Source organism: Mycobacterium sp. ML4 (assembly GCF_054515735.1).
Genome location: NZ_JBTNSY010000007.1, coordinates 57,672 through 113,995 on the forward strand (window position 1 = coordinate 57,672; position 56,324 = coordinate 113,995).

The 56,324-nt window shown below is 66.9% G+C and carries 52 protein-coding genes, 1 tRNA gene and 6 pseudogenes; 32 read left to right on the forward strand and 27 right to left on the reverse strand.

The genetic code is table 11. From position 1 onward, the window contains the following. Window positions 1-74 precede the first annotated feature (74 nt). On the forward strand, window positions 75-1,955 hold the full coding sequence (locus tag ACX9NE_RS09380; RefSeq protein WP_459361413.1) for an alkyl/aryl-sulfatase: 1,881 nt from the start codon (window positions 75-77) through the stop codon (window positions 1,953-1,955). 81 nt (window positions 1,956-2,036) lie between these two features. Here the strand turns inward: ACX9NE_RS09380 and ACX9NE_RS09385 are convergent, their stop codons facing one another. Genes ACX9NE_RS09385 through ACX9NE_RS09405 form a run of 5 tightly spaced genes read right to left on the reverse strand, consistent with a single transcriptional unit; the run spans window position 2,037 to window position 6,730 of the window. Beyond that, entirely contained in the window at window positions 2,037-3,005 is a 969-nt protein-coding gene (locus ACX9NE_RS09385; RefSeq protein WP_459361414.1) for an NADPH:quinone oxidoreductase family protein, read from the reverse strand. After that, window positions 3,005-3,607 carry a TetR/AcrR family transcriptional regulator gene (locus tag ACX9NE_RS09390; protein WP_459361415.1) on the reverse strand — a complete coding sequence of 201 codons (603 nt, stop codon included), beginning with the start codon at window positions 3,605-3,607 and terminating at the stop codon, window positions 3,005-3,007. Before ACX9NE_RS09390 ends, ACX9NE_RS09385 begins: the two co-directional genes overlap by 1 nt. Before the next feature lie 2 nt (window positions 3,608-3,609). Next, a complete protein-coding gene (locus tag ACX9NE_RS09395; RefSeq protein ID WP_459361416.1) occupies window positions 3,610-4,911 on the reverse strand; it encodes an acyl-CoA dehydrogenase family protein in 1,302 nt (433 codons plus the stop codon). A gap of 24 nt (window positions 4,912-4,935) precedes the next feature. Then, window positions 4,936-5,700 carry an SDR family NAD(P)-dependent oxidoreductase gene (locus ACX9NE_RS09400; protein ID WP_459361417.1) on the reverse strand — a complete coding sequence of 255 codons (765 nt, stop codon included), beginning with the start codon at window positions 5,698-5,700 and terminating at the stop codon, window positions 4,936-4,938. 1 nt (window position 5,701) lies between these two features. Beyond that, the gene (locus ACX9NE_RS09405; RefSeq protein ID WP_459361418.1) at window positions 5,702-6,730 is read right to left on the reverse strand and encodes a phosphotransferase family protein; all 1,029 of its coding nucleotides are present in this window, start codon (window positions 6,728-6,730) and stop codon (window positions 5,702-5,704) included. 88 nt (window positions 6,731-6,818) lie between these two features. On the opposite strand from ACX9NE_RS09405, the gene ACX9NE_RS09410 reads away from it, so the two are divergent. Continuing rightward, window positions 6,819-7,427 carry a histidine phosphatase family protein gene (locus tag ACX9NE_RS09410; RefSeq protein ID WP_459361419.1) on the forward strand — a complete coding sequence of 203 codons (609 nt, stop codon included), beginning with the start codon at window positions 6,819-6,821 and terminating at the stop codon, window positions 7,425-7,427. A 138-nt stretch (window positions 7,428-7,565) separates the two neighbouring features. Then, complete coding sequence (locus ACX9NE_RS09415) at window positions 7,566-8,612, forward strand: phosphotransferase family protein (protein ID WP_459361420.1); 1,047 nt, start codon at window positions 7,566-7,568, stop codon at window positions 8,610-8,612. Here ACX9NE_RS09415 and ACX9NE_RS09420 read toward each other — a convergent pair. Next, complete coding sequence (locus ACX9NE_RS09420; protein WP_459361421.1) at window positions 8,609-8,980, reverse strand: LapA family protein; 372 nt, start codon at window positions 8,978-8,980, stop codon at window positions 8,609-8,611. The genes ACX9NE_RS09415 and ACX9NE_RS09420 overlap by 4 nt on opposite strands. A 107-nt stretch (window positions 8,981-9,087) precedes the next feature. On the opposite strand from ACX9NE_RS09420, the gene ACX9NE_RS09425 reads away from it, so the two are divergent. The 5 genes from ACX9NE_RS09425 to ACX9NE_RS09445 are packed head-to-tail and all read left to right on the forward strand — an operon-like array spanning window position 9,088 to window position 13,127. Beyond that, the gene (locus tag ACX9NE_RS09425; protein ID WP_459361607.1) at window positions 9,088-10,017 is read left to right on the forward strand and encodes an ABC transporter substrate-binding protein; all 930 of its coding nucleotides are present in this window, start codon (window positions 9,088-9,090) and stop codon (window positions 10,015-10,017) included. Window position 10,018: 1 nt separating this feature from the next. Further along, entirely contained in the window at window positions 10,019-11,113 is a 1,095-nt protein-coding gene (locus ACX9NE_RS09430; RefSeq protein ID WP_459361422.1) for an ABC transporter ATP-binding protein, read from the forward strand. Window positions 11,114-11,123: 10 nt separating this feature from the next. Next, window positions 11,124-11,792, forward strand: a complete 669-nt coding sequence (locus ACX9NE_RS09435; protein ID WP_459361423.1) for an ABC transporter permease — start codon at window positions 11,124-11,126, stop codon at window positions 11,790-11,792. After that, entirely contained in the window at window positions 11,789-12,523 is a 735-nt protein-coding gene (locus ACX9NE_RS09440) for an ABC transporter permease (protein WP_459361424.1), read from the forward strand. Before ACX9NE_RS09435 ends, ACX9NE_RS09440 begins: the two co-directional genes overlap by 4 nt. 4 nt (window positions 12,524-12,527) lie before the next feature. Continuing rightward, window positions 12,528-13,127, forward strand: a complete 600-nt coding sequence (locus ACX9NE_RS09445) for a putative glycolipid-binding domain-containing protein (RefSeq protein ID WP_459361425.1) — start codon at window positions 12,528-12,530, stop codon at window positions 13,125-13,127. Here the strand turns inward: ACX9NE_RS09445 and ACX9NE_RS09450 are convergent. Next, entirely contained in the window at window positions 13,090-14,034 is a 945-nt protein-coding gene (locus ACX9NE_RS09450) for a prephenate dehydrogenase (RefSeq protein ID WP_459361608.1), read from the reverse strand. The genes ACX9NE_RS09445 and ACX9NE_RS09450 overlap by 38 nt on opposite strands. Window positions 14,035-14,180: 146 nt before the next feature. Next, complete coding sequence (locus tag ACX9NE_RS09455; RefSeq protein ID WP_459361426.1) at window positions 14,181-14,432, reverse strand: hypothetical protein; 252 nt, start codon at window positions 14,430-14,432, stop codon at window positions 14,181-14,183. Between the two features lie 258 nt (window positions 14,433-14,690). Here ACX9NE_RS09455 and ACX9NE_RS09460 point away from each other — a divergent pair, with 258 nt between their 5' ends. The 3 genes from ACX9NE_RS09460 (at window position 14,691) to ACX9NE_RS09470 (ending at window position 15,865) form a co-directional block, all read left to right on the forward strand. After that, the gene (locus tag ACX9NE_RS09460; RefSeq protein ID WP_459361427.1) at window positions 14,691-15,212 is read left to right on the forward strand and encodes a tRNA adenosine deaminase-associated protein; all 522 of its coding nucleotides are present in this window, start codon (window positions 14,691-14,693) and stop codon (window positions 15,210-15,212) included. Window positions 15,213-15,284: 72 nt separating this feature from the next. Then, window positions 15,285-15,746 carry a nucleoside deaminase gene (locus tag ACX9NE_RS09465; protein ID WP_459361428.1) on the forward strand — a complete coding sequence of 154 codons (462 nt, stop codon included), beginning with the start codon at window positions 15,285-15,287 and terminating at the stop codon, window positions 15,744-15,746. Window positions 15,747-15,775: 29 nt separating this feature from the next. Then, window positions 15,776-15,865, forward strand: a tRNA-Ser gene (locus ACX9NE_RS09470). Window positions 15,866-15,943: 78 nt separating this feature from the next. On the opposite strand, the pseudogene ACX9NE_RS09475 reads toward ACX9NE_RS09470, so the two are convergent. Continuing rightward, a pseudogene (locus tag ACX9NE_RS09475) lies at window positions 15,944-17,049 on the reverse strand (tyrosine-type recombinase/integrase); the annotation flags it as partial. A gap of 871 nt (window positions 17,050-17,920) precedes the next feature. Between ACX9NE_RS09475 and ACX9NE_RS09480 the strand changes: the two are divergent. From ACX9NE_RS09480 to ACX9NE_RS09490, 3 genes are all read left to right on the forward strand, one after another. After that, the gene (locus tag ACX9NE_RS09480; RefSeq protein WP_459361609.1) at window positions 17,921-18,301 is read left to right on the forward strand and encodes a hypothetical protein; all 381 of its coding nucleotides are present in this window, start codon (window positions 17,921-17,923) and stop codon (window positions 18,299-18,301) included. A gap of 168 nt (window positions 18,302-18,469) precedes the next feature. Continuing rightward, window positions 18,470-19,003, forward strand: a complete 534-nt coding sequence (locus ACX9NE_RS09485; RefSeq protein WP_459361429.1) for an RES family NAD+ phosphorylase — start codon at window positions 18,470-18,472, stop codon at window positions 19,001-19,003. Between the two features lie 477 nt (window positions 19,004-19,480). Further along, window positions 19,481-19,750 carry a hypothetical protein gene (locus tag ACX9NE_RS09490; protein WP_459377720.1) on the forward strand — a complete coding sequence of 90 codons (270 nt, stop codon included), beginning with the start codon at window positions 19,481-19,483 and terminating at the stop codon, window positions 19,748-19,750. 26 nt (window positions 19,751-19,776) lie between these two features. On the opposite strand, the pseudogene ACX9NE_RS09495 reads toward ACX9NE_RS09490, so the two are convergent. The 5 genes and pseudogenes from ACX9NE_RS09495 to ACX9NE_RS09515 all read right to left on the reverse strand — a co-directional run. Beyond that, window positions 19,777-20,211: pseudogene (locus tag ACX9NE_RS09495) on the reverse strand (PPE family protein); the annotation flags it as partial. Between the two features lie 492 nt (window positions 20,212-20,703). After that, window positions 20,704-21,840, reverse strand: a complete 1,137-nt coding sequence (locus tag ACX9NE_RS09500) for a cellulase family glycosylhydrolase (RefSeq protein ID WP_459361430.1) — start codon at window positions 21,838-21,840, stop codon at window positions 20,704-20,706. A 106-nt stretch (window positions 21,841-21,946) separates the two neighbouring features. After that, entirely contained in the window at window positions 21,947-22,393 is a 447-nt protein-coding gene (locus ACX9NE_RS09505; protein ID WP_459361431.1) for a TM2 domain-containing protein, read from the reverse strand. An 8-nt stretch (window positions 22,394-22,401) separates the two neighbouring features. Next, window positions 22,402-22,761 (reverse strand): hypothetical protein, encoded by a 360-nt coding sequence (locus ACX9NE_RS09510; RefSeq protein ID WP_459361432.1) that lies wholly within the window; start codon window positions 22,759-22,761, stop codon window positions 22,402-22,404. A gap of 52 nt (window positions 22,762-22,813) precedes the next feature. Then, window positions 22,814-23,056 (reverse strand): annotated as a pseudogene (locus ACX9NE_RS09515) (YbjQ family protein); the annotation flags it as partial. 183 nt (window positions 23,057-23,239) lie between these two features. Here ACX9NE_RS09515 and ACX9NE_RS09520 point away from each other — a divergent pair. From ACX9NE_RS09520 to ACX9NE_RS09530, 3 genes and pseudogenes are all read left to right on the forward strand, one after another. Further along, on the forward strand, window positions 23,240-23,539 hold the full coding sequence (locus tag ACX9NE_RS09520) for a hypothetical protein (RefSeq protein WP_459361433.1): 300 nt from the start codon (window positions 23,240-23,242) through the stop codon (window positions 23,537-23,539). Continuing rightward, a pseudogene (locus ACX9NE_RS09525) lies at window positions 23,540-23,695 on the forward strand (hypothetical protein); the annotation flags it as partial. An 820-nt stretch (window positions 23,696-24,515) separates the two neighbouring features. Beyond that, window positions 24,516-24,698: a hypothetical protein gene (locus tag ACX9NE_RS09530; protein WP_459361434.1), complete on the forward strand. Its 183-nt coding sequence runs from the start codon at window positions 24,516-24,518 to the stop codon at window positions 24,696-24,698. Between the two features lie 639 nt (window positions 24,699-25,337). Here ACX9NE_RS09530 and ACX9NE_RS09535 read toward each other — a convergent pair. Then, a pseudogene (locus ACX9NE_RS09535) lies at window positions 25,338-25,511 on the reverse strand (heavy metal-binding domain-containing protein); the annotation flags it as partial. A 73-nt stretch (window positions 25,512-25,584) separates the two neighbouring features. Between ACX9NE_RS09535 and ACX9NE_RS09540 the strand changes: the two are divergent. From ACX9NE_RS09540 to ACX9NE_RS09550, 3 genes are read left to right on the forward strand one after another with little or no spacing between them, the layout of a single operon-like run. After that, window positions 25,585-26,835, forward strand: a complete 1,251-nt coding sequence (locus ACX9NE_RS09540) for a sulfotransferase family protein (protein WP_459361435.1) — start codon at window positions 25,585-25,587, stop codon at window positions 26,833-26,835. Window positions 26,836-26,890: 55 nt separating this feature from the next. Further along, entirely contained in the window at window positions 26,891-28,087 is a 1,197-nt protein-coding gene (locus ACX9NE_RS09545; protein WP_459361610.1) for an MBL fold metallo-hydrolase, read from the forward strand. Next, entirely contained in the window at window positions 28,084-28,833 is a 750-nt protein-coding gene (locus ACX9NE_RS09550; protein ID WP_459361436.1) for an SDR family NAD(P)-dependent oxidoreductase, read from the forward strand. The genes ACX9NE_RS09545 and ACX9NE_RS09550 overlap by 4 nt, the downstream gene beginning before the upstream one ends. A 70-nt stretch (window positions 28,834-28,903) precedes the next feature. Here ACX9NE_RS09550 and ACX9NE_RS09555 read toward each other — a convergent pair whose 3' ends face one another. After that, entirely contained in the window at window positions 28,904-29,299 is a 396-nt protein-coding gene (locus tag ACX9NE_RS09555; protein ID WP_459361437.1) for a hypothetical protein, read from the reverse strand. Between the two features lie 140 nt (window positions 29,300-29,439). Here ACX9NE_RS09555 and ACX9NE_RS09560 point away from each other — a divergent pair, with 140 nt between their 5' ends. Both ACX9NE_RS09560 and ACX9NE_RS09565 read left to right on the forward strand, forming a co-directional pair. After that, the gene (locus ACX9NE_RS09560) at window positions 29,440-29,775 is read left to right on the forward strand and encodes a PE family protein (RefSeq protein ID WP_459361438.1); all 336 of its coding nucleotides are present in this window, start codon (window positions 29,440-29,442) and stop codon (window positions 29,773-29,775) included. A gap of 57 nt (window positions 29,776-29,832) precedes the next feature. Beyond that, a complete protein-coding gene (locus ACX9NE_RS09565; RefSeq protein ID WP_459361439.1) occupies window positions 29,833-30,219 on the forward strand; it encodes a DUF2237 family protein in 387 nt (128 codons plus the stop codon). On the opposite strand, the gene ACX9NE_RS09570 is transcribed toward ACX9NE_RS09565, so the two are convergent. Further along, window positions 30,220-31,542, reverse strand: a complete 1,323-nt coding sequence (locus ACX9NE_RS09570) for a M1 family metallopeptidase (RefSeq protein ID WP_459361440.1) — start codon at window positions 31,540-31,542, stop codon at window positions 30,220-30,222. Further along, the gene (locus ACX9NE_RS09575) at window positions 31,539-35,435 is read right to left on the reverse strand and encodes a Pls/PosA family non-ribosomal peptide synthetase (protein WP_459361441.1); all 3,897 of its coding nucleotides are present in this window, start codon (window positions 35,433-35,435) and stop codon (window positions 31,539-31,541) included. The genes ACX9NE_RS09570 and ACX9NE_RS09575 overlap by 4 nt, the downstream gene beginning before the upstream one ends. 143 nt (window positions 35,436-35,578) lie before the next feature. Between ACX9NE_RS09575 and ACX9NE_RS09580 the strand changes: the two genes are divergently transcribed. Beyond that, window positions 35,579-37,117 carry a carboxylesterase/lipase family protein gene (locus tag ACX9NE_RS09580; RefSeq protein ID WP_459361442.1) on the forward strand — a complete coding sequence of 513 codons (1,539 nt, stop codon included), beginning with the start codon at window positions 35,579-35,581 and terminating at the stop codon, window positions 37,115-37,117. Next, window positions 37,117-38,112, forward strand: coding sequence for a D-2-hydroxyacid dehydrogenase family protein (locus ACX9NE_RS09585; protein ID WP_459361443.1), 996 nt, complete (start codon window positions 37,117-37,119; stop codon window positions 38,110-38,112). The genes ACX9NE_RS09580 and ACX9NE_RS09585 overlap by 1 nt, the downstream gene beginning before the upstream one ends. A 6-nt stretch (window positions 38,113-38,118) precedes the next feature. On the opposite strand, the gene ACX9NE_RS09590 is transcribed toward ACX9NE_RS09585, so the two are convergent. Further along, window positions 38,119-39,177 (reverse strand): NAD(P)H-dependent amine dehydrogenase family protein, encoded by a 1,059-nt coding sequence (locus tag ACX9NE_RS09590; protein WP_459361444.1) that lies wholly within the window; start codon window positions 39,175-39,177, stop codon window positions 38,119-38,121. A gap of 143 nt (window positions 39,178-39,320) precedes the next feature. Between ACX9NE_RS09590 and ACX9NE_RS09595 the strand changes: the two genes are divergently transcribed. From ACX9NE_RS09595 to ACX9NE_RS09610, 4 genes are all read left to right on the forward strand, one after another. After that, complete coding sequence (locus ACX9NE_RS09595; RefSeq protein ID WP_459361445.1) at window positions 39,321-39,740, forward strand: hypothetical protein; 420 nt, start codon at window positions 39,321-39,323, stop codon at window positions 39,738-39,740. Window positions 39,741-39,814: 74 nt separating this feature from the next. After that, on the forward strand, window positions 39,815-41,188 hold the full coding sequence (locus tag ACX9NE_RS09600) for a WS/DGAT/MGAT family O-acyltransferase (protein WP_459361446.1): 1,374 nt from the start codon (window positions 39,815-39,817) through the stop codon (window positions 41,186-41,188). A gap of 6 nt (window positions 41,189-41,194) precedes the next feature. Beyond that, complete coding sequence (locus tag ACX9NE_RS09605; RefSeq protein WP_459361447.1) at window positions 41,195-41,671, forward strand: NUDIX domain-containing protein; 477 nt, start codon at window positions 41,195-41,197, stop codon at window positions 41,669-41,671. Window positions 41,672-41,715: 44 nt separating this feature from the next. Next, complete coding sequence (locus ACX9NE_RS09610) at window positions 41,716-42,936, forward strand: cytochrome P450 (protein ID WP_459361448.1); 1,221 nt, start codon at window positions 41,716-41,718, stop codon at window positions 42,934-42,936. On the opposite strand, the gene ACX9NE_RS09615 is transcribed toward ACX9NE_RS09610, so the two are convergent. From ACX9NE_RS09615 to ACX9NE_RS09630, 4 genes are read right to left on the reverse strand one after another with little or no spacing between them, the layout of a single operon-like run. Continuing rightward, window positions 42,933-43,349, reverse strand: a complete 417-nt coding sequence (locus ACX9NE_RS09615) for a hypothetical protein (RefSeq protein ID WP_459361449.1) — start codon at window positions 43,347-43,349, stop codon at window positions 42,933-42,935. The genes ACX9NE_RS09610 and ACX9NE_RS09615 overlap by 4 nt on opposite strands. A 36-nt stretch (window positions 43,350-43,385) precedes the next feature. Next, window positions 43,386-43,841, reverse strand: a complete 456-nt coding sequence (locus tag ACX9NE_RS09620; RefSeq protein ID WP_459361450.1) for a hypothetical protein — start codon at window positions 43,839-43,841, stop codon at window positions 43,386-43,388. 35 nt (window positions 43,842-43,876) lie between these two features. Beyond that, window positions 43,877-44,470, reverse strand: coding sequence for a TetR/AcrR family transcriptional regulator (locus ACX9NE_RS09625; protein WP_459361451.1), 594 nt, complete (start codon window positions 44,468-44,470; stop codon window positions 43,877-43,879). Between the two features lie 30 nt (window positions 44,471-44,500). Further along, window positions 44,501-45,577, reverse strand: coding sequence for an ATP-dependent DNA ligase (locus ACX9NE_RS09630; protein WP_459361452.1), 1,077 nt, complete (start codon window positions 45,575-45,577; stop codon window positions 44,501-44,503). 37 nt (window positions 45,578-45,614) lie between these two features. Between ACX9NE_RS09630 and ligD the strand changes: the two genes are divergently transcribed. Next, window positions 45,615-46,649, forward strand: coding sequence for a non-homologous end-joining DNA ligase (gene ligD, locus ACX9NE_RS09635; protein WP_459361453.1), 1,035 nt, complete (start codon window positions 45,615-45,617; stop codon window positions 46,647-46,649). 6 nt (window positions 46,650-46,655) lie between these two features. Here ligD and ACX9NE_RS09640 read toward each other — a convergent pair whose 3' ends face one another. Further along, window positions 46,656-50,615 carry a PE family protein gene (locus ACX9NE_RS09640; protein WP_459361454.1) on the reverse strand — a complete coding sequence of 1,320 codons (3,960 nt, stop codon included), beginning with the start codon at window positions 50,613-50,615 and terminating at the stop codon, window positions 46,656-46,658. 300 nt (window positions 50,616-50,915) lie between these two features. Here ACX9NE_RS09640 and ACX9NE_RS09645 point away from each other — a divergent pair, with 300 nt between their 5' ends. Further along, complete coding sequence (locus ACX9NE_RS09645) at window positions 50,916-51,698, forward strand: SDR family NAD(P)-dependent oxidoreductase (protein ID WP_459361455.1); 783 nt, start codon at window positions 50,916-50,918, stop codon at window positions 51,696-51,698. On the opposite strand, the gene ACX9NE_RS09650 is transcribed toward ACX9NE_RS09645, so the two are convergent. After that, complete coding sequence (locus ACX9NE_RS09650) at window positions 51,662-53,062, reverse strand: wax ester/triacylglycerol synthase family O-acyltransferase (RefSeq protein WP_459361456.1); 1,401 nt, start codon at window positions 53,060-53,062, stop codon at window positions 51,662-51,664. The genes ACX9NE_RS09645 and ACX9NE_RS09650 overlap by 37 nt on opposite strands. A gap of 172 nt (window positions 53,063-53,234) precedes the next feature. On the opposite strand from ACX9NE_RS09650, the gene ACX9NE_RS09655 reads away from it, so the two are divergent. Next, window positions 53,235-54,011, forward strand: coding sequence for an SMP-30/gluconolactonase/LRE family protein (locus ACX9NE_RS09655; RefSeq protein WP_459361457.1), 777 nt, complete (start codon window positions 53,235-53,237; stop codon window positions 54,009-54,011). A 64-nt stretch (window positions 54,012-54,075) separates the two neighbouring features. Continuing rightward, window positions 54,076-54,183 (forward strand): annotated as a pseudogene (locus ACX9NE_RS09660) (PPOX class F420-dependent oxidoreductase); the annotation flags it as partial. 244 nt (window positions 54,184-54,427) lie between these two features. Here the strand turns inward: ACX9NE_RS09660 and ACX9NE_RS09665 are convergent. Together ACX9NE_RS09665 and ACX9NE_RS09670 are read right to left on the reverse strand one after the other, a co-directional pair. Next, window positions 54,428-55,420, reverse strand: a complete 993-nt coding sequence (locus ACX9NE_RS09665; protein ID WP_459361458.1) for an NAD-dependent epimerase/dehydratase family protein — start codon at window positions 55,418-55,420, stop codon at window positions 54,428-54,430. An 84-nt stretch (window positions 55,421-55,504) separates the two neighbouring features. Continuing rightward, window positions 55,505-56,212, reverse strand: a complete 708-nt coding sequence (locus ACX9NE_RS09670; protein ID WP_459361459.1) for a cutinase family protein — start codon at window positions 56,210-56,212, stop codon at window positions 55,505-55,507. Window positions 56,213-56,324 lie beyond the last annotated feature (112 nt).

Below are 56,324 nucleotides of genomic sequence, written 5' to 3' on the forward strand. Positions count from 1 at the left end.
GGAATGGCTAGAGCCCGACCGAAATAATTTGCACGCGGGTTGTGACTCCGAACGGCTGAATCAATGGCAAGGTAGTGCCGGTGGAACACAAGGCTCCTACCGCGACAATTGCGTCGGCACATGGCCGCCACCCGCTACCCATCGATGACACAAGGGATTTCGACGACGCCGATCGCGGTTTTATCGCCGCGCTGTCTCCGTGCGTCATCAAGGCCGCCGACGGCCGTGTGGTGTGGGATAACGACGTCTATTCGTTCCTCGACGGGCCCGCACCCACATCGGTGCACCCCAGCCTCTGGCGGCAGTCCACCCTGGCCGCCAAACAGGGCCTGTATGAAGTGGTGCCGGGCATCTACCAGGTCCGGGGATTCGACATTTCCAACATCAGCTTCATCGAGGGTGACACCGGCGTCATCGTCATCGACCCGTTGGTGTCCACCGAGGTGGCAGCTGCCGCGCTGCAGCTGTATCGCCAGCATCGCGGCGGGGAGCGGGCCGTGGTCGCCGTCATCTACACCCACAGCCACGTCGATCACTTCGGCGGCGTGCTCGGAGTGACGACGCAAGCCGATGTGGATGCCGGGAAGGTAGCCGTGCTGGCGCCGGAGGGCTTCACCACACACGCCGTGCAAGAGAACGTCTATGCCGGCCCGGCGATGACGCGCCGCGCGACGTACATGTACGGCACGCTGCTGGACCGGGGGCCGGCCGGACAGGTGGGTTGTGGGCTCGGCCAGACCCCGTCGACGGGTGAGGTGGGCCTGATCGTCCCGACCGTCGACATCAGGAAGACGGGCGAGAAGCACACCATCGATGGTGTGCAGATCGAATTTCAGATGGCGCCGGGCACCGAGGCGCCGGCTGAGATGCACTTCTATTTCCCGCAATTCCGTGCGCTGTGCATGGCCGAGAACGCCACCCACAACCTGCATAACCTGCTGACCCTGCGCGGCGCCCTGGTCCGCGATCCGCGCGCCTGGTCGGGTTACCTCACCGAGGCGATCGACACCTTCGCCGGCCGCGCCGACGTCGTGTTCGCTTCTCATCACTGGCCCACCTGGGGACATGAGCGCATCGTCGAATTCCTGTCGTTGCAGCGTGACCTGTACGCCTACCTGCACGATCAGACGCTGCGGCTGCTCAACCAGGGCTTCACCGGTGTGGAGATCGCCGAAACGTTCCAGATGCCACCGGCATTGGACCAGGCCTGGCATGCCCGCGGGTACTACGGCTCGGTCAGCCACAATGTCAAAGCCGTCTACCAGCGCTACATGGGTTGGTTCGACGGCAACCCGGGCCGGTTGTGGCCACACCCGCCAGCAGCGCTTGGTCCCCGTTACGTGGAAGCCCTCGGCGGCATCGACCGGGTGGTCGAACTGGCCCGTGCGGCTTTTGACTCCGGTGATTTTCGTTGGGCGGCAACACTTCTTGACCACGCGATGTTCACCGATGAGCAACACGGTCCGGCGCGTGAACTGTACGCGGACACGCTGGAGCAGTTGGGTTATGGCGCCGAGAACGCGACGTGGCGCAACTTCTTCATGAGTGGCGCCACCGAACTGCGGGTCGGCAACTTCGGGACGGCCGTTCAAGCGACGTCGACGAGCCTGCTCTCGCAGCTGACCCCGGAGCAGATCTTCGACGGCCTGGCCATCCGGGTGAACGGACCGCGCAGCTGGGACCTGAACATCGCAATCGACATCACGTTCGCCGATCTGGATGCTAATTATCGATTGGCGCTGCGCAACGGCGTGCTCGTCCAGCGCCGGTCGCCGGCCGATCCCGATTCGGCGACGGTAACGGTCAAGCTGGACACCAAGTTTCGGTTGCTCGGCGTGGCGATGGGTGACTTCAGCTCGCCGGGCCTTGAGGTCTCCGGTGACCAGAGAGCGTTGGAGTCGCTGCTGGCCGTGCTCGATCAGCCGGACCCGAACTTCAACATCGTGACCCCCTAATTTGGCCGAGCAGACACTAAATCGCGTTGGAGCATATGCTCCAACGCGATTTAGTGTCTGCTCACCACAGCGGGGTGACCCTCACGCCACGTCGATGATGACCTTGCCCAGTACCTTTCGGTCGGCGACGAAGCGCAGTGCCGCAGCGGTCTCCGCCAGCGGGAACCGCGCGCCGATGTACGGCCGGATCTTCCCGTCGGCGAACATCTGCGACAGCTCCGCGATGTCGCGGGCACACTCGTCGGGATAGTCACCCATGAAGGTGCGGATCTCCATTCCGCGGATGGTGATGTCCTTGAGCATCACCAGGTTTAGGGGGATGGCCGGGATCGATCCGGCCGCATAGCCGAGCGTGACGAACATGCCTCCGCGAGCCAGACCCCGCAGGGCGGGCTCCGCGTAGGATCCGCCGACGGGATCCAGGACGACACGAGCGCTGTCGCCGGTCAGTTCGCGGATGCGCAGCTTCAGGTCCTCAGTGTCGTAGTCCACGGTGGCCTCGGCCCCGCGCTCCCGGCACAAGTCCAGTTTCTTGGGGCTTGATGCCGCCGCCAGCACGCGCGCCCCCATCGCCACCGCCAGATCGACGGCGGCCAGGCCCACGCCGCCCGCTGCCCCCAGCACCACGACCCAGTCGCCCGGTTCGACTCGCGCCACGGAGCGCAGCGCGTGATACGCCGTGCGGTAAGTCACCCCGAACGCTGCGGCGGAGGCGGAGTCCACGCCGTCGGGCACCGGTGCCGCCGTCGCGGCATCCAGCACCGCCAGCTCGGCGAACGCCCCGAATGTCGTGCCGAACACCCGCCGGCCCAGGTTCATGGTCGCGCCGGTGCCGACGGCAACCACCTCACCGGCGATCTCGTTGCCCGGTATGAAGGGCGGCGGGATCTTCACCTGATATTTGCCGGCGATGAATAGCACATCCGGAAAGTTCACCGCCGCGGCGTGCACCCGCACCAGCACCTGGCCGGGGGCGGGCGCCGGATCGGCAACCTCGGAGAGCACCAGATCCTCCGGCGGGCCGTAGGCGTTGCAGAGGATGGCGCGCATCAATGGACTCCCAGCCCGAGCAGGCAGAACTTCACCAGGTGCTCAATGTCTTCCCGGCCCGGCCGGTCGGCCGATCCCACGTACCGCCGCATCATCGCGACCGTGCCACCGTAGACCGCGTCGACATCGCGATCGACGTCGGCGCTACCGAGCGCGGCTACCGGCTCCACGAGCAGATTCCGTAGCGGCAGCAGCATTTCCCGGTCGGCGACAAGCCAGGTCGACATCTGCCCGGCGGCCGCGCGGCTCATGCTGATCAGGTGCGGGTCGGCAACCTGGGCCAGAGCGCCCTCGATCCAGCAGGCGATCTTGTCCTGCGGCCGTGCTTCCTTGGCCATCTGATGCTGAAGGTAGGACACCACGATCGCCACGCCCCGTTCCATCACAGCCAGGATGAGGTCGTCCTTGCCCCCGAAGTAGCGGTAGAACGCCTTGTTCGACGAGCCTGCCTCGGCCACGATGTCGCTGACCCGCGGGGGTTCGGGAGCCGCCCGCTCCATGACCCGGACCGCGGCGGCCAGAATGCGTTCCACCTCCGCGGTGGCCTCACGTTGCCGGTCGTCGAGAGCGCGCTCGACGGCCGCCGTCACCCGGTCACTCACGGCTAATCGGGAAGTGCCGGAACACGATCGATCACCCCGGCGTACTTCTTTCGCACCGCCTCACGGCGAACGTCGAGCATTTCGCTGGGCCACAGGCCTTCTTCGGCGTCGTAGCCCTTCAGCAACATCCGGGCCAGGTTCACCTTGTGCGCCTCCGTCGGCCCGTCGGCCAGACCCAGTGCGATACCGCCGAGCAACATGTTGACCAACGGCAGCTGATCGCTGAGCCCGAGCGCGCCGTGCACCTGAATGGCACGCAGCGCAATGGATTTCAGTACCTGCGAGGCCAGGATCTTGCAGACGCCGATCTCCGCGCGCGCTGCGCGTTCGTCGCCGTTGTCGATCAGCCAGGCGGCGTGCAGCACCGTCAGCCGGAATGGAATCAACTCGGTGTGCGAGTCGGCGATGAACTCCTGCACCAGTTGCTTGTCTGCCAGTGAACTGCCCTGTGTGAAACGACTTTTCGCACGGCGGGACATCATCTCGATGGCACGTTGCGCCATTCCGATGGAACGCATCGCGTGGTGCATGCGTCCTCCGGCCAGGCGGGTCTGCAGAATCAGAAAGCCCTGCCCGGGCTCACCCAGCAGAGCGTCGGCGCCCACTCGAACGTCGTTGTAGCGGACCAGCGAATGGCCGGGCTCGTGCGGATCCGATCCGACCAGGTGGTGGTTTGCCTCGATGGTGAGACCCGGGGTACCCGCCGGGATCAGGAAGGTGGACGCGCCGTGGTGCACCGGCACATCCGGATCCGTAATGGCGACGACAATGAAGAACGAGGCGACAGAGGCGTTGGAGGAGAAGAACTTCCGCCCGGTGATCACCCAGTCGTCGCCGTCGCGCACGGCGCGAGTGGTGAAGACCCGCGGATCGGCGCCGCCCTGCGGTTCGGTCATCGAGAAGCACGAGAAGATCTCGCCGGACAGCAGGCCGGCCAGGTACCGGTCCTTCTGCTCCTGGGTGCCGAAACGGGCGAGAATCTCCGCGTTGCCCGTGTCGGGCGCCTGCGTACCGAAGATGATCGGCGCCCACGGGCTGCGGCCCAGAATTTCGTTGATCAGCGTCAGCTTGACCGCGCCGAAGCCTTGCCCGCCAAGCTCGGGCCCCAAATGCGGTGCCCACAAGCCCTGCTCGCGCACCTGCTGCTTGAGCGGATCGACGATGCGGCGGCGATCCTCGTTCAGCGGGAGGAACTCGCAACCAGGGAAGAGCACTTCAAGCGGTTCCACTTCGTCGCGTACAAACGCGCGAACCCACTCGAGTTTCTTCTCGAATTCCGGCTCGGTGGCGAAGTCCCATGCCATCGGAGTGCTCCTATCGTCAGATCGTCAGGGAATGCCGCCATCGGCCCGCACCACGGAGCCGGTGGTGAAACTGGATGCATCGGAGGCGAGGAACAAAGCTGCGCCGACTATTTCGGGAGGACGGCCGGCGCGTTTCAATGACAGGTGCCCGAACATGTCGGCGCCTCGCTCCTCGAGGTTCCAGGCCTTGCTGACGTCGGTCAGGAACGGTCCCGCCATCAGTGTGTTGACCCGCACCGTCGGTCCGAACGCGCGCGCGAAACCCTCCGTCATCGCGTTGAGTCCGGCCTTGGCCGACGCGTAGGGAATGATGTCCGGGCTGGGGCGCAGTGAGCCCGCCGAACTCATGTTGATGATCGAGCCACGGCCGGCGGCCACCATCCGCTCACCCACCAATGCCGAAAGACGGAACGGCCCTTTGAGATTCAGATTGAATACCGAGTCGTAGAGCTTCTCGGTCACTTCCGACAGCCTGCCGTAGAGCGGCGACATGCCGGCGTTGTTGATCAGGGTGTCGACTTTGCCGAACGCGTCGTAGGTCGCCTCCACCAGCCCGTCGAGCTGATCCCACCGGCCGACGTGCACCTGGTACGGCAAAGCGGTGCGACCGGTCTCGGCCTCGATCTCTTTGGCGACGGCCACGCAATTGTCCATGTTGCGGCTGGCGATCACCACGTCGGCGCCGCAGCGGGCGACCCCGAACGCCATCTCGCGACCCAGTCCGCGGCTGCCGCCGGTGATCAGCACCACGTGGTCGGTGAGATCGAAAAGCTGGTCGGCGTAACCCATCTCAGGCCCGGGCCAATTCTGCGGCGGTGGCGATCAACTGCGGGATCATCACCCCGAACGCGTCCTTGATCTTCGGATCGACCTTCCCGGTGCGCACCCCGGCCGCATATGTCTTCTCCAGGACGATGCCCAGTTTCCAGTTGGCAAGCACCAGGTAATAGTTGATGTTCTCCGTGGATAACCCGCTCACCGACTCGTAGTGCGCGAGCAATTCGCGGCGCGGCGGCATACCTTCCATGTCGAGGTAGAACCCGCCGGCGCGCGGCTCCTCCCCGGCGTAGCCCAGCAGCGCCCACGCCAGATCCAGCAGCGGGTCACCGACCGTCGTCATCTCCCAGTCCACGATGGCGGCCAGCCGTGCCGGAGCTCCGTGGGCGAACATCACGTTGGCGAACTGGTAGTCACCGTGCATGATGCCCGGCGTGTAATGCCGCGGCCGATTGCGACGCAGCCAGTCTGCGGCCTCGTGCAGGCCGGGCAGCTCGCGGACCTTGTAGGCGTCGAGGAAGGCCAGCCAGCGGTCGACCTGGCGATCGTGGAAGCCGTCCGGGCGGCCGAAGCCTTCCAAACCCTGAGCGCGCCAGTCGACCCGGGCCAGTTTGGCGGCGCCCTCGACAAGCTGGAAGGCCAGCTCACGACGTGCCGCCAGGTCGGTGTCGAACGGCGCTCGCCAGCCGCCGTCCATCGGACTCCACCCGTCGATCGCGCGCATCACGTAGAACGGCAGTCCCAGCAGCGCGGCGGCCTCGTCGGCCGCGATCAACTCCGCGTGCGGAACATCGGTTCCGGACAGCGCCCGCACCAGCCGAATCTCACGCAGCAGGCCGTCGACCCGCGCGGCGTCAGCGCGGGGACCGGGCATCCGCAGCACCATCCGTTCCGGCCCACGCCGGATCAGATAGAGGGTGTTCTGCGAGCCTCCGCCGAGCGGTTCCAGGACCGGCTCGGTGCCCTCGGCAGGTGCGTGGTTCGAGTCGAGCCAGCGGCCCAGGGCGCCGGGATCCAGTTCGGTTCCGCTCGTGGTCGTCATGTCCCGAAACACCCCACTCTCCTGTCGGAGAATAACATTCTCCGCTGCGCCGGCAAGTCCGCGGATGGGCCCGTGCGAGTCTTGGCGTATGCAACTGCTTTTGGTCCGGCATGCGTTGCCGCTGCGCAGCGATCACGGCCAGGGCTCTGACCCTGACCTGTCCGAAACCGGATTGCAGCAGGTGGCGCGCCTGCCCGAGGCGCTGGCCCGGTTTCCGATCTCCCGCGTGGTGAGCAGCCCGCAACGCCGCGCGATCCAAACCGCCGAGCCGCTCGCACAGGCTCGTGATCTGTCCGTCGACATCGAGGACCGGCTGGCCGAATATGACCGCGACCTGGCGTCCTACATTCCGATCGAGCAGATCCGGACCGAGTTCCCGCAGAAGTGGGCGCGGATGGCCCAGGGGCAGCTGCCCTCCGCTGTGGACGAGGACGCCTTCCGCGCGCGGGTGCGCGGCGCGATCGATGACCTGGTCGCCTCCGCCGACCCCGACGAGACCATTGCCGCGTTCAGCCACGGCGGCGTGATCAACGTAGTGTTGCACGAGATTCTGGGCACCGCCCGGTTGTTGTCATTCCCCATCGACTACGCCTCGGTGACCCGGCTGTTGTTCTCCCGGACCGGTCAGGCGACGGTGGCTACGGTCAACGCCACCGAGCATGTCTGGGATCTGCTGCCCCGAAACCGGCAGGCGTGAGTCGACGATGCAGGCCGCGCAGCGGCGTGCGGAGGAGCGAACAATTCAGCAGGCGTGAGTCGACGATGCAGGCCGTGCGGAGGAGCCAACAAATCAGGCGGCGTGAGTTACTCCACCCAACGGTGGTAAACAAGTGCGGTGACTTCGGTGGACCGACTTGACGGCCTCGAGCTGGCTGCGCTGGACGGGTATCTGCGCTCACTGGACATTCCGCGCACCGGCGAGTTGCGCGGCGAGTTCATCTCCGGCGGACGCTCGAATCTGACCTTCCGCGTGTACGACGATGCTACGAGCTGGGTGGTTCGCCGGCCGCCGTTGCACGGCTTGACGCCCTCCGCGCACGACATGGCCCGCGAGTTCAAAGTGGTGGCCGCGCTGCAGGACACGGCGGTGCCCGTGGCTCGCACGATCGCCCTGTGTGAGGACGACACGGTGTTGGGCGCTCCGTTCCAGATCGTCGAATTCGTTGCCGGACAAGTCATCCGCCGGCGTGCTGAGCTGGAATCACTGGGCCGGCGCGCCATCGATGGCTGCGTTGACTCGCTGATCCGGGTGCTCGTCGACTTACACGCCATCGACCCCGCCGCCGTCGGGCTCAGTGACTTCGGCAAACCCGACGGGTACTTGGAGCGCCAGGTGCGCCGGTGGGGCTCGCAGTGGGAGCTGGTGCGGTTACCCGAGGACCGCCGCGACGACGACGTCGCACGGTTGCATTCTGCGCTGCAGCAGGCGATTCCGAAGCAGAGCCGGACGTCGATCGTGCACGGCGACTATCGCATCGACAACACCATCCTGGACTCCGACGACCCCACCCTCGTGCGTGCGGTCGTCGACTGGGAGCTGTCGACTCTAGGCGATCCGATCAGCGACGCGGCGTTGATGTGTGTCTATCGCGACCCGGCGCTGGACCTGATCATCGACACCCAGGCCGCCTGGACGTCGCCGCTGCTGCCCACCGCCGACGAGCTGGCCGACCGGTACTCCCTGGTGTCCGGTCAGCCGCTGGGCCAGTGGGAGTTCTACCTGGCGCTGGCGTACTTCAAGCTCGCGATCATCGCCGCGGGGATCGATTTCCGCCGGCGCATGGCGGAGCAGGCCGATGAGCAGGAAGCGTCCGACGACGCTACCGACGTAGTGGCGCCGCTGATCTCCCGCGGACTCGCCGAGATCGCCAAGCTGACCTAGCGGACGGCGGCGGTCAGATTCTTCTTCGCCGCGCGGCGCAGCTGAACGATCCGAGCGGTACCGACGGCGACGGTGATCAGGCCACCGACCACGGCGGCCAGCAGTATCGCCACACCCAGCGGGAGCGTCCAGTGCCAGCCCAGGAAAGTGAATGCGGTGGACGCGGTGTTCTGCGTGATGAAGACGAGCAGCAGGATCAGGATCAGGAAGCCGACGATCAGCGACGACCACAGCGCACCGGCCCGGGTGAATGCGGACGCCTTGTCCTTGGGTAACGGACGGGACTGTGCCGGCGCGGATCGGCGGGCGGCGGGCTGATCAGCGTGAGGCTGATCGGGCGGAAGCGCGCCAGGGGGATTGCTGGTCATACATTCATCTTGACCCATCCCGCACCGAATGAAACCAAACCGCGGGAAAACTCCTCGCGTGCCCGGCTGCGGTGACGTCGCGGACACGTAATGTCGGCTAGGTGAAGATGCTGCGGCGGGCGACACTGGCCGCAGCGGCATGGCTGGCGCTGTGGCCGGTCGCGGCCTGCGGCAATCCCGACCCGTTCGGGTCCGGCCCCGGCGGCCCGAGGTCCATCGTGGTCGGATCGGGCGACTTTCCGGAATCGCAGATCGTCGCCGAGATCTACGCGCAGGCACTCCACGCCAACGGCTTCGACGTCGGACGCAGGATGGGCATCGGTAGCCGTGAGACCTACATCCCGGCGCTGAAGGACCATTCCATCGACCTGGTGCCGGAGTACATCGGCAACCTGCTGCTCTACTTCGAACCGGGCTCCAAAGCCACGGTCCTGGACGCGGTCGAGTTGCGGCTCTACCAGCGACTGCCCGGCGACCTGTCGATTCTGACCCCGTCGCCGGCGTCGGACACCGACACCGTCACGGTGACGGCCGCGACCGCAGCAAAGTGGAGCCTCAAGACCATCGGCGATCTGGCCGCGCATTCCGCGGAGGTGAAGTTCGCCGCGCCGTCGGCATTCGCGACCCGCCCGTCCGGTCTGATCGGCCTCAAGCAGAAGTACGGGCTCGACATCGCCGCGGGCAACTTCATGACCATCAACGACGGTGGCGGCCCGGTGACGGTACGTGCTCTGGTCGACGGAACAGCCAACGCCGCAAACATTTTCAGCACCTCGCCGGCGGTCGTGCAGAACCATCTGGTGGCGCTCGAAGATCCTGAGCACAATTTCTTGGCGGGCAACATAGTGCCGCTGATCAGTTCGCAGAAGAAGTCGGATCGCGTCAAGGCCGTGTTGGACGCGGTGTCGGCCAAATTGACCACCGCAGCCATCGCGGGACTCAATGCAATGGTAGCCGGCAACGACGGCGCCGACCCCGACCAAGCCGCTCGGAAATGGGTGCGCGACAACGGCTTCGACCATCCGATCGAGCAATAACGTGATCACCTTCGACAACGTCAGCAAGGTGTTCGCCGGGGGCGCCACGGCCGTCGACCACCTGAGTCTCGATGTGCCTGAAGGCAAGCTGACCGTCTTCGTCGGCTCGTCGGGGTGCGGCAAAACCACTGCGTTGCGAATGATCAACCGGATGGTCGACCCTTCATCGGGAACCCTCACCGTCGACGGCAGGGACGTATCGACCGTCAACCCGGTGCAGCTGCGGCGTGGCATCGGCTATGTCATTCAGAACGCCGGTCTGATGCCGCACCAACGGGTTATCGACAACGTCGCCACGGTACCGGTACTGCGCGGTCAGTCCCGGCGGGCCGCTCGCACCGCTGCCTATCAGGTACTCGAACGCGTCGGGTTGAATCCGAAGCTCGCGTCGCGCTATCCCGCGCAACTGTCCGGTGGTGAGCAGCAGCGCGTGGGAGTGGCGCGGGCGCTGGCCGCAGATCCGCCGATCCTGTTGATGGACGAGGCCTTCTCGGCCGTCGACCCAGTCGTCCGGCACACACTGCAGAACGAAATACTGCGGCTGCAAAGCGAATTGCGCAAAACGGTGGTGTTCGTCACGCACGACATCGACGAGGCTCTGCGGCTGGCCGACCGGGTAGCGGTGTTCGGGCCGGGCGGAGTTCTGCAACAGTACGACGAGCCGGCACAACTGCTCGCGCGTCCGGCGAACGATTTCGTGGCGAACTTCATCGGCCTGGGCCGCGGCTACCGGTGGTTGCAACTCGTCGACGCGGCCGGCCTGCCGCTGCATGAGATCACGAGCATCCCGGCCAGTGATCTGCTGAGTGCCGCGGTTCCGCAAGGCTGGGCGTTGGTCGTCGACGATGCGGGCGCACCGGTGGGCTGGATCGACGCCGACGGACTGCGCCGGCACCGTGGTGGCCAGCCGCTGACGGAGGCCCTGGCGTCGGTGGGTTCGGTGTTCCACACCGACGGGAACCTGAGTCAGGCTCTGGATGCGGCCCTGTCGTCGCCGGCGTCGGTGGGCGTCGCGGTGGATCGGGCGGAGAAGGTCGTGGGCGGTGTGCTGGCCACCGATGTGTTCGCGACGGCCCAGGCTCGCAGACGGATCTAGGGCGGGCGTAATGCACTATCTGTTGGCGCATCTGGGCACCGCGTGGGCACTGACCGTCATCCATGTGAGGTTGTCCCTGGTTCCGGTGGCGATCGGCCTGGCGATCGCGGTGCCGCTCGGTCTGCTGGTGCACAGAGCCCCGCTGGCCCGTCGGTTGACGACGGTGACCGCGAGCGTGATCTTCACGATTCCGTCGTTGGCGCTTTTCGTGGTGCTGCCGCTGATCATCGGGACCCGCATTCTCGACGAGACCAACGTGATCGTTGCGCTGAGCGCCTACACCACCGCGTTGATGGTCCGGGCGGTTCTGGAAGCTCTGGATGCGGTTCCGGCGCAACTGCGTGAGGCGGCCACCGCCCTCGGCTACGGGCCGCTGGCCCGGATGCTGAAGGTCGACCTGCCCCTGTCTCTCCCGGTGCTGGTCGCCGGTCTGCGGGTGGTAGTGGTGACCAACATCGCGATGGTGTCGGTCGGTTCGGTGATCGGGATCGGCGGCCTGGGCAGCTGGTTTACCGCCGGATTCCAAATGAACAAGAGCGAGCAGATCATCGCGGGCATCATCGCGATGTTCACACTGGCGATCGTTATCGACACCCTGATCAGCGTGGCCGGCCGACTGGCCACCCCATGGGAGCACGGCCGCCGGATCCGGTCCCCGATCGTGGGCGGTGCCCGATGAACTTCATCGCGCAGGCACTGTCCTTCCTAACCACCGCGGACAACTGGACCGGCCCCGACGGGCTGGCGGCTCGCGCGTGTGAGCACCTCGGATACACCGCGCTGGCCGTGGTGGCCTCAGCCGTCATCGCCGTCCCGGTGGGACTGATCATCGGGCACACCGGCCGCGGTCAATTGCTGGTGGTGGGCACGGTCAACGGGCTGCGCGCCCTGCCGACGCTGGGTGTGCTTTTGCTGGGCGTGCTGGTGTATGGGCTGGGGCTCGGGCCGCCGATCGTGGCGCTGATGCTGCTCGGCATCCCGGCTGTGCTGGCCGGCACGTACGCGGGAATCGCCAACGTGGACCCATTGGTGGTCGACGCGGCGCGTGCCGTGGGCATGGCCGAGCATCAGGTGCTGCTGCGGGTGGAGGTGCCTAACGCGCTGCCCCTCATCCTGGGCGGTGTGCGTAACGCGACGCTGCAGGTGGTGGCGACCGCGACGGTGGCCGCCTACGCCAGCCTGGGCGGACTCGGCCGTTATCTGATCGACGGGATCAAGGAGCGCCGATTCCACATCGCGTTGGTCGGTGCGCTGATGGTGGCGGTGCTGGCGCTGGTTCTGGACGGGCTGATGGCCTCGGCAGTGTGGGTTTCGGCACCGGGCAGCGGGCGACTGAGCAGGCGCATTCGTCGGTGTGGCGGGGTAGTTGGCGACAAACCCGCCGCGGTTGACCAACACGTTTTACGGTAGAGACGTGACCGCAGCTTCCTCTGATCCGACTCCGAGCCCCTGGCCGCAGATGCTGACCTGGCGCGCACAGGACATCTCGCGCATGGAATCTGTACGCATCCAGTTGTCCGGCAAGAGAATCAGAGCAAATGGCCGCATCGTGGCCGCGGCCAGTGCAACCAACCCGGCGTTCGGTGCTTTCTACGAGCTGCAGACCGACGAGACCGGGGCCACCAAGAGGTTCGGGTTGACCGTCACGTTGGCCGAGCGGGAACGTCAGCTCGCGATCGCCCGTGACGAAGAGAACATGTGGTTGATCACCGACCACCAGGGTGAGCGGCGCTCGGCATACAACGGTGCCCTGGACGTCGACCTGGTGTTCAGCCCGTTCTTCAACGCGCTGCCGATTCGGAGGCTGGGCATCCATGAGCGCGCCGAGTCCGTCGTGCTGCCGATGGTCTATGTCAATGTGCCGGCGATGACGGTCGACGCGGCCACGGTGAGCTACACCAGCGAGGGCCGGCTGGACGCGATCAAGCTCCGGTCACCGGTGGCCGACACGACGGTGACCGTGGACGTCGACGGATTCATCGTCGACTATCCAGGACTGGCAGAGCGGATCTGATGACACCGCCGGCCCGTCCGGCCGCGGCCAGCTGCTGGCGCCACCCGTCCGCCCCTACGATCACGGTGACGATGTCCGAGCGCGGGAAGCTTTCGTAGCGGGTGCGTGCGGCGTGGCCCTCGTCGACCAGATCGGCCACCGAGCCGTTGCGTGCAAGCGAATCGCGGGCCCGGACCAGCAGTTCGATGATCCGGTCGGTGGCCGGGGTCAGCTGGCCGGTGTTGGCCTCGCACATCGCCCGCACCAGATCGGGTGCCGTGCCCGCAACCCGCGTGGCGTCCCGGAAAGAACCCGCGGCCAGCGCGAACGCCAGCGGCACCTCGGCGGCGGTGATGGCCAGCGCCTCGGCGAGCAGGTGCGGCAGGTGCGAGATGGCCGCGGCGGCGGCGTCGTGCTCGTCGGACTTGGCGGGCACCACCACCGCTCCACAGTCCAGGGCCAGCTCGACCACCATCGACCAGACGTGCGGGTCGACGTGGTCGTCGACGCTGACCACCCAGGGTGCCCGGTTGAACAATCCGCCGTGGCCGGCTGTCCACCCCGAATGCGCGGTGCCGGTCATCGGATGGCCACCGACGAAGCGCGACAACATCCCGGCCGCGACGACCTCGTCGAGCACTGCCTTCTTGACGCTGGTGACGTCGGTCAGCGGACAGTCGGGAGCCGATTCGCAGACGTAAGCCAGCATGCTGGGTAAAGCCGGCATCGGCACGGCCAGCACGATCAGTGCGTTGCTCGTGGCCGCGCGGGCCAGTGTCTCGCTGAGGTCGGTGGAGGCGTCGAAGCCGTCGGACCGGGCGCCGTGGGCGCCTTCAACCGAGCGGTTGTAGCCGAAGACTTCGCGGCCCGCCCCGACGGCGGCCCGCATGATCGAACCACCGATCAGACCCAGCCCGAGCACACACACCGGTGTCTTCCCCACGGTCCAAGGTTGACACAGGTCGTGCGGCAACGGGTCGCCCGGACCCGGAACCGAGCGCCAACTCGACCATCCGGCCCACGAGTCGCCCACCCGGGCGTCCCGTTTCTTATCATCGCCGGATGACTGAGTTCTCAGCTCTGCCGCAGGCCGACTAACAAGCGATCGGCAAGACACTGCTCACCCTTCGCAAGGCGTTCGACGACCGAGACGCCGAGCCACTCAACGACCTCTACTCTGCGGATGCGGACTGGGTGAACGCCTTCGGCACGGTCAACATGGGCGCCGCGAGAATCGTGGAGTACCTGCGCGGCCTCTTCTAGGACGCAAACTTCAACCGCGGTGAACTCGCCGGCGCCCCCCAAACCAGCTTCAAGGGTGGTCAAAGGGGCAGGGTCTCGTCGGCGGCGGCACGATGGACCGCGACAACTACTCCCTGCGAGTCCTCCACCGCCAGCCCAGTGGCTCCTGGCTGATCGTCTCCGAGATGTGCCAGGACGCCAACACCCAAACCGCCTACCCACACTGATCGGCGCCGGCCGGGACTGTTGCCCCCGTTCTTTCTCCACGTGCGGCGCTGTAACTGGTCGCTCGGTGTGGCTTCATCTGGCCACCGGCCTGGTCAGGGACTAGCGTAGGCGGCCATGGGAGCACAACGGGCTTCAGCAGCAGGCCCGTCCACGGACACGCCCGACGGCTTCGGCGTGGCGGTCGTGCGCGAAGAGGGCAAATGGCGCTGCGCGCCGCTGGGCCCCAAGGCGTTGACCAGTTTGTCGGCCGCCGAGACCGAACTGCGGGAGTTGCGCAGCGCGGGCGCGGTCTTCGGCCTGTTGGACGTCGACGACGAATTCTTCGTCATCGTGCGTCCGGCGCCTTCGGGGACGCGGCTGTTCCTCTCGGATGCCACCGCCGCGCTGGATTACGATATCGCGGCCGAGGTGCTGGACAGCCTGGATGCCGAGATCGATCCCGAAGACCTCGAGGACGCCGATCCGTTCGAGGAAGGCGATCTGGGATTGTTGTCCGATATCGGGTTGCCGGAGGCGGTGCTGGGCGTCATCCTCGACGAGAGCGATCTGTACGCCGATGAACAACTCGGCCGCATCGCTCGCGAGATGGGATTCGCCGAGCAGTTGGCGGCGGTGATCGACCGCCTCGGTCGGTGACCGCGAGCGCAGCCGTGGCGATCGCACGCACGGGGCCGGCCGCAGCGGGTCGCCGCCCATCAGGCGGGGTCGGTGACCGACTCTGACGAGGAGCTGATCCGCGCGGCGCTCGCGGTCGCCGGCACCGCCGGACCGCGTGATGTGCCGATCGGTGCCGTCGTCGTCGGCCCCGACGGCATCGAGTTGACTCGGGCGGTCAATGCCCGGGAAGCGTTCGGCGATCCGACTGCACATGCGGAGATCCTGGCGTTGCGGGCAGCTGCCGTGAGGCTGGGCGACGGGTGGCGGCTGGAAGGCGCGACGATCGCGGTCACCGTCGAGCCGTGCACCATGTGCGCCGGGGCATTGGTGCTGGCCCGGGTGGCCCGTTTGGTGTTCGGGGCCTGGGAACCCAAAACCGGAGCGGTCGGCTCACTGTGGGACGTGGTGCGCGACCGCCGGCTCAACCATCGCCCCGAAGTCCGCGGCGGCGTCCTGGCCGCCGAGTGCGCCGCGCCGCTCGAGGAGTTCTTCGCCCGGCAGCGATTGGGGTGAGGGGCGGTCGGTTGGGTAAGCTGCTCGGCGGTGGCGTGTCCGAGCGGCCTAAGGAGCACGCCTCGAAAGCGTGTGACGGCTAAAACCGTCCGAGGGTTCAAATCCCTCCGCCACCGCCAAAGCCCTGGACCCTGCGCCCAAGGTAAGGGGCTATTTTTCTCTTTGCTGGCCAGCGGCGTGCGCACTCTGTGCCCACGCTTTGCCCACATTCTCGAGCCCACATTTTCGAGTGAATAGGACTTGTGGAGAGTGACCGCAACTGCATCGAGATCGGTATCGAACAGGTCCGCGTAGGTGTCCAGAGTGACCTTCGCGGACCTGTGTCCGAGCATCCGTTGCAGCGCCAGAACGTTGACCCCGGCCGAGACGGCCAGGCTCGCCGCGGTATGCCGCAAGTCGTGCGGAGTGATCGCCTGGACGTTCGACCGTTTCACCGCGCCGGCGAACCACCCGCGCGTCGACTACGGCCGCGGCAGGTACTTCCCGTCCGGGCCCCCGAATACCAGCGCACCGGGCTCCTTGTCCTTGCACAGCGGCGATAGCTGGTCGAGGACGAACGACGGTACCGGCACCGAGCGCACCCGGCGTCCCTTGGTCTGGCCCACGGCGTGGTCGACGCCAAGCTGTACGGCGTTATCTGAAACGACCAGACGCCGTTTCAGGAACTCGACATCGCGTACGCGCAGTGCGATCGCCTCACCCCACCGCAGCCCGCAGAACGCCAAGGTGTACCCAGCGGCTGGTGCTCCCCCGCCTCGGCAGCGAGCCGGTGCACGTCAACGGCCGACAGGTAGATGTGCCGGCGGGTGGTTTTGCGTGGCAGACCGTCGATACCTCGAGCCGGGTTGACCGCCAACCGCTTGGCCTTCACCGCATCAGCCAAGATCCCCGACAGGACCCCGTGTGCACGCAGGACTGTGGTAGCGCCACTGCCGTCACGGACCATCTGCGCCACCCACGACTCGATGTCGGGCACGGTGACCTTGGCCACCTGCCAACGGCCCCACTTCGGTTTGACGTGCACACGCCACGCCGACTCGATCATGCGGTAGTTCGACACCGCGGTGGCCTGTTCCTTGCGCGTCAACCAGTCCTGCGCCAGCTCGGCAACCGTGATCCGACCAGCAGTCTCCGGAATGAACTCACCCGTAGGCTTCTTCACCTCGACCGTGTTGGCGATCGCCTCGGCCGCCTTCTTGGTTCGAAAGCCGCGCTTGTCAGTCTGGCGATGATCCGGCGTCCGATAGCGGACCCGATAAAGCGTTACGCTAGAGGTCGTCTCGTGCTTACTTATCGTTGCCATCGGGACTCAACTCGGACGACTCAACAACTACTTGACCGGGCGTCCGGATGGTTGTCGTGACGTTGGGTCCAATGCCTAACTCCACGACGGTGAGAGGTTCGGCGAAAAGTGGTCTGTACGCTTCCCGAAGAAACGGTGCTACCGAAGCTGCTGCAGCGCAACATGATTCGGATGTGGGCTCTGGCGGGCGGCAGCACTCATCAAATGAGGCGCCTACGGGTTCCGTACGGGTTAAGTCGCGGCCGGGCTCGTGCCCGCGTTTCGGCACGCCGGTATACGGTCGGCGCAAGTGGTGCTCGGAGGCATGCCGACTACAGTTCTACCGAGACCAACGGCCGCAGCAGTAAATCCGTTGCCACTCAACCGGTTTACCCAGATTCATCGGTCCGCTGTTCAATGGCAACTCTGTCGTGTGAAATCACGTGCCGCCAGATCCCCAGACTCAGGCTCAACCCGAGCCACAGAACCCCACGGCGTCCGCACTTACCCGGGCGGGGGTGGATGCCATGGGGTCCGGCAACGGGGACGACGACATCACCCGGCGACACGCCGTGTGCGGACGGCTGAGCAAAACCGAATTTGTGACCTGCGTCACATGAGAATAACTCGATGCATCATCGGTGCTGCGCGGCCCCGCGCAAGCCCCTGTTTGCGGCGTGGCGCAACTATCCCGGACTGGGGAGGGTTAGTAGTGCTGCCGGGCAATCTTCGCCGACAGCAGGCTGATCAGGCGAAATTGCCTTTGGAGTAGGCGGTGGCCAGTGTCAGCGGTAGCTGGCATGCTGCACATCGAGGGGACAATTGACACCATATATCACAGACAAGCTGGGGACATGTCTGTGGATAATTTAGTGTAGAAAGGGTGAAGAAGATGGCGAAGGCAAAGGTGGTCACTCGGTCGAAGACGCAAGCGGCTCACACCGCCGCGGTCAAAACCGGTACTGCCGAGATCGCCCAGTTCCTGTCTGACAACCTTGGACCAACACTCACCGCGTTCATCGCCAACGTGGACAAGCGCACCGTCGGCAGATACATCAAGGGAGACCATCCCCGGGAGGATGCAGAGAAGCGCCTTCGAGCCGCCTACCAGATATTCAACCTAATTCACGATGTCGAGGCCAACCACACCGTGCGGGCGTGGTTCATGGGAATGAACCCACAGCTCGACGATGAGTCACCTGCAGAGTCCATTGCTGCGGGCGACTTCCGCGGGACGATGGCCGCCGCAAGGGCATTCATCGCGGGGGGATAGGCAGGTAATCGGTAACGGTGGCGGAGACGCATCTGCGAGGACCGGCCTTGGTGGTTGCCCCATCAAGGCCGGTCTATCGAGTTGGCCGGTCGGGTGACCCACTCAGGCCGAGCAGGATAGCTGCTGAAGACGCATTGGCGACTCGGGCCGGCAACAGGTTCGACGTTGTTGGCGGGCGGGGTTATCTACTGTGGCACTAACGTTAAGGGATGCTTCGCAGAAACTGTCGCTAGGTTCAGGCCAACCCCCAAGATGCGTGAGCTTCTAGACCAGGAGGACGCGGGGTTCGTGACTTGTGGTGGCGTTCCGCAGGATTGGCGCGCTCAGCGCACCATCGTCGCCGCGAGCATTGCGGACGCGCTGCCCTTCCTCGATATTGATCATCCAGTTACGCACGAATACCTCAACGCTAGAATGGCTGGCGAACTGGCCGATTTGGGCGTCGAAACGCTCGATGTAGGCAATGTGCGGGGCGCGAACCGCTTGATCACGCGGGCAGCGTCGAGCTGGGCATACTGGGCCGAAGACGCCGACGGCCCAAAGTATTCCGGCATAAGGTATATGTCACGCGTGCTTCCAGACGAGGAATGCTGGGCTGTCTTCCAAGAAACACCGATCGTCGAAGTGAGCCGGCGCGCGATTGAGATCAACGATCCCGATCTGAAGGCGATCGCCGACATGTGGGGCTTGCGCATCTTCTGACTAGTCAGCTCATCGTTATACGAAGTGGTTGGGTGGGTCGACCAGTGATCGGCACCGCGTGGCCGCAGCGGTCGCATCGACGGTTTGAGCCGTATCGGTGGGTGGCTGAAGGTCGCTCGGGCGGTGAGTTCGCAATGTTCGTAGTCCGCACGGGCGGCGACCGCGGTGCGGTGCCGGTTCCTGCGATCCACCCACCACACCGCAGCGACGATTAGTAGCGGCACGAAGAACCACGGGTAGGCGAGGATCACACTCACCAACGTGAATCCGGCTGGCAATGCGAATAACACCGCGGCCGCCGGATGCCGATCCACCCAGTTGCGACGCGAACAACTGAACTCGATCCCACATCTACAGGTCTAGAACCTGACTCCCGGCCCTACACTCCACCGGGGATTTGACCCCGGTTGCGACGGCTCTAAGCCGGGAATCCAGGGCTGCCGCGGGATCGGTCTGGGATTCGGGGTGGGTGCGGGCGTGGGTGTCGGTCTGGGGTTTGGGGTTGGTCTAGGTGTGGGTGTCGGGGTGGGTGTCGGTCTCGGGTTCGGGGTTGGTCTGGGTGTGGGTGTGGGTGTCGGGGTGGGCGTGGGTCTCGGTGGGGGGGTCGGCGACGGTGGTGGCGTCGTGGTTGGCGGTGGCGTCACGGGTGCCGGCGTTGCCGGTGGTGACTTAGGCATTCCCGGCAAACCGCGCAGCAATTGCGCAATGGGGCACAGTTGCGACCAGGCCTGCGAAACGCCGACGTGATAAGCGAACATCGCCGCCACGTCCTGAGCCCACATCTGTTCATACGCGGCCTCCATGGCCGCAATCGCCGGGATGTTGAAACCGAAGAAGTTGAACCTGGCCAACGTAGCGGTGACAGCCCGGTTCACCGCGACCAGAGCCGGTTGCACAGTCGCAGCTTGAGCGGACTCGAACGCCGCCGCGACCGCTGCAGCTCCACTGGCTGCTCCCTCGGAATGAGTGGCCGCCGCAGCGAGGAAAGCGGCGTACGGCGCGGCCGCCTCGGTCATCTTTGCCGCAGCTGCGCCCTGCCACGCCTCACTAGCCAGGTTGGAGGTAATAGTGGCGAATGAGGTTGCTGCCGATCGCAATTCGTCGGCCAACCCGCTCCACGCCGTCGCCGCGGCCAACATCGGCGCGGATCCGGCACCGGTGTGCAAGAGCGCCGAATTGATCTCCGGAGGCAACATGGGATACGTCATTGGCCGTCCTTTCGCCGCGGCGAACTTCGGATTGAGTAGCTACTATCGACTGGTAGGTTCGGCCCCCCGCCGATACCCATGCATGGACGGCGAACCATCGGGCGGCTTTCGACTCGACCATGACGCTCGTCCCTTGAGAAACGAAGAGGCTCGCCGATCATCCGGCGCATCAATGGCTGAAAGCATATCTTCCGATCGGCGTCATGTACACACGTGTGTAACAACCGGTCGCAATGAGATGCGTAGTCTTTCTGCGACAGTCGGCAAATGATGTTGTGCCCTAGCGTGATGGTCCCTCGGTCGCAGACGTGACCGCCGTGGATGCCCCGTCGGCGACCGCGTTCGCTCGTTTCCACTGGCTGCGCGACGTTACGAACATGCCGGGGTTCCCTTGATCGTGGCCCCGGGCGCGTTGGCCACGTAACCACCGGGGGTGTCCTTCCTCGGCGTTGGGCACCTCTGCCGCTCCGACCGCTGGACCTTCCTGGCTGATCAGTCCTGGTCCCGCCCGGTGGCCAGCGCACGGATCGTCTTCATCTCGCCGTCCGCGAACGGCCGCCCGTCGGGTTGCAACAGGTCGGCAAACCACTGTTTGGGCGGCGTCGTCGCCGGGCGGTTCCACGAGGTCCACGGGTAATAGGTCTGAGTTTTGCCCGCGACCAGTCCCCAGTTGATCGCACCGACGTTGTGTCGCCGGGCAATCGGCAGGATCCCCTCCACCGTGCTGCCCAGTGATCGGGCCAGGTATTCGGTGCAGATGATCGGGCGCCCCAGTGGCGCCAGTTCCCCGATGCGTCCCTCGAACTCACCCGGCGGGGCGTAACTGTGAAATGTGATCACGTCGGCGTTGTCCAGCTGGATGCCGGCGATGGCGCTGCGCGACCCGGCATCACCCCAATTGCCCTGCCACACACCACTTGTCAGCGGTTGTACCGGATCCACCGCACGCGCCCAGCGAAACACCTGAGGCAGCAAGGCCGCCACCTGAGAGAGTTTGTCTTTCCGTTCCACTTTCCGGTATTCGCGGGCGGGATTGTCCGGCTCGTTCCACAAGTCCCAGCCCAGCACGCGATCGTCGTTGCGGAATTGGCTCAACACCCCGGTGACGTACTCGTTCATGATGCCGATGTAGCGGCGGTCATCGATGTGTTCGGCGCCGGGCGCCTGCACCCACCCGGAGTTGTGCACTCCTGGCCTGGGCGCGCGCTGCTGACCGATCCGGGGGAACGGGTCCCAGCAGGAGTCGAACAGCACGAACAGCGGCTTGATGCCGTGACGAGCGGCGATTCCGACGAACTGCGCCAGCCGGGTCTGGAAACCCTGCCGGTCGGCAGCCCAGAGCTGATCATGGAGAAACACCCGCACCGTGTTGAACCCGTGAAACCGGGCCACCCCCAGTTCGTTGTCGATGCGGCGCGGATCGTAAGTACCGGCCTGGAACATCTCCAATTGATTGATGGCCGTCGAGGTGACGTAGTTGACACCCACCAGCCAGCCCTGCGCCTGATACCAGTTGTGCGCACGGTCGGCCGGCCAGCGGCCCGCCTCGGCGGACGCGCGCGGCGTCCGGCTCAGTGCCGTGGCGGCCGCCAGCACCAGCGGGAGCTTCAAAGCGGTTCGGCGATGCACCACGCGACGGTAAATACTGCACCCGTCGCACACTTCGCGGCATACCGGGCCGCGACAATTTGAGAGTGGAAATTGTTATCCCGCCGTCACTTTCGGGATTGGCGTGCTAGCGCAGCTTGCGGCCGTAGCTGTCGGTGACGCTTCCGGTCAGGATCATGATCCCGTCGATGAAACCCCAGATACCAACGCCGAGCAGCACCGGCAGACCGATGATGCAGAACACGGTGAAGATCAAACCGGATAGACCGAGGCACAGCTGAATCACCGCGATCTGGGTGGACTCGAGATAAAAGCGGCCGACGCCGAACGCGCCAAAGAACAGCTGCAGCAGACCGGCAGTCGTCGCGGACTTGTCCGACAGCGGCATGCCGGTAGCGGGATCACGCCCGAACGGCGCCTGCGGATCCATCGGGTAGCCCCCATACCCGGGGTACTGCGGGACAGGCGGGACCGGTGGGCCGGGCGGGATCGGCGGATACTGAGGCGGCTGGTAGCCATGCGGCTGAGCCCACGGCTGCTCGTCGGGATTTTCCGGCGGATTCGGCGTACCCATCGCCTTTCCTAACCACTCACGATCAGCGGGAGCGAGATCATGCCGGCACCGCCGGTCACCACCAGGACCCAGCGGCCGTCGACGGGCAGCGTGACTTCGATCGGGAAAATGGCGAACCCGAGTTCGGCGGTCGTCGCCGCCTCGGGCAATTCGAACTCGATGTTCAGCGGCTCGTCGTCGGTCGGCGGCCTGATCTCGACGTCGATGCGCCGCTCGATGCTGCCGGTCTCTGACTGGGTCAGGACGACGAGCAGGAACTGGGCCAGCCGATCCGCCTCGACGGCGAACCTGAAGAGCACACCACCCGTGACGTTGAGTTTGTTGTCCGACGCCACAGCGGCTTCGGCCAGGAAGGCTCCGACTATCACCTGGTGAAACTACCGCTCCGGCCCAGACAAGCACTGCCGAGGGGCCTTCCGGCTATTGCTGCGGCTGCGGCCCGCCGGTGCCGTAGCCCAGCTGCGAAGCGGTGCAGCGGGCCCCGTCGGTAACGGGCACGGCCTGCACCGCCGTCCCGTAGGCGCAGATCTCCGTCCAGACGTCGCCGAGCTCGGTCGTGTCGAAGCGCATTGCGACGATGGCGTTGCCGCCCTTGGCGCGTGCCTCGTTGATCAGCCGGGCCATCGCTTCTTTACGGCTCTCGGCCAGGTTCTTGGTCATCCCCGTGGACCCCAAAGATCCGCACTACTGGCGCTTGGTGGGACGGCACAACCTGGACCATCCACACCCGCCCGCTCTCGCCCGCGGTATTTCTCGTAAGTGGTGTCTTCTTCGGCGGTTTGAGTCGCGGGATAGGCGGATCGGCCGAAGTAGCCCTCCAAGTGGTCTCGATTTAGACTCGCGCGGGTGGGATCAGATGAATTGCAGGTCGTACTTGGTCAGCTGGGGGTCACGGCCAGCCAATGGCAGGGCCTCGGCGCTCAACTCGCCACCGGAACGACGCCGCCGGCACCGGGCCATCCATTCCAAGCCACCACGGCGGCGGTGATTGGTATCGACGCAGGAATTGGCGGCGCGGCGGCGGCCTTGGCCACCCGAACTCAGGCTGCGGCTGCCGCGGTGGCCACAGCAGCCGCAGGGTACGCCAACCAAGAGGCCAGCGCCGCAGGCGAGATGGCCGCCGTGGCGCAGGTGAGGGTGGTATAGATGCCGGCCACGTTGTCGCAAATCCAGGCATGGAGCACCGAGCACCTCATCGAGGCAGCCATCTACTGGACGAAAACCGCCGATCAGTGGGAAGACGTCTTCCTGCGGATGCGTAACCAGTCCTATGGCATCGCCTGGAACGGCGCCGGGGGCGACGCGCTACGGGAACGGACCAGCGCCGACCTGCCGATCGTTAGCGCAAAAGCCGACCAGCTGCGCGAAGCAGCAGCGATGGCGCGCAACGGTGCCAGCGACATCAGCGCTGCCCAACGACGAGTGCTCTATGCCGTTGAGGACGCCCAGACCGCGGGATTCACTATCGAAGAAGACTTATCGGTCACCGATACCCGTGCTGGCACTACGGCCGCAGAGCAGGCCGCTCGACAGGCTCAGGCGCAAGCTTTCGCCGGGGATATCCGCGTGCGCGCAGAACAGCTCGACGGGGCAGAGATCAAGGTTGCAGGAAAACTTTCCGCCACCACCGCTGGTCTCAGCAACGTCAGCTTTGCGCAAAACCCGATCTCCAACCCTGCTCAAGCTCCGGCGACCCACCGCAACGGGGTCCAGTTAGTCGACTTCACACAGAACAGCGGCGACCCACCTCCATTTGCGCCGTGGGACACCTCTGATGGAACGCCGCCACCGCCCCAGCCCGCGTTCCTTCCGCCGTACGAGCAGGCCCTCACGGCGCCCCCAGCGCCGCCTACGCCGGGCCCGCCGATGCCCGCGTCCCCACCGCCGGCGGCGCCGCTCACCGCGACCGGTCCGGGCAGCCCCGCGGCCGCCAAACCCGGATGCAGCATCTACGACGCGACGAAAGCGCTCCTGGAACCCCCGGTCGGCATGATTGGGATCTTGACCGCAGTCCCCGAGGGTGCGACCGGCGTCGGCATCCCCGCCGCGCTCGGTCAAATCGCTGTCGGTACGGTAGCAGTCGCTGACGGCCTGGACGCCGCCGGCAAATGTCTGGATTGACGTGAAGACCTACGGCCGAGCGTTCTACCTAGCGATGTCTGCGCTGTCCCTAGCCCTGTTCGTGCTGAATGTGTGCACCCACGGCACGACGCTGGGCCTGATCGGTACTGGAGGCCTCGCCGTCGTGATGGGCTACATCGCCTACCGGGTCTGGTCGGGCAAGCGCAACATGAACCGGCGATAGCGATGATCGTCGGGTTCGCAGTGTTGGTTGGCAAGAAGGCCCGAGACTCCCAAAGCTGAACCAGCTCATCGGATGGGAGCAGCCTTTGACCTGCAAGGACCACCCCAGCCTCGACACGCCACACCTTCCCGGTGGGGTGCCTCTCTATCTGTCACGAGGCATTTACCTTCGCTTCCGAAGGCATTCGGGCGGTGCGGATTTCGTCGGCGAGCATGAGTCGCCAGAGGTATCCGGCGAGGTGCCGCTTGAGCGCACGTGTGGCGTAGCGAGGTGATTTGTTGCGTCACAACGAAACTTTCCTACCCGGCCGCGCAGGCCTGGCCCGCACAGAAGAGATCCCAGGGATCGACATAGACAGGATCAAGCCCCGCCTGGCGTTTAAGCCATCGTTGAGGTGGAAATTGTAATATGTTGTCGCAGAACACAATTCGCTGCCGACGACAGGTCTGCCCGATTTTGGGCATAGCCGTGCAACCGCATTTTGTTGTGACAAGATTAGCAAGGTTGCCCTGTGGCGTATGTCAACTGATCACGGCGTGTCGCGCGCTTTGCGACAACCAAGATCAGTTCACCTAACGTGGACAAAATGGCATCCTATGTAAAGGTGTGACTTCGGTCAACACCTATTGGGTTGTGAGCCCGGCTTCCCCTGATCTGTCGTGTCATACCCTGCAGCTCGCCACCGAACATCGACTTGAACCCGGCGCCGAACTGCGCGAGAGCATTTCGAGACCGCACGGTGACACCTAAGACTTCGCCGCAGACGCGCTGGATCTCCCAACCGGGGACGTCATTGGTAGTGACGACGAGCACCGGACAGGCCTTTCTGCCGAGCACCGTTCCGGCGGTCGCTATATTCGACGAAGTCAATGTCGAGGAGGCGTCGGTGGATGATGTCATCGACTTCGACGACCTGACGTCGCCGCAGTTGACTGACGTCCAGCGGCAGATCCTGGAATTCACCGAGAGCCGCCACGTCGAACTCGATATCGACACGATGCTCGCCGAGGCCCGCGACCGCGCCGGCGCCACAGATCTCGACGACACCAACGGCTTCACGGACCGCCTCGCGGCGCACGTCGCCGCGATCAACAACGACGACGGGTTGCGCCAACTCTCCCGGTCGACGCTGCGGCAACGGGTGGTGCGATTGCTGCGCAACCGGTTGTCGCTGACCGACCTGATCAAGCGTTACCCCGAGATCGAGTCGATCCCGATCGAGAAACCGATCATCGTCGTCGGTATGCCGCGCTCGGGCACCACGCATCTGGTGAACCTCATCGCCGCCGACCCGCGCCGGCGGGCGCTGCCCTACTGGGAAAGCCAGGAACCTATCCCGGCCCGCGGTGAAGGCCCGGACATCTTCGGTGTGGATCCGCGATACACGCGGTGCAAGCAGGAACACGACGCGCTCATGGTCAGCGCCCCCGTGGTAGCGGCCATGCACGACCGCTTCCCCGAGGCCATCGAGGAGGAAGTCGAGATCCTGGACCTGGACCTGGCATCCTACGTCCTGGAATGGCACGCCCGGGTGCCGGCCTGGCGGGACTACTACCTTGCGCTGGACCAGTTCCGTCACTACGGATACCTGCGAAAAGTGCTGCAGGCGTTGACGTTCCTGCGTGGTCCGCAGACCTGGGTACTCAAGAGCCCGCAGCACTGCGAGCAACTCGGGCCGCTGATCGCCACCTTTCCCGACGCGACCGTCGCTTTCACCCACCGCGATCCCGTCGCGGTGATCCAGTCGGCAATCACCATGATGGCTTACTCTGATCGGCTGCGCCGGAACAGCATCGACCCGGGTTGGCTGCTGGACTACTGGAGCGACCGGGTGCACCGACTGCTCAGCGCGTGCGTGCGTGACCGCGATCTGGTGCCCGCCGAACGTAGCGTCGACATCAGCTTCCACCACCTCAACGGCAATGAAATGCCGCTGCTGAGTGCACTTTACCGGCGTGCCGGCACGGAATTACCCGATAAGGTGCGGCGACACTTCCAGAAGTACCTGGATGGCAACCCTCGCGGCATGCACGGCCGGATCCATTACGACCTGCAGCGCCATTTCGGCATCTCGCCCGACGAACTCCGTGGGCGATTCGACTTCTACTTCGACAGATTCGACGTCCTTGCCGAATGAAGGGGACCTCGTGACATTCGAACCGTTGTACCGAAGCCGCCCCGGCGCCGATGCCATGCGCCCGGCATCCGCCGACCACGCCGAGCAGATCGCCCCCGGCATCTGGTGCTCGCCGGGGCTGTCGAACGCCTACCTGCTGACCACCGACGAAGGCCGGGTGATCGTCAATACCGGAATGGGCTTCGAGGGACCCGTGCACCGGGCCAACTTCGACGCGGTCGACCGTTCGCCGGTGCGCTACATCATCCTCACCCAGGGTCACGTCGATCACGTCGGCGGTCTGGACAGCTTCCGCGATCCCGATACCACTGTGGTGGCGCAGGCGAATTGGAAACTGTGGCGCGACGACAACGAGCGCCTCATCCCGTATCGGGCCAGCCGCAGTGCGTTCGCTTTCAAAGACACCCTGGCCGCCGGCGTCCAGGCCATCCAACAACGTCTGGGCACCAAAAGGCTGCCCGGCCAGAGCGTTCCCGTCGTCGACATCGACTTCGACGACACGCTGACCCTGCAGGTGGGCACCCGGTGGCTGGAGCTGATCTCGGTGCCCGGCGGGGAGACCACCGACTCGTTGGTGGTGTGGCTTCCCGAGGAGCGTATCTGCTTGTGCGGGAACACGTTCGGTCCCATCTTCGGACACATCCCCAACCTGGTCACCATCCGCGGCGACCGGTGCCGCGACGCGCTGACGGCCATCGCGTCGGTCGAGCGGGTGCGTGAGCTACGGCCGAAGCTGTTGGTCACCGGCCATTTCGAACCGATCGCGGGTGCGGATCGGATCGACGCGGAGCTCACCCGGTTGCGCGACGCGATTCGGTACATCCACGATCAGACAGTCGCCGGTATGAACGCCGGCAAGGACGTCGTAGCGCTGATGCGCGAGATCACGCTGCCCACGGAACATGAAGTGGGTCAAGGCTACGGGAAGGTCGCATGGGACGTGCGCGCGATCTGGGAGAACTACTCGGGGTGGTTTCATCACCGCTCGACCACCGAGCTCTATCCGGTGAGATTCGATGAAGTGTCCGCCGACATCGTCGAACTCGCCGGCGCCGACGCCCTGATCGATCGCGCCCGGGCACATTTGTGCGCGGGGCGCCCGCTGCACGCGATCCATCTGGCGGAACTGGTCGCTCGTGACCATCCGGGCGCACGTGAGGTGCTCATCCAGGCCCACGAGGATCTGCTGGCGCAAAGCGAAAACTTTTGGGAGACAGCGTGGCTCAAGCACCAGATTGCGAGCAACTCATGACCGCGCGGGTCAGCTTCGACTTCACCGGAACCTCGGCGCTGATCACCGGCGCCACCAGCGGCATCGGCCACGGGATCGCCACGTTGTTCCGGGACACCGGCGCCGAGGTCACGATCACCGGAACCAAGTCCGATGCCGGTGAATACGACACAGACCTCTCCGGCATGACGTATCACCAGTTGCACATCGCCGATCCCGAGTCTGTCGACGCGCTGACGCGGCGATTCACCGAACTCGACGTCCTGGTGAACAACGCGGGAGCGAATTTTCCTGGTGGACTTGATGAATCGAAGCCGGACGGGTTCGAGGCGTCGGTGACGCTCAATCTGACCGGACCGTATCGGCTGACCGTCGGAATGCGCCGCGCCCTGAAGGCATCGACGGCCACCGGCGGAGCCAGCGTCGTCAACATGGCCTCGATGTCGGCACTGTGCGCCGTCCCGCTGGTCCCCGGCTACGGTGCGGCCAAGGCCGGAATCATCTGCGTCACTAGAAACCTCGCGGTGAAATGGGCGCCCCTGGGCATCCGGGTGAACGCGGTGGCACCGGGCACCATCGACACCCCGATGACCGCGCCCATGCATGCGGTGACCGAACTGGTGGACGCCGAGTTGGCGCATATTCCGCTGCAGCGCTTCGGATCGGTCGGGGAGATCGCGCCCACGGTAGCCTTCTTGTGCACCGAGCAAAGCAGTTACACCACCGGTGCGGTGTTCGTCGTCGACGGCGCATCGGACTGCATCTGAGGACGGACTCAGGCCCGACTTCACCGGACTCCTACGGGCCGACAGCGTGTGCCCGCGCTGTCCTGAGGTATTACAGCCCGAACGACGGTGGCGGCGGCGGTGCAAACTCAGTGACCAGAACCGGCAACGAGATCGCTCCGGTGCCGCCGGTCACCACCATCACCCATCGACCGTCGCTGGGAAGCTGGAGCTGTAACTCGAAGAAGGCGAATCCGGGAAAATCCGCGACCGCGGCTTCCGGCACCTCGAACTCCAGCCGGATCGGGTCGTCGTCGGTGGGCGGCCGCATCTCGATCTTGACGGTGCGATCGGTGTTGCCGGGCTCGGCCTGAGTCAATACGACCAGCATAAATCGGGCAGATCGGTCGGGTCCGAGCGCAAAGCGGGACAGCACTCCGCCCGACACATTGAGCTTGTTGTCGACCACGGCGGCTGCATCGGCCAGAAAGGCGCCCGTAAGTATCACGTCGCTGAACCTACCGCAGGAAGGTGACCAGCCTGAACGTCCGTCAGCAGCACCATATTCACCCCGAAATTTCCTAGACGTAAATAGTTTCTAATTGCTACTATCACTGCAGTTGTCGTTGCTGACACTAGGAGATGCCAATGCAGTCCATGACTATCGGCTCAGCCGTCGCCGACATCGGCTCTCAAATCTCCGACAATGCTTTCGGGGGTATGCAGGCCGGTGCGAATGCAGCCAACGTGCTGACCTCACTGTTGCCCGCCGGCGCCGAAGAGGTGTCCGCCCAGGCGGTGGCGGCGTTCACCAATGAGGCAGCCCAGATGCTCGCGCTGAACCAGGCCGCCCAGCAGGAGTTGATGCGGGTCGGTTCGGCGATCGGGGACATCGCGCGGATGTACTCCGATGTCGACGTGGCCGCCGCCGACAGTGTGGTGGGAATCGGTTTGCAGTTGAGCGCGCGGATGTCAGGGGTCTAAAGGTCCACCTTCGCCGAACTTCGCATCACTTTCCCGCGCAAGCGCGATACTGGGCCCATGGCTGAACTCAACGTGCTGGGTGGCCCGTTGGAGCCTTGCGGCAACGAGCCGGTCACCGGCTTCTATCGGGACGGGTGCTGTTCCACCGGCGACGAAGACCGCGGCTTACACACCATCTGCGCCGTCGTGACCGCCGAGTTCCTGGAGCATCAGCGCTCCATCGGCAACGACCTGTCAACGCCGGTGCCCGAGTACCGGTTTCCCGGGCTCCTGCCGGGCGACCGCTGGTGTGTCACCGCTCGCAACTGGCTGCGGGCCCACCACGACGGCTGCGCCGCCCCGGTGGTGTTGGCCTGTACCAACGCCCGCACTCTGGAGGTGGTACCGCTCGAGGTCCTGCAGGAGCATGCGGTGGACGTGCCGGACGACCTGGCCAACCTGTAGTCAGGGGACTTCGGTCGAATACAGCCACGCCTCCCACATCGGCCGCAGCGACTCGCCGGTGTAGTTGGCCGCGAGACTGGTGAAGTCGTCGGTGGCGACGGTGCCGTGCCGATACCGGGTGGTCCACTCCCTCAGCAGCGTGAAGAACTTCTCGTCGCCGAGATGTCCACGCAGGGCATGCAGGGTCAGGGCGCCCCGCTTGTACACGCGGTCGTCGAACATGAGGCGCGGCCCCGGATCGGTCAGCAAAAGGTCCTGCGCCTTGTGCCGAAGTTCCGCGTGATATCGGCGCGCCCATTCCTCCGCCGAGGGCCCGCCGCTGCGTTCCGACCACAGCCACTCGGCGTAGGACGCGAAGCCTTCGTGCAGCCAGATGTCCCGCCACCGGCGAGCGGTCACCGAGTTGCCGAACCACTGGTGCGCCAGCTCGTGCGCGATCAGCCTTTCGCTGGCCCGGGTGCCGTTGCAGTCATTGGCACCGAATATCGAAATGCCCTGCGCCTCAAGCGGGATCTCCAGCGCGTCGTCGGTCACCACCACCGTGTACCCGTCGGCCAGCGGGTAGGCCCCGAATAGTTCGACGAACAGGTCCATCATGTCGGGCTGCCGCGCGAAATCGTGGTCGAAATTGTCCCGGAGGCGTTCGGGCACCGCTGCGCGGATCGCCACCGGCGTTCTGGTCAGCCGGACCGATTCGTAGACACCGATCTGCAGCGTGACCAGGTAGGTGGACGTGGGCTCCGGTTGTTCATAGGTCCACACGGTCTGTGAGGCCCGCGCCCGGCGCGACACCAGCTTGCCGTTGGCGATCGCCCGGTACGCGCTTTCGGTGCTGATCTGAATGTGAAAGGCAGCCTTCGCGCTGGGATGGTCGTTGCAGGGGAACCACGATGCGGCGCCGTTGGGCTGCCCGGCGACCAGCGCGCCGTCGGTCAACTCCTCGAATCCGACCGCACCCCAGAGGGTTCGGAGCGGTTTGGGAGTGCCTCCGTAACGCACCACCACCGACATCGCGGCGCCGGTAGGCAACTTGGACGTCAATGCGACGCGCAACTTACCGCTGCGGCAACTGAACCGAGCGGCGCGTTTGCCGTTCACCGAAACCCTGGACACCGACAGTGCGCTGGAGAGATCGAGACTGAATTCCGCCAGTTCGGTCGAGGTCACGGCGGTGATGGTCGCCGTTCCCGAGAGCCGATTGATCGCGACCTTGTACTCCAGGTCGAGTTCATAGCGTGACACCACATAGCCGGAGTTGCCGTTCTGTGGCAGGTAGGGGTCCAGGCAGTCCCGCTGGACGGCCTTCTTCGCGGGGGTCTTCACGCGGCGTCGTCCTTCACGTCGGCCGCACTCTTGCGGGCCTTCTTCCGGCTCACCCACGGTCTGACCGGATTGCCCTGCCAGCGGGTCGATCCGGGCACCTCGTCGCCCCGCACCACCAGTGACGCGGGTCCCACGGATGCGCCGGCGCCCACCCGGGCGGCGGGCAACGCCACGCAGTGCGGCCCGAGGGTGGCGCCTGATTCCAGCACGACGCTGTCCATCCGCATGATGCGGTCGTGGAACAGATGCGTCTGGACCACGCAGCCGCGGTTGACCGTGCTGCCGTCTCCGAGCACGACCAGATCGGCCTCGGGTAGCCAATAGGTTTCACACCACGCGCCACGGCCGACGGCGGCGCCCAGGCCTCGCAGCCACAGACTCATCACCGGGGTGCCGCTGGCGGCACGGGCAAACCACGGTGCCGCAACGGTTTCGACGAAGGTGTCGGCGAGTTCGTTGCGCCAGACGAAAGACGACCACAGCGGGAACTCGCTCGCCTTGATCCGTCCGACCAGGGTCCACTTCGCGACGATCGTCACCACACCGGCCAGGGCACCGGCTGCCAACAACACCAGGCCGCCGCCCAGCGCCGCCCACCAGATCCCGAACGTGATTGTCAGTGCTTGCAATACGCCTAGTACCGCCACCCCGATCGCGACCGTCACCACCACCGGGAGCAGCCGGCAGATCTCCACTGCGGCCCGCATCACCTTCAATCGCGTCGGCGGGTGGTACGTCGTCTCCTCATCCGCATCTACGGGCCGCCGGCGCAGTCGCATCGGTGGACTGCCCAACCACGACGAGCCGCGCTTGGCTTTCGGCGGCGTCGCCGACAGCACCGCGACCAATCCGTCGTCGGGTACCCGACGGCCGGGCTGGGTGATGCCCGAATTGCCCAGAAATGCGCGCCGTCCCACGGTGGTCTCCGCCGCGTAGATCCAGCCTCCGCCAAGCTCATAGGAGGCCACCATGGTGTCGTCGGCCAGGAAGGCTCCGTCCTCGATGACAGCGAACTTGGGGGTGAGCAATACCGTGGAGATCTCGGTGCCCTTGCCGACCCGGGCGCCCAGGATGCGCAGCCAGATCGGGGTGAAAAGGCTGGCGTACATCGGGAAGAGGTAGGTGCGTGCCGCGTCCATCAGCCGTTCGGTGGTCCACAGCTGCCAGCCCGTGCGGCTGCGCACCGGGTGATAGCCCGCGCGCAGTCCGATCGACAGCAGTCGCACGGCAAGCACTGTCGCCACCGCGTAGGTCGCAAACCCGGTCAGTGCCGCCAACGGCGTCCACTGCAGTGCGGGCAGCACTGCCTGAGACAGGCTGCGGGTGTGCTGAACGGCCAACCCGATGAGGGCCAGGCCCCCCGCCAGGGCAAGCAGCGGCAACCCGGCCAGTACCAGCGAGGTGACCCCGTAACCGGCCACCCAGTAGGACTTCCGCGCCGGCCGCTCGTCCGGCCACGGGTGATTCACCCGCCCGGATTTGGCCGCCGGGGAGCCCTTCCAGTACTGGCCGTTCTTGATCTTGTCGGTGACGCCCGAGCCCGGTGCCACGTCGGCGTTCTTGCCGACGACCGCCCCGGGCAGCAGGGTGGTGCGGGCACCGATGGTCGCGTCATTGCCGATCGTGATCGCGCCGACGTGGAACACGTCGCCGTCGACCCAGTGTCCGCGCAGGTCCACCTCGGGTTCGATCGCACTGCGCTCGCCGACGGTCAGCAGGCCCGTCACCGGCGGCACCGAATGCAGGTCAACGCCCTTGCCGATCTCGGCGCCCAGCGCGCGTGCGTAATAGACCAGCCACGGTGCCCCGGCCAGGTTTTCCGCGCCGCCGGCTTCGGCCAGCCGTTCGGCCAGCCACACTCGCAGGTGCACCGAGCCGCCCCGCGGGTAGCTGCCGGGCCTTAAGTTCCGCAGCAGCAGGCGGGCGAAGAGCACCGCGATGCCCATGCGCCCCAGCGGCGTGACGAACAGGACGAAAGCGGTCGCCACCCACCACCACTTCACCGGGACAGTCCAGGGCACCAGGTGCAGCGCGCGGGCGATGTTGTTCCCCAACGCCAGCCAGGTAACCCACTGCAGCGCCGCCAGCGTCGCCAGCGGCACCGTCAACGCGGTCTGGATCAGCTGGGTCAGGCGCGGAGTCGGCTTGACCACTCGCTCGTCCACCTGGGGTGGCGGGCCTAGTTCGTCGAGGAATCCGGCGAGCGAACCCAGCCGCGGATGGTCGTACAGGTCGGCGACGGTGAGCTGCGGGTATTGCCGCCGCAGAGTGGCTACCAGCTGCGCGGCGGCCAGCGAGCCGCCACCGAGGGCGAAGAAGTCCGCCTCCTCGCCGGTGACCGTGGCGCCCAGCAGATCTCGCCACATCTGGGCCAGCCGGCCCGCCGTGCCCGCCAGGTCCGGGGCCTCCTCGGTGTCGGAGGTCCCCGGCGGTGGCCACGGCAACGCATCGCGATCGACCTTGCCCGACGTGCGGGTGGGCAGCTCCTCGATGAGCACCAGCCGCGGCACCAGCGGTGCGGGCAGGTGCTGGGCAAGTTCGTTGCGTGCCTTGGCGATATCGAAGGACGGGTCGGCGCTGACCACGTAACCGATCAGCACCGGTGTGCCGCCGGCGGTCCGCCGGACCGCGGCCGCGCCACCGCTCACCCCGGTCAGGTTGACCAGAGCGGAGTCCACCTCACCGAGTTCGATGCGCCGGCCTCCGACCTTGACCTGGTCGTCGGCGCGCCCGCAGAAGTACAGTCCATCGGCCTCCAGCCGGACCAGATCACCGCTGCGATACGCCCGCTTCCACCCGAGTGTCGGCATCGCAGCATACTTTTCGGCATCTTTGTCCTCATCGAGGTAGCGGGCCAGGCCGACACCGCCGATCACCAGTTCGCCCGTCTCGCCGTAGCCGACCTGCCGGCCTTCACCGTCCACCACGGCCAGGTCCCACCCGCGCAGCGGCAACCCGATGCTGATCGGGCCCGAGCCGTCGAGCCGGGCGGCGCAGGCGACCACGGTGGCTTCGGTGGGGCCGTAGGTGTTCCACACCTCACGACCGTCCACCACCAATCGCTCGGCGAGCTCCGGCGGGCACGCCTCACCGCCAAAGATCAACAGCCGCACCGCTTCCAGGGCTTCGGCGGGCCACAGCGCCGCCAGCGAGGGCACCGTCGAGACCACGGTCACATCCCGGGTCACCAGCCACGGGCCCAGGTCCATCCCGCTGCGTACCAGCGATCGCGGCGCGGGAACCAGGCAGGCGCCGTGCCGCCATGCCAGCCACATCTCCTCGCACGATGCGTCGAACGCCACCGACAGTCCGGCCAGCACCCGGTCGCCGGGGCCGATGGGACTGTCCTGCAGGAACATCTGCGCCTCGGCGTCGACGAAGGCGGCGGCGCTGCGATGAGTGACGGCCACCCCCTTCGGCGTGCCGGTGGATCCGGATGTGAAGATGATCCACGCATCGTCGCGGGCCAGGGGAGCCTCGGCGCGCCAGCCCCGGGACGCGCCCTGGGTGCGCTCGATGCCGTCGTCGGTGATGACGGCGACCACGTTGGCTTCCCGGAACACCAGTTCGGCCCGTTCGTCGGGGTCGTCTGCGTCGACGGGCACATACGCGGCGCCGGCGGCGAGCACGGCCAGGATCGCCGTGTACAGCGAGTAACTGCCCGAGGGCATCCGAATGCCGATCCGGTCACCGCGTCCGATACCCCGGGCCGCCAGCCAGGCGACGCTGTCGGTCATGTCCTCGATCAGCTCTCCGTAGGTGAGCTGTACCTCGCCGTCGTCGATCGCCGCGGCGTCCGGGTAGCGCGCGGCGGTGGCCCGGATGATGTCGATGAGCGTGCGCTGAGGAGGCGCGTCATCCGACAGCAGGTATTGCGCGGGGATCTCGGGCACGCCTGGAACCCTACCCAGGGTGCGAGTGTGAATCGCGCGACGTGACACGCCGGCCGGCCGTCGGCTGCGGCACACTCGGGCGTGGTGGACCGCTGGATCGCCGCGCCCGCATGCGGCACACTCCACGGCAGGGAGGTGAGCCGATGGACAGTGCCCCGGAGGTGGCCACCGAGTCCGGCGTCGTGCGCGGCCGCCGTTTCGGCGACGTCGACTTGTGGCGCACGATCCCCTATGCGGCCCCGCCCGTCGGGCCGTTGCGCTTCCGGGCTCCAGAACCCGTCTCGTCGTGGCCGGAGGTCCTTGATGCGACCAGGTTCGGCTACGCCGCGCACTCGCACCGGCTCAGTTCCCCGCTCGGAGTGCTGAAGCGACAGCTACAGCATGAGGACTGCCTGACCCTCAACGTCTGCGCTCCGGTCGATCGCGGTGCGGCAGCACGGCCGGTGCTGGTATTCATTCACGGCGGCGGCTATTTCGAAGGCACCTCGGCGCTGCCGGTGCACGACCCCAAGCCGCTGGTGAACAAGTTCGGAATCGTTCTGGTCACGATCAATTACCGGCTGGGCGGTCTGGGGTTTGTGGATTTCTCGCAGTACGGAGCGGATTTCCAATCGAACCTCGGTCTGCGCGATCAACTGGCCGCCCTACAGTGGGTGCACCGCAACATCGCGAACTTCGGTGGAGATCCCGGCAACGTCACCCTGTGGGGCCAGTCCGCGGGCGCGAGCGCCGTTCTGACCCACCTCACGTTGCCGGCCGCGCGCGGGCTGTTCCACCGGGCCATTGCCCAGAGTCCGGTGCCGGATGCGGTGCGTACGCCGGAGCAGGCCGGCGAAACCGCGCGGCGGTGCATCGAGGCGCTGGGCGCCGACCCCGACGGTGCATCCGAGCTGCTGCGCACCGCTCCTGCCGCCGCGATCACGGCGGCGGCGATCAAGGTGATGATGCAGGCGGCCCGCGAGGTCCCGTGTCAGATGTCGCTGGCGCCGGTCGTCGACGGCGAATTTTTGCCCGAGGATCCGACGACGGCGATCGCGGCCGGACGGGCCCAGCGCGTGCCCCTGCTCATCGGCTCGATGCGCAATGAGTTGGGACACGCCGGCTGGGGGCCGGTGCGCCGGGTGATCGACATCGTTCCCACGACGCCGGCGCGGGTGGACCGCATGTTCGCCGCGACCGACCCCGCGGCAAAGGCGCGGGTGCTGGCGCACTATCCGGACTATCCGAGTCCGGCGGCGCTGACCCGGCTGGCCACCGACTGCTTCTTCGTGCGGCCGATGATCGCCGTCGCCGAAGGACACGCCCGCCACGCACCGACCTATCTCTACCGGCTCGACTACGCCCCATCGGTGTTGCGATGGATCGGGATGGGCGCCATCCACGCCATGGACGTCCCGCTGGTATTCGGGCGCGAGATGCCCGCCCTGCAGCTGCTCACCGTCGGCGGGCATGATCAGTATCGCTCGGTCCGCGACTTCGTGCAGCAACGGTGGATGCGATTCGTCCGGACCGGCGCGCCGGGTTGGCCGGACTACCGTGCCGACCGTGCGGCGCTGGTCATCGACGGCCCGGATCCGCGGCTCGTTCGCAGCCTGCACCGCAGCGTGTGGGAGGCGTGGCGGCACTACGCGGGACCCCAACGCGGACCGCAACTCCCGGCCGCGCACCAGGACCATCCCTGATGGCAGACCGCAGACCGCAGGTCGCCATCCTCGACGACTATGCCGGCGTCGCATTGCAACTCGCTGACTGGTCGCCGGTGCAGAACCGTTCGCACGTCACCGTTTTCGAACGGCACCTGAGCGAGGAGGAGGCCGCCGGGGAGCTACGGCCGTTCGACGTGGTCTGCACGATGCGCGAGCGGATGGCGCTGCCCCGCACGCTGATCGAACGGCTGCCGAATCTGAAGCTGATCACCATCGTCGGCCGCATGCTGCCCAACCTGGACATGGCGGCGGCCACCGAACACGGTGTGCTGGTGGCTCATTCAGATTTCGCCCACCCCCGATTCGCCGCGGTGCGCGATGCGACACCCGAATTGGCCTGGGGGTTGATGATCGCGACGGTGCGCAACCTGGCCGAGGAGCATCGCCGGATGCGTCAGGGCGGATGGCAGACGACGACCGGGATGACGCTGTCCGGCAAGACGCTGGGACTGCTCGGTCTCGGTCGCGTCGGCCGGCGGATGGCGCAGTACGCGAAAGCCTTCGGAATGGACGTGATCTCGTGGAGCCAGAACCTGACCGGGGAGGCGGCGGACGCGGCCGGTGCGCGCAGGGTCGACAAGGCGCAGCTGTTCGCCGAATCCGATGTGGTCTCCATCCACCTGGTGCTCTCCGAACGCACGCGCGGACTGGTCGCCGCACCCGAGCTTGCCTTGATGAAGCCGAATTCTTTTCTGATCAACACGTCCCGCGGACCCATCGTCGACGAGCAAGTTCTGATCGCCGCGCTGGAGGGTGACCGTATCGCCGGGGCGGGACTGGATGTCTTTGACATTGAACCGCTTCCGGCCGGCCACCGGCTGCGTGCGTTGCCGAACGTCACCCTCTCGCCGCACCTCGGCTACGTCACCCGCGACATGCTGGCGGCCTGCTACGCCGACACCGCCGAAGCCGTCGTGGCGTGGCTGGACGGCACGCCGGTCAGGATCGCGAACCCCGGTACGGACTCCTGACCGCGGTCATGCGCGCCCGGCGATCAGCGGTAGGTCGAGATAGGTCTTGATCCCGGGTTCGGCGGGGACGACGTACGGAATGGCGTTGACACAGTGGTTGGCGGTCGCCACCACGCCCGGATTGCGTTGCAGGCCCTCGGCGATGGTCTGTGGTTGCAGCCCCTTGAAGGTCAGGCTGATGTTCGGATCACCGGTGATCTCGATCTCGAAGCGTTCACCCGGTGCGCCGAACTCCCACGCCGGCTCCAAGTTGTCTTCGCCCATCAGCCAGTTGACCGCCGCCGTGATCACCGGTTCGCCATCGGACAGGGCCTGCCAGCGGAACCGGCGTGCGGCCACCGTGCCCGGGGCGAGGGTCATCGGCTCGTAGTCGATGTCGCCGGTCGCGACCGCGATCTCCTGAGTCGTCCTGATTGTGGGTTCGATCTGAAAACCCATGTGGTCGGCGATCATTCGCACCGACTGCTTGAAGCCGGCTTCCAACAGGCCCGCCATCGGACCCCGCATCGCTTCTTCGGGCGTGCCCCCGAAGCCCATGATGTGACGCACCACGTCTGGTGCGTTGTAGGTGCGAATGTCGGAGAATTCCTCGGCGCGCACATGCGTAACCGCCGAGGACAGCGACGACACCATGAGCGGAAAACGTTCCGTGATGCCGCCCGGGTGAATGCCCGACCCGTGCAGCGTCACCCCCGCTTCGACCGCGGCGTCGGCGATGGCCCGCACGCGCGGGTTGTCCAGGTCGGGATACACCCAGCCCACCGGGGTGACGACGTTCTTTCCGGACCGCAGGATCGCGATGACCTCGTCGTTGTCGGGCACCAGCGGGCTGTACATCACACAGTCGGCGTCGACCGCCAGCACCTCGTCGATGCTGGTGGAGGCGGTGACGCCGAGGGCGTCGCGGCCGAGTATGTGTCCGACGTCGACGCCGTTCTTGTCGGCGCTGTGCACCCAGCAGCCGGCCAGCTCCAGCTCCGGGTGGTTGAGCACGCACTCGATGGCGGCCCTCCCGACGCCCCCGGTTGCCCACTGGATGACACGAAAGGTGCTCGGGTCGTTCATCGGACCTCCGGGCTGGCCGCGGCGTTGGCAGGCTATGACTTCGTGACAGTAACTGTCAGCACGGATCTAGGGAAAGCCGTCATCCGCGACTCGCCGAACTGTTAGCTTGCTTACGAGTTAACCGTCGGGGTCGGGGGGCCACCATGCATCGCGCAGCCGTCACAGTGCTGGCAAGCGTCGTCGTCGGCGGCTGCCTCGGAATGCCCTGTGCCTGGGCCGACAATCCGGTCTGCACCTCGACGTGGTGCTCCTTCCTGCTGCCTTCGCGCAACATCGGCTGCGAGTTGAGTTATCAGCGCGGCAGCGGCATACCCGACGAGACGTACTGCCAGTCCGATTCGCCGCCGCAGTCTGTCCGCATGACCACCGCCGGGACCATGAAGACCTGCAACGGAGAGTCCTGTCTGGGTAACGCCGGACAAGGCACCCCGGTGCTGGCTTATGGTCAGAGCGCGGGGGTGGGGCCGTTCACCTGCCGGTCGGAGACCAGCGGGGTGACGTGCACTGTCTCGTCGGGCCGCGGGTTCACGCTGTCGAATGCCGGCTTCACACCGGTGGGATAGCGGGCGCCCTGCCGCGAACCCGGCAACGAAAAGACCTTGCTATCGCGGGTTGCTCGCGGTGTGTAATAGCGGGCATGGAACTGATGATGCCCACCGACTCGATGTTTCTGTTCTCCGAGTCGCGGGAGCATCCCTTGCACGTCGGTGGTCTGTCGTTGTTCCAGCCGCCGAAGGGCGCGGGCCCGGAGTTCGTCCGGGAGTTCCACGACAAGCTGGTTGCCAACGACGAATTTCAGCCGACATTCCGTAAGCACCCCGCGACGATCGGCGGCGGCATTGCCCGGATCGCCTGGGCCTACGACGACGAAGTGGACATCGATTACCACGTGCGGCGCTCGGCGCTACCGTCGCCCGGGCGCGTCCGCGATCTGCTCGAGCTGACCTCACGGCTGCACACCAGCCTGCTGGACCGGCACCGCCCGCTGTGGGAGTTGCACGTCGTCGAGGGGCTCAACGACGGGCGATTTGCCGTGTACACCAAGATGCACCACGCCCTGATCGATGGCGTCTCGGCGGTGAAGCTGATGCAGCGCACGATGTCGACCGACCCGGACGACACCCACGTGAAGGCGATCTGGAACATTCCCCGACCTCCGCGGCCATCCAAGACGCCAGCCGACGGCGGCAGCTCGAACCCGTTCTACTCGTTGGTCAAACTCGCGGGTGCCGTGCTGGGAGTAGCCCCGTCGACCCTGAAGCTGGCCCGTGCCGCGCTGCTGGAGCAGCAGCTGACGTTGCCGTTCGCCGCCCCGCACTCCATGCTGAACGTCAAGGTCGGCGGCGCTCGCCGGTGTGCCGGGCAATCCTGGTCGCTGGACCGGATCAAGAGCGTCAAAGACGCTGCGGGTGTAACCGTCAACGATGCCGTGTTGGCGATGTGCGCCGGCGCTTTGCGCTACTACCTGCTCGAACAGGACGCTCTGCCCGACACACCACTGGTTGCCATGGTGCCGGTGAGCCTGCGTTCAGACGCCGACGCCGACAGCGGCGGCAACAAGGTGGGCAGCATCCTGTGCAACCTGGCCACCGACGTCGAGGACCCGGCACAGCGGCTGGAGATCATCGCGGAGTCGATGCGCCGCAACAAAAGGGTGCTTGCGGACCTGCCGTCGTACCAGGTACTTGCGCTGTCAGCGCTGAACATGGCTCCGCTGACACTGGCCGGGGTACCCGGTTTTCTTTCGGCGGTGCCGCCGCCGTTCAACATCGTCATCTCCAACGTGCCCGGCGTTGGCGACCCCCTCTACTACGGGGGCGCCCGCCTCGACGGTAGCTATCCGCTGTCCAACATTCCCGACGGGCAGGCGCTGAACATCACGCTGGTCAACAACGCCGGCAACCTCGACTTCGGATTGGTGGGATGTCGCCGCAGCGTGCCGCACCTGCAGCGGCTGCTCGCTCACCTGGAGACGTCGCTGAAAGACATGGAGCAAGCCGTCGGGGTCTGATCGGTCATGCCGAAACTGAGCGCGGGCGTATTGCTCTACCGAATCCAGACCGGTGTCGTGCAGGTGCTGATCGCCCACCCGGGCGGGCCGTTCTGGGTGCGCAGAGACGAGGGGGCATGGTCGATCCCGAAGGGCGAGTACGCCGAGGGGGACGACCCGTGGGCGGCGGCGCGGCGCGAATTCGCCGAGGAGCTGGGCCTGCCCGTCCCCGATGGGCCGCGAACGGACTTGGGTTCGGTGAAGCAACCCAGCGGGAAGGTGGTGACCGCCTTCGCCGTCCGCGGCGACCTCGACGTGACCGATGCGCGCAGCAACGTCTTCGAGATGGAATGGCCGCGCGGGTCGGGCCGGCTGCGCGAGTTCCCGGAGGTTGATCGCGTCGACTGGTTCCCGGTGGCACTGGCCCGCACCAAGCTGCTCAAGGGCCAACGACTTTTTCTGGATCGCTTGATGGCGGAACCGGAGCTGTCCGAAGGAATCTAGGACAGCACCGTGCCTGGACACTCGACGCGGGCACAATGGCGCTTGTGACGACGACGGAGCCCGCCGACTCGCGGATGTTGCTGCTGCAGTTGCTGGACCCGGCAAGCCGGGCGGACCCGTACCCGGTCTGCGCCGGACTGCGCGAGCGGGGCCCGCTGGTGCTGCCGGGAAGCGACTTCGTCCTCTTCTCCACATACCGCGACTGCGACGACGTGCTGCGGCACCCGTCGGCGAGCAGCGACCACCTCAAATCGACGGCCGCCGGGCGGATGGTCGAGGCCGACCAGTCGTCGCGCCGGGAGACACCGCCGGGCTTCCTGTTTCTCGACCCGCCCGACCACACCCGGCTGCGCAACCTTGTCAGCAAGGCGTTCGCGCCCAAGGTGGTGGCAGCGCTGCAGCCCGAAATCGAGGCGCTGGTAGCCACGCTGCTGGACACGATCGAAGAGAAAGGCAGCTTCGACGTCGTCGCCGACTTCGCCTACCCGCTGCCCGTGGCGGTCATCTGCCGGTTGCTGGGGGTGCCGCTGGAGGATGAGCCGCAGTTCAGGGACGCGGCCGCGGTCCTGGCCAAGTCGCTGGACCCGTTCGTCGCCGACGACGAATCCGACATCGACGAGTCGCTGAACGCCGGTGCAGGGTTGCGTGACTACCTGCACGGGCTGATTGCGCGCCGCCGGGTGACGCCCGGTGATGACCTGTTGTCGGCGCTGGTCGCGGTAAACGAGTCCGGGGATCAGCTCACCGAGGAGGAAATCGTCTCGACGTGTGTGTTGCTGCTGGTCGCCGGTCACGAAACCACGGTGAATCTGATCGGCAACGCGGTGCTCGCGATGCTGCGCGACGGCCGGCAGTGGACGGCATTGGCCGGTAACCCCCGCCGTGCCGCGTCCGTCGTGGAGGAAACCCTGCGTTATGACCCGCCGGTGCAGCAACTTACCCGAATTGCCCTGCACGACATCGTGATTGGTGATGCCGCTGTTGCCGCGGGCGACGTGATGATGTTGCTGCTGGCTGCCGCGCATCGCGATCCCGCCGAGTACGAGCGGCCCGATGTGTTCGACCCGGATCGGGGAGCCGCACGGCACTTGGGTTTTGGGCGCGGCGCACACTACTGCCTGGGCGCCCCGCTGGCCCGGTTGGAAGCCACTGCGGCACTTTCGGCCGTGACGGCGCGATTCCCGCATGCGCGCCTGGCCGGCGAGCCACGGTACAAGCCGAACATCACCCTGCGCGGGTTGTCGGCCTTGACGGTCGCGCTCTAAGAGTTGCGGCCAGGACGACCCCCGGCCATGTTGATCATCAGTGGTATCGGGGTGGCAAGCGAACGGGTGGCTTCGGCGTCGTGATAGACGCCGACGGTGTATTCGCCGGTCGTCTCGATCGCGAAGGAAAGCTGCGGCGTGAAACACCGATACTTGGACGGCCGGTCCTCGTCGGGCCACTGCCAGGCCGAGCGGACTGTGCCGCGGATCGTGCCGCCGGGATCTTTGCAGACGATGAATAACTCCGGATCGAAGTCACCGCCCGCCGGCGCGTGCACCACCAGAACGAGCGGGACGGTCAGCCACACCGGGGTCTGGTCGACCTCGTAGCTGGTGATCGGCAGGCGGGTCGCGTCGATCGCGGAATCGTCGATGGTGGCCGAACCTGCGACCAGCAATGCGGCTACGTGCATCACGACATCCTATGTGCGAAGGGCGCAGACGCCAGCCTATTGCGCGGGCTCGGGGAAACTTTCGTCGCTCTGCTCGACGGACGGTGCCGGCTCGGCCAGCAAGATCGACAACGGTATCGGAGTGGACAGCTCGATTCTGCCGTCGGCGTCGTAGTAGACCCCCAGCGTGTACTCGCCTTCCGTCTCGACCGGGAACGACAGTTCCTGCGTGAAACACCGGTACTTGGAGGCGCGGCTTCCGTCATCCGGCCAGTGCCACGCCGCTCGCAGCGACCCGCGGGGTGTTCCGGACGGGTCCTTGCAGACGACATGGATTTCCGGGTCGTAGTCGCCACCCGCGCGCGCGTGCACCACGAGCACGACCGGGACCGTTGCCCACAAGGGCATCTGATCGACCTGGAACCACGCCATGGGAATACACGTGGCGTTGATGGCGCCCTGCTCGTCGAACGCGGCGCTACGCGGAACGAACAGCGCGGACACGTGCAGCATTTCGACATCTTAAGGGCCGGGGGCGCCCGGAGCGGTCATTGTTTGCGCAGCGCATGCCACGCGAGGTCGGCGATGGCGACGCAGTAGCAGTCGTCGACCGGATCCTCCGTGTAGAGACTGCGAACGTAGATGGGTGCCGTCACGATCTGGATCGCGGCCACGGTTGGCACACCGTCGCGCAACTCGCCACGCTCCCGGGCCCGATCGACAACCGAGCGGATAACGGAGAAACGCCGCTGCCAGAACATCATTCGGGTTTCAGCGTCGTGACGGCCGCCGCGACCGTCCATCACCATCACCCGATGGAACATGCGTCCGATCGGGGTGTTGACGTCGGCGGCGATGGTGCGGGCCAGGGCAAGAAGGTCACCCCGCAGCGAGCCGGTATCGATCGCCGAGCGGACAGCGTCGGCGTCCCGGACAGCGGCATCGACGATCAGCTGTTGGCGATCGCCCCAATAGTGATAGATCGCCGCCACGTCCAGGTGGTGCCGTTCCGCGAGGGCCTCCACGCTGAATCGCTCGACGCCCCAACGTGCCAATTCATCAAGGACCGCCGGCATGACCCTCGCCCGCAGATCCGCGGGAGCGGCGGCCGGGGAACCGTCCGGTCTCTGAGACGGCCGCATGCTCTTTACCGTACGACTCCGGCGCCGCCTTCAGCACGAATTCGCTCCGAGCCCGGGCACTATGTCGCCCAGGCGGAAGGTCAGTGGTTGTTCCAGCTGCTCGTAGGTGCACGAGCGGGGGTCGCGGTCGGGTCGCCACCGGTTGAACTGTGCCGTGTGGCGGAACCGCGCGCCCTCCATGTGGTCGTAGCGAACCTCCACCACCCGCTCGGGCTGCAACGGCACGAACGACAGGTCTTTGCCGGCGCTCCAGCGCGATCCCTCGTTCTTGCGCGGAGTCCGCTCGCCCGCCTCGTGTGCGGCCCAGTTCCAGGGATGCTCGTCGAAGCTGGTGACCAGTGGCTGCAGTTCGGCGAACAACCGTCTGCGCTCGGCCATCGGGAAGGCGCCGATCACACCGACCGAGGCGAGTTGCCCGTCATCCTGGTACAGCCCGAGCAGCAGCGAACCGATGGTGTCGCCACCGGACTTGTGCAGCCGGTATCCGGCGACCACACAGTCCGCGGTCCGCTCGTGTTTGATCTTGAACATGACGCGCTTGTCCGGCTGATAGGTAACGGCGAGCGGCTTGGCGATCACCCCGTCCAGGCCCGCGCCCTCGAACTCGTCGAACCAGCGCCGGGCCGTCTCCCGATCGGTGGTGGCCGGAGTGACGTGAATCGCCGGTCCGGAGTCATCGAGTGCTTCCACCAGGGCGGCACGCCGCTCATGGAACGGGCGGCGGGTGTAGTCGTCGTCGCCCAGGGCCAGCAGGTCGAACGCGATGAACGACGCCGGCGTCTGCTGGGCGAGCATCCGCACTCTTGAGTCGGCCGGGTGGATGCGTTGTTGCAGGGCTTCGAAATCCAGCCCGCGCTCGGTGGCTATGACGATCTCGCCGTCGATGACGCAGCGGGGCGGCAATTCCGCCCGGACCGCGGCCACCAGCTCGGGAAAGTAGCGCGTCATCGGCCGCTCGTTGCGGCTGCCCAGCTCCACGTCGTCGCCGTCGCGAAAACAGATGGAGCGGAAGCCGTCCCATTTGGGCTCATACGACGCGTCCGGTGGGATTGCCTTGACCGACTTCGCCAGCATCGGCGAGACCGGCGGCATAACGGGTAAGTCCATCAGCCCATTCTGGCGTGCGGCATGCTGGACTCTAGATATGGCTGCAGCAGAGGAACTCGACGTCGACGGCATTGCCGTCCGGGTGACCAATCGCGACAAGGTGTACTTCCCCAAGCTCGGGTCGCAAGGCACCAAAGGGCAGTTGATCGACTACTACGCCGAGGTGGCGCACGGCCCGATGCTGGCTCCGCTGCGTGACCGCCCCACCCATTTACAGCGGTTCCCCGACGGCATCGACGGCGAGGAGATCTATCAGAAGCGGGTGCCGCAGCACCATCCCGGCTATCTCGAAACGTGCCGGGTGACCTTTCCGTCCGGGCGGACCGCGGACGCGCTGAAGGTGACCCATCCCGCCGCCATCGTGTGGGCCGCGCAGATGGGAACCGTCACGCTGCACCCCTGGCAGGTGCGCTGCCCCGACACCGAGCATCCCGACGAGCTGCGCATCGATCTCGACCCGCAGCCCGGCACCGGCTTCGAAGAAGCCCGGTCGGTCGCGGTCGATGTCTTGCGGCCGCTGCTCGACGAACTCGGGTTGACGGGATACGCCAAGACATCCGGCGGGCGCGGCGTGCACGTGTTCCTGCGGATCGTCACCGACTGGGACTTCATTGCGGTGCGCCGGGCCGGCATCGCGCTGGCGCGCGAGGTGGAACGGCGCGCGCCGGATGCGGTGACCACGTCGTGGTGGAAGGAAGAGCGGGGCAAGCGCATCTTCATCGACTTCAACCAGAACGCCCGGGATCGCACCATGGCCTCCCCCTATTCGGTGCGACGCACCCCAATCGCGACCGTGTCGATGCCGCTGTCCTGGGACGAACTGGCCGGCGCCGACCCGGACGACTACACCATGGCCACCGTCCCCGCCCTGGTCGCGGGCCGCGACGATCCGTGGGCCGGCATGGACGACCCGTCGACCAACCCAGCCCAGTCGATCGCGGCGTTACTGGACATGGTCGACGCCGACGAGGAACGCGGGCTCGGTGATATGCCCTATCCGCCGAACTACCCGAAGATGCCCGGCGAACCCAAGCGGGTGCAGCCGTCCCGGGACACCGATCGCAAGAAGTGAACCCGCTCACCCGCGGAGGTCACGCAGCGTGGCGAGCGTGCCGGCGATAAGGGGCGCATACGGGCGGAACGCCGGCGGGAAGCCGTCAACGCCGGCGGTGCCGCCGTCGTCTCCGCGTGTCCCGTCGGCCCCGGCTACCCCGTTCGCCCCGGATACGCCAGCCACGGCCCTCTGACTGGCGGGCAGGCCGGCCTGACCGTTCTGTCCGGGTGCCCCGCCGGCCGCGCCGGTACCGAAGTCGCCACCACTGCCGGCGCTGCCGCCGATGCCTGCGTGGCCCGAAAGCCCGCTGTTACCGCCGGCCCCGCCGTTCCCGCCCGCCCCCCCGCTTCCGCCGGCGCCGCCGGCCCCGCCGTCTCCACCGACCCCGACCGTGCCGTCGACACCCGCGGGCGATCCGGGAGCGCCCAGGCCACCGTTGCCGCCGCGGCCGCCGGCAGCGCCGGCACCACCGTTGCCGCCGTTGCCCCCGTTACCGCCGCTACCGCCCTGGCCGCCGTCACCTACCAACAGCCCGCCGTTCCCACCGCGCCCGCCGGCACCGCCGGCGTTACCGATCTCGCCGTTGCCCCCTGCGGCCCCGGTGCCGCCGTTTCCGCCGTTTCCGCCGTTGCCGCCGAGCCCGAGTTCTGCCGGGTCGCCGGGCCCGTTCGCGATGCCGCCGTTGCCGCCGTTTCCGCCCGCGGCGCCGGTGCCGCCGTTTCCGCCGTTTCCGCCGTTGCCGCCGGGACCGGTCGCACCCGAGCCCAACGTTCCGGTGCCGCCGCCGCGACCCTGACCGCCGTCTGCGCCGTCTCCGCCGGGTGCGCCGGCACCGCCGTTGCCGCCGTTTCCGCCGTTGCCGCCGCGTCCACCGGCGCCGCCGTACGTGTTGGAGTTGCTGTCGTTGGCGCCGTTGCCGCCACCAGCGGCGGTCCCACCGTTTCCGCCGTGGCCACCCGGCGCGCCGGCACCGCCGTTGCCGCCATTGCCGCCGCTTCCGCCGCTGCCACCCGTATCGCCGTAGTTGTCGCCGCCGTGGCCGTCTACGCCGCGAGCCCCGTTGCCACCCGTACCGCCGGCACCGCCGGCCTGCCCGGTCTGGGTGCCGTTGCCGCCGCTGACGCCGGAATTCCCGGATTGCCCGGCCTGCGTACCGTTGGTGCCAGACCCCCCATCGGCGGCCCGCGGAGTCTGGGGAAGCACGCCGGGATTGACCGCGGTCGCACCGCTCGCACCGCCGTGGCCCGTTCCGCCCTGCCCTCCGCTACCGCCGTTGCCGAGCAGGCCGGCATTACCGCCGTCACCCCCGGCTCCGGCATCGACACCGACCAGCGAGGCGCCGTTGATGGTCAGGCCTGACACTCCGTCTCCGCCGCGTCCGCCCGCGCCTCCGTCGCCGAAGACCTGTCCACCATTGCCACCGTTACCACCGGCCGCGCCCGCGGCACCGGCACCACCGGCGCCACCGTCGCCGAACCAGCCGGCATCGCCGCCCGCCCCGCCCGCGCCGCCGGCATTGGCGTGGTTGGACAGACCAAGCCCGCCGCGGCCCCCCTGGCCGCCGGCGGCCCCGTCGCCGTAGATCACACCGCCCGCGCCGCCGGTACCCCCCGCTCCGCCGATGCCGCCGCTGATGGTGCCCGATCCGCCCGCGCCGCCGACCCCGCCGTACCCCCCGCACCCGGTTAGGCCGGCGTCCCCGCCGTGACCGCCGATGCCGCCCCGGCCACCGCCCACGCCCGCTCCGCCGGCGCCGCCGTGTCCTCCGGCGCCACCGTAGCCGGTGATGCGGCCGGCAGCCCCGCCATCGCCGCCGGCCCCGCCGGCGCCGCCGGCGAACGCAGCACCGGGCCCACCCACTCCGCCGGTGCCGCCGTTGCCTCCACTGCCGAACAGACCTGCGGCCCCACCCTGTCCACCGTGTCCACCCGTGCCGCCGATGCCGGCCGCCGCCGCGTTGGCCACGCCGACGCCACCGTCGCCACCGGCTCCACCGCTTCCGGACAGTCCGGATGAGCCACCGTTGCCGCCGTTGGCGCCGATGCCTCCCGCCGCGCCGGCTCCGCCGTTGCCGAGCAGCCAGCCGGCGTTGCCCCCGTCGCCACCGGCCTGACCGGCGACACCGGCGGCGCCATCGCCGCCACTGCCGATCAACCAGCCGCCATCGCCGCCCCGGCCGCCTGGTGTTGCGGCATCCGCGCCGTCGCCGATCAACACCCGCCCGGTGAGGTTGTACACCGGTTCGTTGACGGCATTCACGGCTGCCTGACTGATCAGTTCGGAGTAGGTACGGCCGCCGGCACCGTTCTGTCCCGCGCCGCCGCTATCGCCGGGTGCGCCGACGTGGCCGGGAGCGCCGCTGCCGGCGGTCAGGTTGAAGGAGTTGCGGCCACCGCTGCCGCCGGCACCCGGGTTGCCACCGGCCCCGGCCGCGCCGCCGTGCGCACCGGCGCCGGCGGCACCGGTGTGGCCGCCGAACAGACCGGCGTCACCGCCTGCCCCGCCGGCCCCGCCCACACCGCCGCTTCCGCCGGCACCACCGTCTCCTCCGGCGCCGCCCACGCCACCGAGACCGCCACCACCGAAAATGGGCAGCGAGTATCCGTGACCCCCGCTGCCGCCGGCACCCCCGGATGCGCCGGTAGCTCCTTTGCCGCCGGCCCCACCGATGCCGGCGTCACCGCCCGCCCCGCCGTCCCCGTACAGGTATCCGCCGTGCCCGCCGGCTCCACCATTCCCACCTGCGCCGCCGTCCTGTCCGGGCGCGCCGCTGCCGCCGGCGCCGCCGGCACCGCCGTTGCCGCCCTTGGTGTTGGACGACAGGCCATTGGCGCTGTCGCCGCCACTACCGCCATTGCCGCCGGGCGCACCGATGCCCCCGGTGCCCCCGTTACCGCCGGAGCCGCCAGCGCCTTGGTGGCCGGCGGACCCGAGGCCGCCGGCACCGCCGGCGCCTCCGTCGCCACCGGCTGCTCCTGCTCCACCCTGGCCGCCGTCACCGCCGTCGCCACCGGAGCCGGCAGAACTGAACAGGGCGCCGTTACCGCCCTTTCCGCCCCCGCCTCCGTCACCGCCGGGCGCCCCGGCCCCCCCGGTGCCACCGTTGCCGCCCCTGCTCCCGTCCACCGCGTCGCCGGTGCCGGAGAAGTCCGAGCCGTCCACACCCGAACCGCCGGCACCGCCGGGACGCCCGGGCGTGTTGCTGCTGTCGACGCCGTCGCGACCGGCTCCGGCGGGTTGTGGCGCAGTGCCTGTGATGTTCGTCGTGGGATTGACGCCATCGGCGCCGCCCTGGCCTTGCCCGCCGTGTCCGCCCGCCCCGCCCGCGCCCCAGAGCCAGGCGTTGCCGCCCAGCCCACCGGCCCCGCCGTTGCGGCCGGGCAGGACGGCATCACCTCCGTTGCCGCCCGCCCCGCCGTTGCCGTGCAGCCAGCCACCGGCGCCGCCGTTTCCGCCGGCCGCACCCGTTCCGCCGGCCCCGCCGGCCCCGCCGTTACCGACGAACCCGGCTGAGCCGCCCCGACCGCCGGCCTGACCGGCCGCACCGGCAGCACCGTTACCGCCGTTACCGAACAACACGCCGCCGTCAGAACCGTTGCCGCCGGCGCCGGTCGCGTTTGCGCCATCACCGAGCAGTGGGCGGTGGAGCAGCAACTGTGTCGGGGCATTGACCACGTCCAGGAGCAGTCGCAGGGGCGACGTGTTGATGGCCTCCGCGGTCGCATAGGCGAGCGCACTCGAGGTCAAGGTCTGCTCGAACCGGCGCTGGAATGCGGCGGCTTGTGCGCTGAGCTCTTGGTAGCTCTCCCCGTAGGCGCCGAACAGGGCGGCGACCGCGGTGGACACCTCATCGGCCGCCGCGGCGGCAACGCTCGTCGTCGAGCGCGCGGCCATCCGGTTGGCCGCACTCAACGCCGCGGCGATGCCGGCCAAATCGGTTGTGGCCGAGAGCAAGAATCCAGGTACCACGGTGACAAACGACATTGGGTGCCCTCTTCCGTGAGCTTTGCGGGCGCGGCGCAACGGTGCGCATCCTGATCGCTCGAAACCTAAGTGCGCACGATTGAGCAACCGTTGTGTCATCCTGGAATACGCTGGCTGACGGGCCGCCCGGCCGGATGCCCGGAGCGGGTCTCCAAAAATTCAAATACCTTGCGTTACAGCGACGTTCAGTCGCAGTTAACGTTGCCGATTTCGCTGGCAGCCGCCGCGATGGCGGCCCGGGGACGCGGGCGCGGCCGCTGCTGCCTATTGTGTGAGCCGGGCGATTGCGAGGCGGGTGAGATGGATCTGCATTTGGCGGACAAGACCGCCGTGGTCACCGGCGCCAGCAAGGGCATCGGGCTGGCGGTGACCAAGGCGCTCGTCGCCGCGGGCGCGCATGTGGTGGCCGGGTCGCGAACGCCGGGCAAGGAACTGCCCGCGCTGGAAGAAGCCGGACAGGTGACGTACGTGTCGGTGGACCTGTCCAGGCCGCGTGGCGCGGAGGAGTTGATCGGCGCCGCCGCACGCCGTGGCGGAGTCGACATCCTGGTCAACAATGTCGGGGGTGCCACGCCCCGCCCCGCCGGGTTCGCGGGCATCACCGACGAGCAGTGGCAGGAGTCCTGGGAACTGAACATGATGGGGATCGTGCGGCCTACCCGCGCGGCGCTGCCGGAAATCGAACGCCGCGGCGGTGGGTCTGTCGTCATCGTCGGTTCGATCAACGCCTATTACCCGGGCCCGGTGACCTACGACTACTGCGCCACCAAGGCCGCCGTCACCAACCTCGCGAAAGCGCTGTCAAAAGAGTTGGGGCCGTTGAACATTCGGGTGAACTCGGTAAGCCCCGGGCTGGTGCTGACCGAGAGGTGGACGCAGGGGGGCCTGGCGGCGGAGCTGGCCGAAGCGAACGGGGAGCCCGCCGACGACGTGCTGGCCAACATCCTCGAAGACACACCGACAGGCCGCTTCACCACCCCGCAACAGGTTGCCGATCTCGTCGTGTTTCTTGCCAGCGACCGTGCCGGCAACATCAACGGAGCCGACTACCGCATCGACGGTGGGTTCGTCGGCACGTTGTGAGCCGACTTCTTCAGCTCTTCGTACGCCTGCAAAGTGTGGTGGGCCAGTAGCGAGATGTCATCGAGAGCCGCGGCGTTGCCGACGAATCCGAAGTTCATGCTGTCGTGATAGGACGCGAACGTCGCGTTGAGCCCGATCGACGCGGCCAGTGCCGAGACCGGGTAGATGCCGAGTAGGCGCGCGCCGTTGAGGTACCGGATCTCTCTGGCACCTGCCACGTTCGAAATCACCAGGTTGCATGCCGGGCGCCCCACACGGTCCAGGTGAGTGGACGCGCCCAGGCCGGCGAGAGCGACGAGTCCGACCGCGTAGGTCATCGCCGCCTCCGTCGACATCGCGGCCACCTCCTTCTTGGCGGCGGCCACCGAGTTCACCACCTGCCGGATCCGGTCGGGCATATCGGCTTCGGGTTCACCCAACCGTACGAACATCGCCGAAACCCGGGTGCCGATCGTGGTGTCGTCGCCGCCTCGCAGCGACACCGGGCACATCGCGATGAAGGGGTGCCCGAACGCGCGGCCGGTCTCGCGCAGATAGGCGTGCAGTCCCGCATCGATGACACTCACCGCGACATCGTTGAGGGTGGCCCCGAATTGGCGGCCGACGTCGTGCATCTCCTCGAGCGGCAGCGACAGGGTGGCAAAGCTCCGGCCGATCTTGAGGGGCTCGTTGGTCGGTGCGTGCTGTGCCGTGAACGGCAGGCTGCCCTCCAGATGTGAACCCATCAACCCGGCCAGCACTTTGCGTAATGCGCCCAGCGAGACCTGGTTGAGGGCCCCGACCTGGGTGACGGCCCCGCGAATCGAGTCGGTGATTCTGCCGAGGAATGGCGTGTGCGGATGCGGTGCAGGTGCCGGCGCGTCGAGCGCGAACGCCGGCTTCGGGATGCACGGTTCATCGGAGGTGCTTAAGCCCTCATACAGGCGCTTGAGACCGGACTCACCGTCGATGATGCAGTGGTGGGTCTTGGTGTAGATGGCGAACATGTCGTCGGGCAACCCGTCGATCACCCAGCAGCGAAACAGCGGCCGGCTCCGATCGAGTTGAGGCTCATGCAGATCGGCGATCAGGCGTAGCAGGTCGTCGTAGGACGCTCCGGCGGGCAGCGCCAGGTGTTCGACGTGGTAGTGCGGGTCCCAGTTGTCCACCTCGCGGAAGTGGGGTCCGCCGCGACCCATGACCTCGGGGACGTAGTTGAACGGCGGCGTCGGCGAAAGTGCCCGGTACGCCTTCACGATGTCGCGCACCAGGGACTCTCGGCCCGGCGGCTTCTGGAACAGCAGCATCGCACCGACATGGGTGGTGCCGCCCGGCGACTCGATCAGCAGCCATGAAAGGTCCAGCGGCGGAATGGGTTTTGTCATGACGGGTCTCCTGTCCAGCTGAGATGCTGCGCTTGAGCGACGGTCGTCGCGAGGGCATTAGGACCCCTTTTGAGCACTCCAAAGTCACTAGCGGCAGCCCGAGCAGGTCCGGCCGCCCTGACCGGCGTGTCGTAAAGTTCGCAGGACACATCGTGTGGGCGGAGTCGATGCCATGACCCAGGTCCTGTGGAAGTCCGACGGGCTGCTCGAGGCCCCGCGCCCGCTGCCCGACGGGTCGGTGCTCTTCGCCGATACCACCGCCGGCGGTGTCTACCGGTGGTCCGATGAGGGCGTGTCCACCGTGCTGGACAGGCGTCGCGGCATCGGCGGGATCGCGGTTCATGCCGCCGGGGGACTGTTGGTGAGTGGGCGTGATCTCGCCTACGCCGGGCCGGCTGGCCTTGACACCGTGTGGGCACCCGAGGGCGCGACCGGGGTCAACGACCTGACCGTGGGTCCGGACGGATCGGTGGTGGCCGGCGTGCTACGCCATCACCCTCGGCGCGGTGAGACGGCCGGGCCCACCGAACTGGTGCAGATCGCACCCGACGGCGCAACCAGCATCCTTTCGCGAGACATGTTGTGGCCCAACGGTATCGGATATGCAGCGGACGAACAGCGACTGTACGTATGCGAGTACGCGGCTGCGCGGGTGCGGGTCATCGGTCCCCACGGTTCGTCGGTATTCGCCCAGGCACCCCGGGGGGAGTGCGACGGCCTGGCCGTGGACTCGGCGGGCGGTGTCTGGGTCGCACTCGGAAGTGGCTGCGGCGTTGCACGATTCGACTCAGATGGCATGCTCGGCGACATCATCGAGCTGCCCGGCCGGTTCGTCTCGTCAGTCGCTTTCGCCGGAACTCAGTTGTACATCACCACCATCGGCGCGTTGCTCCGGATGGATGTCGGGGTGCAGGGGCTCAGGATGCCGGTGGCGACCATTCCGGTCTAGCAGACGGGGCGTCGCGTCGCACTCTGGCCCGGTTGTCGGGTTGTCCGCGGTGGGTATCGTGTACTACAACGCGGTGCCGCGGCGGTATTGGTATCACGCCTGGTGGTTCCTGCCGCACTCGATCGTGCGCGGCGGAATCGACAAGGTGCACCTCGGGCCGGAGGTCACACCGTTACAACTGAGTTGTGGCTGTCACCATGGAGTGGTGACCACCGCAATTATCCTGGTGATCCTGGTGCTCCTCGGATTGGGCATCATCATCAACGGGCTGCTCCGACTGCGCCGCTGGCTCGGTAACGCGCCGCCCGGCGACGTCCCGCCGGAAGGAACCGCCGGTCCGGTTCCCGACCATACCGAGTAGCCGGTACCACGGGACGATGCCCGACACCCGGAGAGAACCAGACGTTCTTAGCTAACTAGTTCTTCCCGCTTGTCTGACGGAAAGCGGCGACAGTGTCCGCCACGGTGTCCCGCGGGTCCCGGTAGGTGATGCCCAAATCCTGTTCGCTCGGTGAGTCGTCGGATTCGGGCATCTGCGTGTAGTACTGCATGCCGGCCCCGGTGAGCGGATTGTCGAAGGGCAGATAGGGTCCCGCGAGATCCAGCACTCTGCCGGCAACGCGCAGAGCGGCATCGGGGACCGGCACCGCAACCATGGGCGTATCGGCGACCTGGCCCAGCATCTTGGCGAGCTCGGTCACCGGCACCCGGTGTCCGCCGGCCATGTAACGGCGCGGCCCGCGCCCCGGCTCGAGCAGCGCCACATGCAGAGCCGCCAGATCGCGGGCATCGACGATCAACCAGCCCGCGTTGCGCCCAGGGATCGCGTGCATCTGCAGCGCGGCCTTCACCCCTTCGCCCGCTTCGCCGAACTGGTTCCCGACGGGGGGACCCAGGACCATGCCCGGATAGGTGATGGTCACAGGGGCACCGGCGTCCTGCAGGCCGCGGGCATAGATCTCCACCTGCGCCTTGGACGTGCCGTAACCGTCGGTGCCTCCCACCACCGGAAGATCGGCCGTCAGCGTGTCGAGGTTCGGATGGAACAAAGCCGTGAAACTCGATACGTGGATGATCGGGTCGAGGCCCAGCTGGACCGCCTGGCCCAGGACGTTGCCCGCGCCGTGCATGTTGGTGCTCAACATCTCCGGCGTCTGACGCGGGTCGGTGGCCACTAGGGCGGCGCTGTGCACGACGGCATCGCAGCCGGTGAGCGCCTCGCGTACCGAGTCTCGGTCTTTGATGTCACCCTCGACGTAGTCGGAGACATCGACGCCGAGCGCGCCCACCGAGGTCTTCAACTTCGCCGGGGTTCGGACCAGGAAGCGGACGGAGTGGCCGGCATCGGCAATGGCCTTGGCCGTCCATCCGCCTACGAAACCGGTGCCACCGGTTACCAGAACGCGCATGCTGCGATTCTGCAATGCAGGATCAACCCACCATGCGCCGGGGGTTGGACGGCGCCGGACTTACTCCCGTTCATTGGTGATGGTTTAGAGCTTGCCCGCGGCGAAGTCGGCGCCCTGATCCACTTGGCCGTTCACCGGATACGACGTGTGGGCGACCGGGCTGTTGCCGGCGCCGCAGATGCCGTCACCGGGTGCACACAACTCGAGGGTCTTGGCCTGATACGACGGGCCGATGACGATCGGCGGCGCACCATACCGGGTCAGAAACCGGTCTGATGGCGTTCCGAACAGCACGACCGCGGCGACGTGATTGGCTACATCCGGCGCCAGCGGGGCGGGCACGGCCGAAGCCGGCACGCCGGGCGGCACGCTGGCTGCGGTGACGAAACCGGAAACCGCTGCGCCCTGCGAGTAACCGCCCACCACCTCCCGGGTCTGCGGGCAAGTCGCCGCCATGGACTGCAGGTGTGCGCCTTCGTCGCGGATGCCGTCGATCACGCTCGCCGGAAAGTCGGGATTGGAAAAGTCGGTGCCGGCTCGGTAATTGACCGCGTAGACGCCGAGCGACCGCGCGCCGATTCGTGAACGCAGGGCTTCGACGAAGGGCCCGCCGATGCCGCCGACGCCGGGGGCTTCCCCGCTACCTCGGGCGAATACCACCTCGACATCGGGACAGGGTTGCGCTGAAGCGGAGGGGACCCAAGTGCCCACCAGAAACGACGTGCTTGCCGCCACCCCTATGCCGGTGGCCGCTGCCAGCCGCCGGGCCCAGCGCAGCATGTGTTGTTGCATTCGATCCCCTTCGACATCGGCGAGCGAAAAAGCTGCCCCACGCGCAATCGACCGAACCGCGCGGGACAGCTTTGTCGGCAAAGTAAAAGTGTTGCCGGCGAACGTATCTCGC

Bases quoted from the DNA above. Each gene is read 5' to 3' on its own strand.
- ACX9NE_RS09385 (WP_459361414.1), bottom strand. From the start codon at position 3,005: ATGCGCGCCATCCTCTGCAACGCCTACGGCCCGCCGGAGGATCTGGTG.
- ACX9NE_RS09395 (WP_459361416.1), bottom strand. From the start codon at position 4,911: ATGGCATGGGACTTCGCCACCGAGCCGGAATTCGAGAAGAAACTCGAG.
- ACX9NE_RS09400 (WP_459361417.1), bottom strand. From the start codon at position 5,700: ATGGGTTACGCCGACCAGCTTTTCGATCTCACCGACCACGTGGTGCTG.
- ACX9NE_RS09405 (WP_459361418.1), bottom strand. From the start codon at position 6,730: ATGACGACCACGAGCGGAACCGAACTGGATCCCGGCGCCCTGGGCCGC.
- ACX9NE_RS09410 (WP_459361419.1), top strand. From the start codon at position 6,819: ATGCAACTGCTTTTGGTCCGGCATGCGTTGCCGCTGCGCAGCGATCAC.
- ACX9NE_RS09420 (WP_459361421.1), bottom strand. From the start codon at position 8,980: ATGACCAGCAATCCCCCTGGCGCGCTTCCGCCCGATCAGCCTCACGCT.
- ACX9NE_RS09425 (WP_459361607.1), top strand. From the start codon at position 9,088: ATGCTGCGGCGGGCGACACTGGCCGCAGCGGCATGGCTGGCGCTGTGG.
- ACX9NE_RS09435 (WP_459361423.1), top strand. From the start codon at position 11,124: ATGCACTATCTGTTGGCGCATCTGGGCACCGCGTGGGCACTGACCGTC.
- ACX9NE_RS09440 (WP_459361424.1), top strand. From the start codon at position 11,789: ATGAACTTCATCGCGCAGGCACTGTCCTTCCTAACCACCGCGGACAAC.
- ACX9NE_RS09460 (WP_459361427.1), top strand. From the start codon at position 14,691: ATGGGAGCACAACGGGCTTCAGCAGCAGGCCCGTCCACGGACACGCCC.
- ACX9NE_RS09480 (WP_459361609.1), top strand. From the start codon at position 17,921: ATGGCGAAGGCAAAGGTGGTCACTCGGTCGAAGACGCAAGCGGCTCAC.
- ACX9NE_RS09505 (WP_459361431.1), bottom strand. From the start codon at position 22,393: ATGGGTACGCCGAATCCGCCGGAAAATCCCGACGAGCAGCCGTGGGCT.
- ACX9NE_RS09545 (WP_459361610.1), top strand. From the start codon at position 26,891: ATGCGCCCGGCATCCGCCGACCACGCCGAGCAGATCGCCCCCGGCATC.
- ACX9NE_RS09550 (WP_459361436.1), top strand. From the start codon at position 28,084: ATGACCGCGCGGGTCAGCTTCGACTTCACCGGAACCTCGGCGCTGATC.
- ACX9NE_RS09560 (WP_459361438.1), top strand. From the start codon at position 29,440: ATGCAGTCCATGACTATCGGCTCAGCCGTCGCCGACATCGGCTCTCAA.
- ACX9NE_RS09565 (WP_459361439.1), top strand. From the start codon at position 29,833: ATGGCTGAACTCAACGTGCTGGGTGGCCCGTTGGAGCCTTGCGGCAAC.
- ACX9NE_RS09580 (WP_459361442.1), top strand. From the start codon at position 35,579: ATGGACAGTGCCCCGGAGGTGGCCACCGAGTCCGGCGTCGTGCGCGGC.
- ACX9NE_RS09585 (WP_459361443.1), top strand. From the start codon at position 37,117: ATGGCAGACCGCAGACCGCAGGTCGCCATCCTCGACGACTATGCCGGC.
- ACX9NE_RS09590 (WP_459361444.1), bottom strand. From the start codon at position 39,177: ATGAACGACCCGAGCACCTTTCGTGTCATCCAGTGGGCAACCGGGGGC.
- ACX9NE_RS09595 (WP_459361445.1), top strand. From the start codon at position 39,321: ATGCATCGCGCAGCCGTCACAGTGCTGGCAAGCGTCGTCGTCGGCGGC.
- ACX9NE_RS09600 (WP_459361446.1), top strand. From the start codon at position 39,815: ATGGAACTGATGATGCCCACCGACTCGATGTTTCTGTTCTCCGAGTCG.
- ACX9NE_RS09605 (WP_459361447.1), top strand. From the start codon at position 41,195: ATGCCGAAACTGAGCGCGGGCGTATTGCTCTACCGAATCCAGACCGGT.
- ACX9NE_RS09615 (WP_459361449.1), bottom strand. From the start codon at position 43,349: ATGCACGTAGCCGCATTGCTGGTCGCAGGTTCGGCCACCATCGACGAT.
- ACX9NE_RS09620 (WP_459361450.1), bottom strand. From the start codon at position 43,841: ATGCTGCACGTGTCCGCGCTGTTCGTTCCGCGTAGCGCCGCGTTCGAC.
- ACX9NE_RS09625 (WP_459361451.1), bottom strand. From the start codon at position 44,470: ATGCGGCCGTCTCAGAGACCGGACGGTTCCCCGGCCGCCGCTCCCGCG.
- ACX9NE_RS09630 (WP_459361452.1), bottom strand. From the start codon at position 45,577: ATGGACTTACCCGTTATGCCGCCGGTCTCGCCGATGCTGGCGAAGTCG.
- ligD (WP_459361453.1), top strand. From the start codon at position 45,615: ATGGCTGCAGCAGAGGAACTCGACGTCGACGGCATTGCCGTCCGGGTG.
- ACX9NE_RS09640 (WP_459361454.1), bottom strand. From the start codon at position 50,615: ATGTCGTTTGTCACCGTGGTACCTGGATTCTTGCTCTCGGCCACAACC.
- ACX9NE_RS09645 (WP_459361455.1), top strand. From the start codon at position 50,916: ATGGATCTGCATTTGGCGGACAAGACCGCCGTGGTCACCGGCGCCAGC.
- ACX9NE_RS09650 (WP_459361456.1), bottom strand. From the start codon at position 53,062: ATGACAAAACCCATTCCGCCGCTGGACCTTTCATGGCTGCTGATCGAG.
- ACX9NE_RS09655 (WP_459361457.1), top strand. From the start codon at position 53,235: ATGACCCAGGTCCTGTGGAAGTCCGACGGGCTGCTCGAGGCCCCGCGC.
- ACX9NE_RS09665 (WP_459361458.1), bottom strand. From the start codon at position 55,420: ATGCGCGTTCTGGTAACCGGTGGCACCGGTTTCGTAGGCGGATGGACG.
- ACX9NE_RS09670 (WP_459361459.1), bottom strand. From the start codon at position 56,212: ATGCAACAACACATGCTGCGCTGGGCCCGGCGGCTGGCAGCGGCCACC.